The organism is Salipiger marinus, from assembly GCF_035481585.1.
Taxonomy (GTDB): Bacteria; Pseudomonadota; Alphaproteobacteria; order Rhodobacterales; family Rhodobacteraceae; genus Salipiger; species Salipiger marinus.
Genome location: NZ_JAYKSL010000028.1, coordinates 1 through 40598 on the forward strand (window position 1 = coordinate 1; position 40598 = coordinate 40598).

43 protein-coding genes and 2 pseudogenes are annotated in these 40598 nt (G+C 58.1%); 22 read left to right on the forward strand and 23 right to left on the reverse strand.

The genetic code is table 11. The annotated features are described in order from the left end of the window. Positions 1-40: 40 nt before the first annotated feature. From VK682_RS23835 to VK682_RS23845, 3 genes are all read left to right on the forward strand, one after another. Positions 41-403 carry a hypothetical protein gene (locus VK682_RS23835; protein ID WP_465270358.1) on the forward strand — a complete coding sequence of 121 codons (363 nt, stop codon included), beginning with the start codon at positions 41-43 and terminating at the stop codon, positions 401-403. Continuing rightward, on the forward strand, positions 400-858 hold the full coding sequence (locus VK682_RS23840) for a c-type cytochrome (RefSeq protein WP_008282869.1): 459 nt from the start codon (positions 400-402) through the stop codon (positions 856-858). The genes VK682_RS23835 and VK682_RS23840 overlap by 4 nt, the downstream gene beginning before the upstream one ends. Positions 859-952: 94 nt before the next feature. Beyond that, positions 953-2194: a sialidase family protein gene (locus tag VK682_RS23845; RefSeq protein WP_230797757.1), complete on the forward strand. Its 1242-nt coding sequence runs from the start codon at positions 953-955 to the stop codon at positions 2192-2194. A 50-nt stretch (positions 2195-2244) separates the two neighbouring features. On the opposite strand, the gene VK682_RS23850 is transcribed toward VK682_RS23845, so the two are convergent. Then, positions 2245-3471 (reverse strand): efflux RND transporter permease subunit, encoded by a 1227-nt coding sequence (locus VK682_RS23850; RefSeq protein WP_230797756.1) that lies wholly within the window; start codon positions 3469-3471, stop codon positions 2245-2247. Positions 3472-3692: 221 nt separating this feature from the next. Here VK682_RS23850 and VK682_RS23855 point away from each other — a divergent pair. From VK682_RS23855 to VK682_RS23880, 6 genes and pseudogenes are all read left to right on the forward strand, one after another. Then, positions 3693-4450, forward strand: a protein-coding gene (locus VK682_RS23855; protein WP_230797755.1) for an IS5 family transposase whose coding sequence is annotated in 2 segments (ribosomal slippage) — positions 3693-4029 and positions 4029-4450 — 759 coding nt in all. Because the reading frame shifts where the segments join, the coding sequence is not laid out codon by codon here. 276 nt (positions 4451-4726) lie between these two features. Then, complete coding sequence (locus tag VK682_RS23860) at positions 4727-5317, forward strand: L,D-transpeptidase (RefSeq protein WP_009820137.1); 591 nt, start codon at positions 4727-4729, stop codon at positions 5315-5317. A gap of 83 nt (positions 5318-5400) precedes the next feature. Next, entirely contained in the window at positions 5401-5976 is a 576-nt protein-coding gene (locus tag VK682_RS23865; protein WP_009820136.1) for a L,D-transpeptidase, read from the forward strand. Between the two features lie 110 nt (positions 5977-6086). Beyond that, on the forward strand, positions 6087-6821 hold the full coding sequence (locus VK682_RS23870) for a DsbA family protein (protein WP_230797754.1): 735 nt from the start codon (positions 6087-6089) through the stop codon (positions 6819-6821). Positions 6822-6947: 126 nt separating this feature from the next. Further along, a pseudogene (locus VK682_RS23875) lies at positions 6948-7151 on the forward strand (DUF411 domain-containing protein); the annotation flags it as partial. A gap of 269 nt (positions 7152-7420) precedes the next feature. Beyond that, positions 7421-8086, forward strand: a complete 666-nt coding sequence (locus VK682_RS23880) for a L,D-transpeptidase (RefSeq protein ID WP_040652275.1) — start codon at positions 7421-7423, stop codon at positions 8084-8086. 39 nt (positions 8087-8125) lie between these two features. On the opposite strand, the gene VK682_RS23885 is transcribed toward VK682_RS23880, so the two are convergent. Continuing rightward, the gene (locus tag VK682_RS23885; protein ID WP_009820132.1) at positions 8126-8395 is read right to left on the reverse strand and encodes a hypothetical protein; all 270 of its coding nucleotides are present in this window, start codon (positions 8393-8395) and stop codon (positions 8126-8128) included. Positions 8396-8564: 169 nt separating this feature from the next. Here VK682_RS23885 and VK682_RS23890 point away from each other — a divergent pair, with 169 nt between their 5' ends. Both VK682_RS23890 and VK682_RS23895 read left to right on the forward strand, forming a co-directional pair. Beyond that, on the forward strand, positions 8565-10961 hold the full coding sequence (locus tag VK682_RS23890; protein ID WP_230797753.1) for a heavy metal translocating P-type ATPase: 2397 nt from the start codon (positions 8565-8567) through the stop codon (positions 10959-10961). A gap of 99 nt (positions 10962-11060) precedes the next feature. After that, the gene (locus VK682_RS23895) at positions 11061-11537 is read left to right on the forward strand and encodes a L,D-transpeptidase family protein (protein ID WP_009820130.1); all 477 of its coding nucleotides are present in this window, start codon (positions 11061-11063) and stop codon (positions 11535-11537) included. A gap of 3 nt (positions 11538-11540) precedes the next feature. On the opposite strand, the gene phnE is transcribed toward VK682_RS23895, so the two are convergent. The 4 genes from phnE to VK682_RS23915 are packed head-to-tail and all read right to left on the reverse strand — an operon-like array spanning position 11541 to position 15833. Next, positions 11541-12299: a phosphonate ABC transporter, permease protein PhnE gene (gene phnE / locus VK682_RS23900; RefSeq protein ID WP_009820129.1), complete on the reverse strand. Its 759-nt coding sequence runs from the start codon at positions 12297-12299 to the stop codon at positions 11541-11543. Then, positions 12299-13081, reverse strand: a complete 783-nt coding sequence (locus tag VK682_RS23905) for a phosphonate ABC transporter ATP-binding protein (protein WP_009820128.1) — start codon at positions 13079-13081, stop codon at positions 12299-12301. Before VK682_RS23905 ends, phnE begins: the two co-directional genes overlap by 1 nt. Then, positions 13078-13953, reverse strand: coding sequence for a phosphate/phosphite/phosphonate ABC transporter substrate-binding protein (locus tag VK682_RS23910; protein ID WP_009820127.1), 876 nt, complete (start codon positions 13951-13953; stop codon positions 13078-13080). The genes VK682_RS23905 and VK682_RS23910 overlap by 4 nt, the downstream gene beginning before the upstream one ends. Beyond that, on the reverse strand, positions 13953-15833 hold the full coding sequence (locus tag VK682_RS23915) for a cytochrome c peroxidase (RefSeq protein WP_009820126.1): 1881 nt from the start codon (positions 15831-15833) through the stop codon (positions 13953-13955). The genes VK682_RS23910 and VK682_RS23915 overlap by 1 nt, the downstream gene beginning before the upstream one ends. A gap of 94 nt (positions 15834-15927) precedes the next feature. On the opposite strand from VK682_RS23915, the gene mntR reads away from it, so the two are divergent. After that, entirely contained in the window at positions 15928-16398 is a 471-nt protein-coding gene (gene mntR / locus VK682_RS23920) for a manganese-binding transcriptional regulator MntR (RefSeq protein WP_009820125.1), read from the forward strand. Between the two features lie 243 nt (positions 16399-16641). On the opposite strand, the gene VK682_RS23925 is transcribed toward mntR, so the two are convergent. From VK682_RS23925 to VK682_RS23985, 13 genes are read right to left on the reverse strand one after another with little or no spacing between them, the layout of a single operon-like run. Further along, positions 16642-17634 carry a cytochrome c oxidase assembly protein gene (locus VK682_RS23925; RefSeq protein ID WP_040652273.1) on the reverse strand — a complete coding sequence of 331 codons (993 nt, stop codon included), beginning with the start codon at positions 17632-17634 and terminating at the stop codon, positions 16642-16644. Then, positions 17631-19550: a penicillin acylase family protein gene (locus VK682_RS23930; RefSeq protein ID WP_040652271.1), complete on the reverse strand. Its 1920-nt coding sequence runs from the start codon at positions 19548-19550 to the stop codon at positions 17631-17633. The genes VK682_RS23925 and VK682_RS23930 overlap by 4 nt, the downstream gene beginning before the upstream one ends. Before the next feature lie 24 nt (positions 19551-19574). Beyond that, positions 19575-19742: a hypothetical protein gene (locus tag VK682_RS23935; RefSeq protein ID WP_005641387.1), complete on the reverse strand. Its 168-nt coding sequence runs from the start codon at positions 19740-19742 to the stop codon at positions 19575-19577. Next, complete coding sequence (gene lnt / locus VK682_RS23940) at positions 19742-21301, reverse strand: apolipoprotein N-acyltransferase (RefSeq protein WP_380717211.1); 1560 nt, start codon at positions 21299-21301, stop codon at positions 19742-19744. Before lnt ends, VK682_RS23935 begins: the two co-directional genes overlap by 1 nt. A gap of 8 nt (positions 21302-21309) precedes the next feature. After that, positions 21310-21804 carry a signal peptidase II gene (lspA, locus tag VK682_RS23945; protein WP_230797752.1) on the reverse strand — a complete coding sequence of 165 codons (495 nt, stop codon included), beginning with the start codon at positions 21802-21804 and terminating at the stop codon, positions 21310-21312. Next, positions 21785-22570 carry a ZIP family metal transporter gene (locus VK682_RS23950; protein WP_040652270.1) on the reverse strand — a complete coding sequence of 262 codons (786 nt, stop codon included), beginning with the start codon at positions 22568-22570 and terminating at the stop codon, positions 21785-21787. Before VK682_RS23950 ends, lspA begins: the two co-directional genes overlap by 20 nt. Before the next feature lie 22 nt (positions 22571-22592). Then, positions 22593-23051 carry a DUF411 domain-containing protein gene (locus tag VK682_RS23955; protein ID WP_009820119.1) on the reverse strand — a complete coding sequence of 153 codons (459 nt, stop codon included), beginning with the start codon at positions 23049-23051 and terminating at the stop codon, positions 22593-22595. 3 nt (positions 23052-23054) lie between these two features. Then, positions 23055-24428, reverse strand: a complete 1374-nt coding sequence (locus VK682_RS23960) for a M23 family metallopeptidase (protein ID WP_230797751.1) — start codon at positions 24426-24428, stop codon at positions 23055-23057. Next, entirely contained in the window at positions 24425-25051 is a 627-nt protein-coding gene (locus VK682_RS23965; protein ID WP_009820117.1) for an SCO family protein, read from the reverse strand. The genes VK682_RS23960 and VK682_RS23965 overlap by 4 nt, the downstream gene beginning before the upstream one ends. Further along, the gene (locus tag VK682_RS23970; RefSeq protein WP_008282825.1) at positions 25051-25518 is read right to left on the reverse strand and encodes a copper chaperone PCu(A)C; all 468 of its coding nucleotides are present in this window, start codon (positions 25516-25518) and stop codon (positions 25051-25053) included. Before VK682_RS23970 ends, VK682_RS23965 begins: the two co-directional genes overlap by 1 nt. Before the next feature lie 28 nt (positions 25519-25546). Continuing rightward, the gene (locus tag VK682_RS23975; protein ID WP_008282983.1) at positions 25547-26206 is read right to left on the reverse strand and encodes a DsbA family protein; all 660 of its coding nucleotides are present in this window, start codon (positions 26204-26206) and stop codon (positions 25547-25549) included. After that, on the reverse strand, positions 26203-26625 hold the full coding sequence (locus VK682_RS23980) for a disulfide bond formation protein B (protein ID WP_037239850.1): 423 nt from the start codon (positions 26623-26625) through the stop codon (positions 26203-26205). The genes VK682_RS23975 and VK682_RS23980 overlap by 4 nt, the downstream gene beginning before the upstream one ends. A 5-nt stretch (positions 26626-26630) precedes the next feature. Further along, positions 26631-27197 (reverse strand): SCO family protein, encoded by a 567-nt coding sequence (locus tag VK682_RS23985; RefSeq protein WP_008282981.1) that lies wholly within the window; start codon positions 27195-27197, stop codon positions 26631-26633. Positions 27198-27815: 618 nt separating this feature from the next. Between VK682_RS23985 and VK682_RS23990 the strand changes: the two genes are divergently transcribed. From VK682_RS23990 to ccmI, 4 genes are read left to right on the forward strand one after another with little or no spacing between them, the layout of a single operon-like run. Then, positions 27816-29807, forward strand: a complete 1992-nt coding sequence (locus tag VK682_RS23990; protein WP_008282980.1) for a heme lyase CcmF/NrfE family subunit — start codon at positions 27816-27818, stop codon at positions 29805-29807. 4 nt (positions 29808-29811) lie between these two features. Continuing rightward, entirely contained in the window at positions 29812-30363 is a 552-nt protein-coding gene (locus VK682_RS23995; RefSeq protein WP_027263707.1) for a DsbE family thiol:disulfide interchange protein, read from the forward strand. Then, the gene (locus VK682_RS24000; RefSeq protein WP_037240132.1) at positions 30360-30845 is read left to right on the forward strand and encodes a cytochrome c-type biogenesis protein; all 486 of its coding nucleotides are present in this window, start codon (positions 30360-30362) and stop codon (positions 30843-30845) included. Before VK682_RS23995 ends, VK682_RS24000 begins: the two co-directional genes overlap by 4 nt. Beyond that, the gene (gene ccmI / locus VK682_RS24005) at positions 30842-31993 is read left to right on the forward strand and encodes a c-type cytochrome biogenesis protein CcmI (RefSeq protein WP_027263709.1); all 1152 of its coding nucleotides are present in this window, start codon (positions 30842-30844) and stop codon (positions 31991-31993) included. The genes VK682_RS24000 and ccmI overlap by 4 nt, the downstream gene beginning before the upstream one ends. Before the next feature lie 99 nt (positions 31994-32092). Here ccmI and VK682_RS24010 read toward each other — a convergent pair whose 3' ends face one another. Then, positions 32093-34195, reverse strand: coding sequence for a protein-disulfide reductase DsbD family protein (locus VK682_RS24010; protein ID WP_008282976.1), 2103 nt, complete (start codon positions 34193-34195; stop codon positions 32093-32095). A gap of 573 nt (positions 34196-34768) precedes the next feature. Here VK682_RS24010 and VK682_RS24015 point away from each other — a divergent pair. The 6 genes and pseudogenes from VK682_RS24015 to VK682_RS24040 all read left to right on the forward strand — a co-directional run bounded on the left by VK682_RS24015 (position 34769) and on the right by VK682_RS24040 (position 39403). Beyond that, the gene (locus VK682_RS24015) at positions 34769-35197 is read left to right on the forward strand and encodes a MerR family transcriptional regulator (RefSeq protein ID WP_008282975.1); all 429 of its coding nucleotides are present in this window, start codon (positions 34769-34771) and stop codon (positions 35195-35197) included. Between the two features lies 1 nt (position 35198). Next, positions 35199-35525 carry a YnfA family protein gene (locus VK682_RS24020; RefSeq protein ID WP_008282974.1) on the forward strand — a complete coding sequence of 109 codons (327 nt, stop codon included), beginning with the start codon at positions 35199-35201 and terminating at the stop codon, positions 35523-35525. Positions 35526-35604: 79 nt separating this feature from the next. Then, positions 35605-36339 (forward strand): cytochrome c biogenesis CcdA family protein, encoded by a 735-nt coding sequence (locus tag VK682_RS24025; RefSeq protein WP_230797749.1) that lies wholly within the window; start codon positions 35605-35607, stop codon positions 36337-36339. Between the two features lie 93 nt (positions 36340-36432). After that, a complete protein-coding gene (locus tag VK682_RS24030) occupies positions 36433-37203 on the forward strand; it encodes a transglutaminase-like domain-containing protein (RefSeq protein WP_008282972.1) in 771 nt (256 codons plus the stop codon). Continuing rightward, a pseudogene (locus VK682_RS24035) lies at positions 37193-38213 on the forward strand (cation diffusion facilitator family transporter). Before VK682_RS24030 ends, VK682_RS24035 begins: the two are co-directional and overlap by 11 nt. A gap of 434 nt (positions 38214-38647) precedes the next feature. Further along, on the forward strand, positions 38648-39403 hold the full coding sequence (locus tag VK682_RS24040; RefSeq protein WP_230797748.1) for a hypothetical protein: 756 nt from the start codon (positions 38648-38650) through the stop codon (positions 39401-39403). A gap of 103 nt (positions 39404-39506) precedes the next feature. On the opposite strand, the gene VK682_RS24045 is transcribed toward VK682_RS24040, so the two are convergent. The 3 genes from VK682_RS24045 to VK682_RS24055 all read right to left on the reverse strand — a co-directional run bounded on the left by VK682_RS24045 (position 39507) and on the right by VK682_RS24055 (position 40534). Next, the gene (locus tag VK682_RS24045) at positions 39507-39731 is read right to left on the reverse strand and encodes a hypothetical protein (RefSeq protein WP_230797747.1); all 225 of its coding nucleotides are present in this window, start codon (positions 39729-39731) and stop codon (positions 39507-39509) included. Positions 39732-39900: 169 nt separating this feature from the next. After that, on the reverse strand, positions 39901-40158 hold the full coding sequence (locus VK682_RS24050; RefSeq protein WP_073038001.1) for a helix-turn-helix domain-containing protein: 258 nt from the start codon (positions 40156-40158) through the stop codon (positions 39901-39903). Positions 40159-40282: 124 nt separating this feature from the next. Then, positions 40283-40534 (reverse strand): hypothetical protein, encoded by a 252-nt coding sequence (locus VK682_RS24055; protein WP_088652233.1) that lies wholly within the window; start codon positions 40532-40534, stop codon positions 40283-40285. Positions 40535-40598 lie beyond the last annotated feature (64 nt).

The window sequence follows — 40598 nt, forward strand, 5'->3', positions numbered from 1 at the left end:
TTGCGCCAGCACTTCTGGGGAATTTTGATCCAGCATTTACATGAAGTTCTTCATCAAGGCCCTCAACAATTTTCTGACCGCGCTGACGCCATTCCTGTTCTACTCTTTGGGTGGATATTTTGTCATCGAAGGTCGCATTACACTCGGCGCGCTGGTGGCCGTCCTGGCAGCACACAAGGACTTCTCGGCACCGCTGAAAGAGCTCTTCAATTACTATCAGACGCTGGAAGACACGCGGATCCGGTATCAGGAAATCATGGCCTTTTTAAACAAATCGATTCAGCCATTGGGGCATGCTCAGCCAGACAACACTGCGCCACAAGAGGCTGGCCAATTCGAGCGATCCAAGCAGAGATACCCAGCTCTGTCTTTGGTAGGGCAGGGGGCCATAGCAACATCATGAAGGAGTTTGATGGGATGAAATGGGCAGCGATATTCTTTGCTTTGATCGCCGTTGCTTCAGCAGGCTGGTACATCATGCAGCCGGATTACTCTCAAACGGGTACGCAGACGGATGAGGGCGTCGCGCTTCCCGCAGGCGCGCTTGTAACTGTCACGCTACCAGCAAGTTTTACAGAGCAGGAGCAAATCGGCGCAGGCGCTTATGATGCGGTCTGTGCCGTGTGCCACGGCCTGAACGGGCAAGGCCGGGATGGCGTTGCTCCACCGCTTGTTCACAAGATTTACGAACCGAGCCATCACAGCGACATGGCGTTTGTCCTCGCGGCGCAAAATGGAGTGCGGGCGCATCATTGGAAATTTGGAAACATGCCAGCGGTTGAAGGCGTGACGCGATCAGAGATCCTTGCTATCGTGACGTATATTCGAGCATTGCAGCGTGCCAATGGGATCAATTAAGCCGTTTCGACAGATAAGAGGGTGGAGTTTGGTTCGCGGTCAACGACTACTAGGTTCGCCGCGACATGGCCACAACTGGCGGAAGAACGTTTTCATGAGTAAATGTCTTTATGCGTCCATATTGAGTATTGGTGCATTTTTCAGTTCTTTCACCGCAACATATGCCGAGGAAACCGACCTCTTCAGATTGACCGACCGCGCAGCCCCGGTCGGCATCGGTGCCCGTGAGCCATCACTTGCAACCTTGCCGGATGGCCGGGTCGTATTGAGTTGGACAGAAGAAAACGGAGCCGAAGCGGAAGTTCGCATGGCCATCCTTGATGGCAGCGAGTGGTCGGACGCTCGCACAATTCATAAATCGTCAAAGATTTACATCAACTGGGCCGATTTTCCATCGGTAGCGGTGCTGGCTGATGGCGGCCTGGCGGCACAATGGCTTAAACTGAATGGGGAGGGTGATTACCAATATGACGTCAATATCGCTTTTTCTAAAGATGAAGGCAGAAGCTGGACGGAACCGCTTGTTCCCCATGATGACAGATCACAACGCGAGCACGGTTTTGTTTCGTTGGTTCCCGATCAGTTTGGCGGGTTGACGGCGCTGTGGCTGGATGGCCGGGAGTATGACAGTCAAACAGAAGGCGAAAACTTCGAGAATGCGATGCAGCTGCGCGCACGACAGATCAACTCTGACGGAACGATGAAGCCAGAAAGCCTGTTGGACGCGCGCGCTTGTACTTGTTGTCAGACGTCCGCAGCGCGGACCGCTTCGGGCGATATCGTGGCGGTCTATCGTGATCGAACCGCCGATGAAATCCGCGACATTTCGATTGTTCGATCTACCGGAGGGGACTGGACGCAACCCCTCACTGTTCACGACGACGGATGGGAAAGTGCCGGCTGCCCCGTAAATGGCCCAGCTGTTGATACGATGGACGACAAGGTGTCCGTCATCTGGTTCACTGCAGCTGAGAATAAACCGGAGGTTTATATCGCGTTTTCGGACGATGGCGGCGCGCAGTTTGACGAACCGCTCCGCATTGACCTCGGCACAGCCGCGGGACGGGTGGATGTTCTGCAAATGCCGGATGGAAGCGCATTGGCGCTCTGGATTGAATATGTGGGAGGCGGTGAAGCGATCGTCATGTGCCACATATCGCGAAGTACCGGATGCGCAGCGCCTCAGGCGCTCCATATCAATCGGGGCGGCGGATCGATCGGTGTTCCCCGAATGGCGCGCGGAGACGCCGGTACGTTTGTGGCCTGGACGCAGCCGACCGGCGGCGGGGATGGGGACACTACAATCCGCATGGTCGAAGTCGCGGTGACTCCATAGGTTTCGAGCATACATCTCAATATCCTAGTGCTTGCTTGACGCCGTTGCCCTTATTCTGCGGCCCGCCCGAGGGCCAAATCAGGCACTGTACCGGCTTGCTTCAGGCCCCACCCTTTGATGATGGCATAAACCGCCGGAATGACGATCAGGGTCAGCAAGGTTGACGACACCATTCCCCCGATCATGGGCACTGCGATGCGCTGCATGATCTCGGACCCGGTGCCATGCGCCCAAAGGATCGGCATCAGGCCGGCCATGATTGCGACAACTGTCATCATCTTGGGGCGCACGCGGTCTACTGCACCCACCATGATCGCGGCGTGGAGCTCGTCGCGGGTCAGGTCCCTGTCGCCCGCGCGGGCACGCGCTTCATTCAACGCCTGATCGAGATAGATCAACATGATCACTCCGGTTTCAGCCGCCACCCCGGCCAGCGCGATAAACCCGACGGCCACCTTAACCGACATGTTGAAGCCCATGAACCACATGAGCCAAATGCCACCGACCAGAGCGAAAGGCAGCGACAACATCACGATCAAGGTTTCCGTCAGGCGGCGGAAGTTTAGGTAAAGCAGCAGAAAGATCAGCGCCAGCGTCAGCGGCACAACAGTGGCCAGCCGCTGTTTCGCGCGTTCAAGGTATTCGAACTGACCGCTCCAGCCCAAAGAATAGCCGGGTGGCAGAGTGACGGAGGCCGCGACCGCCGCCTGAGCTTCGGCCACATAGCCGCCAAGATCGCGTCCGACGATATCGACAAAGATATATACGGCAAGCTGTCCGTTCTCGGTGCGGATCGACGTAGCTCCGCGGGTGCGTTCAATGGTGGCCACGTCCCCCAGTGGAATGGTGCCACCGCCCGGCAGTGCAACCTGAACCTCGCGCCCAATCGCCTCCGGATCAGACCTCAGTGTCGCCGGATAGCGCATTGCGACGTCGTAGCGCTCGCGCCCCTCGACGGTCTGCGTGATGGCCTTGGCCCCCAACGCCATGCCGATTACCTCTTGCACATCCTGCACCGACAGACCGTAGCGGCCAAGCGCTGTACGGTCCGGGGTGATGTCGAAGTAATAGCCGCCGATCACCCGTTCGGCATAGGCGCTGGTCGTTCCGGGCACCGTTCGTACCACGGCTTCGACCTCACGGGCGACCTTTTCCATCTCGGTCAGGCTGGTGCCGAAGACCTTGATCCCCACAGGCGTGCGGATGCCGGTGGACAGCATGTCGATGCGCGCCCGGATCGGCATCGTCCAGGCGTTCGATACGCCGGGAAATTGCATGGCGGCATCCATTTCCTGCCGAGGCTGTTGATTTCCACTCAGAAGCGACCCGGGCAGGCATATAATTTCCATTGAGGGGGCATCGTTGAGTGAACCCCAAATCGACTGATCAACTCGCTGACCGTCTCTTCGCCCTTCAGCGCCTCTAGGCTCTGGACCCATTGATTTGGTTGCGGTCTCCGCGCGATCTTGATTCAAGCTCCCAAACTTTAGGGGGCGTGATGAGCAATCTTTTCTGGCTGAACGATGAGCAGATGGCACGGCTTCGACCGTACTTTCCGAAGAGCCATGGCAAGCCACGCGTCGATGACAGGCGTGTTCTGAGTGGCATTATTTTCATTAATCGCAATGGCTTGCGTTGGAGCGACGCGCCAAAGGAATATGGTCCATCCAAGGCGCTCTACAACCGATGGAAGCGGTGGAGCGACATGGGCGTGTTTGCCCGGATCATGGTTGGGTTGGCTTCGGAGGGAACGGACCGGAAGACGATCATGATCGACGCGACCTACCTCAAGGCGCATCGCACGGCCTCCAGCCTGCGTTTAAAAAAAGGGGGCGTGGAAGGCTGATCGGGCGCACGAAAGGTGGCATGAACACAAAGCTGCATGCTGTCACCGACGCCGCAGGGCGTCCGATCCGGTTCTTCATCACTGGTGGGCAGGTCAGCGACTACACCGGTGCCAGGGCGCTGGTGAGCAGCCTGCCATCGGCTGACTGGCTACTGGGGGATCGAGGATATGATGCGGACTGGTTCCGTGAGGCGTTGATAGAAAAGGGGATCAAGCCCTGCATCCCGGGACGTAAGTCGCGCGACAAACCTATCAAATACGACAAGCGGAGATACAAGAGGCGCAACCGGATCGAGATCATGTTCGGACGCCTGAAGGACTGGCGGCGGGTTGCCACTCGCTACGACAGATCCCCAACCGTATCCCTCTCAGCAATCGCGCTCGCCGCGACCGTCTTGTTCTGGCTCTGAATCAATGAGTCTGGAACCTAATGCGACCTTGGTCTTAAATTCTGGGCGATGCTGCTTCCGTTTCGACATGTCAGATCTCCTTCGTGTTGAAGATCAGCAGACTACAAATCGCAGCTTACGCCAGTGTCCGAATTTCGGGAAGAATCTCAGACGCTATCACTCGCCTGTCGAAAATCTCAAAATTACTGACCTCACATTTTTGTGATATTAAATTGGTTGAACCTCCAGTGGGTGAAGGTTGTAGAAACCGGAAAAGTTTAGTTTGAGGGTAGTGGAATGAAGTTTGTAAAAGATGCGGCTATCTCGCGGCGCAGTATCCTGCTTGGAGCAGCGGCGAGCGGCCTCACTCTGAAAGCGGGCACCGCATTTGCCCAAAACACGCCTCCGCTAGCATCACCGGTTGTACGTAGGAACTCGTCCGGTTTTGCTGTCGCGAATTGGGAGGATCACTTCGACAACCTGAAACATGGGGTAATACTCTGCGATATAGATTCCCGAGCGGTGCAGTATTGGTCCGAAAACCAAAGCGTTTATAAGCTTTATCCTTCCAGTGTGCCTGAGTCCGAAGATCTTACCAAACGCGGGTACACTAGCGTGATCAAGAAAGTGGAAGGTCCAAGCTGGCGCCCAACTCCTTCAATGAAAATCCGCAATCCTGAATGGCCCGACTACTTTCCACCTGGTCCTGATAATCCTTTGGGCACGCACGCTCTCTACCTGTCATGGCAGTATTATCGCGTCCACGGGACAGGAGACACGCGGAAGATTGGCCGCCGATCATCAAATGGGTGCATTGGTCTTTATAACGAACATATCAAAGAATTGTTTGCTTTGGCCGAAGTAGGAACACAAGTCAAGCTGTTTTGATCCCGCACTTCGCATGACTTGTTAAAGTCTGATCTCGTGTACCAGCGCTCATTCTACGTTCACTACTCGAAAGCCATAGTTTCATGAAACGACGAAAATTTCTCTTTGCCACCGGGGCTGTCGGAGCTTTGTGCAGTCAGCCCGTTTCAGCTCATGTAGTGCTGCCAAAGTATGATTTGCCGCCGGAGTATTTGCCTCAAGTAGTAAGCATCCCAGGAGGCGCTGATCCCTACGAAATTCATGTTTTCCCAAGCCAGTTTGCCCTCTTCTGGACCCAACCTGACAACACTGCAATTCGCTATACCGTCGGGATCGGTCGCCCGAGTCTTTATGAGGCAGGCGAATTCTATGTTGGGGCAAAGAAGGAATGGCCCAGCTGGACACCGACCCCGGGCATGTTGCGTCGTGAGCCTCAGAAATATGGTCCCTTACGAAATGGAATGCCTGGCGGTTTGAGCAATCCTCTAGGTGCGCGGGCCCTCTACCTCTTTCAACCGGGTCGTGGCGATACCTTTTTGCGTGTGCATGGCACAAATGACCCAACCACTATCGGCCGTGCAGTCTCGAACGGGTGCGCCAGATTGGTGAACGATCAGATTGTCCAATTTTATGATAAAGTCCCGCTGGACACCCGTGTGATCCTATACCCCGCAACTTAGAACACTGCCTTGGCGAGATCAGCGTGTTTTGGTAGCTTTTCAGCAGAAGATTTCCTAGGGAAGATAACTCAATCACCCCGGATCTCTCTCAATCCTAGGAAGGATTCAAGATGTTATTAGCGCGACGCGGCCTGTCGAAAATTGTTCTTGCAACAGTATTAGCAGCATTTCCTGTTACTACTGTGGCCGCACAAGAACTCAATGAAGCAGATATCAAGCGTCTCGCACTTGAAGCGATCTTGGAAAAACCCGAAATTCTGATCGAAGCGCTTTCAATCCTTCAGGAACGTGAAAATGTAGCGCTCGCCGAAGCGCAGACTGACGCCCTGTCTGAGTTGCGCGATGATTTCGAACAGAATGCTCCGATCTTCGGGAACTTGGATGGCAGCGTCACACTTGTCGAGTTCTTTGACTATAACTGCGGGTATTGTCGCCGCGCTGCACCAGAGGTCAAAGCGGTACTGGAGGCAAGCAAGGATGTCCGCATTATTTATCGTGAATTCCCGATCCTAGGGCCCGGTTCCGAAGTTGCGGCGCGCGCGTCACTTGCCGCGAGAAACCAAGGTAAATATCAGCAGTTTCACGAGGCAATGATGGCATTGAACGGGCAAGCCGTTGAAGCAAGCGTTATGAAAATTGCAGGCGATGTGGGGCTCGATCTCGAAGTTTTGAAAACAGATATGCAATCTGATTCAGTGAGTGATCACATTGCGGCCTCTCTGCGTTTCGCAGAAGCTTTGGGTATAACTGGAACGCCGACGTTCGTATTGGGTGACGAAATAATCCCCGGTGTGATCGAGCGCGGCACACTTCTTGAAAAGATAGCAGAACTCGTCCCCGAGTGAAAGGGGGGACGATTATGAGATCGGCCCTTATAGCCCTTGATCTTCCACCCGCTGGAACCCCTATCTCCGAAGTTATCTGGAGCAAGAGGTCTCACTATGGAAAACGAAAAGTCATTAGCCTTCGGCGGCTATATGATCGAAGGCCACGTCCCGGTCGCCGACATTCGCCGTCTGTTGGATGAGCGCCCAAACGCTGTTGGCCTTGAAGTCCCCGGTGTGCCTTACGGATCGCCAGGGCATGGGCCAGAATCGGAACGTGAGGCCTATGTTGTACATTTGGTCAATCGAGAGGGGACCACGAAGCCGTTCACAAACTACGAGGCAGCCTGAACTCGAGACGGTGACAATGAAGGGCGGTTGAGGTCAGAGGTTTTTGAACTGACCTAGGCACCAAGGGTTGTCCATACGTAAGTTGCGAAAACACATGCCCGTGCGGGATCAATATTTTTCTTGAACCTCTAGTAACTTTAAGAGTTAAGGCATCGATAACGGTCGGCCCCATGGAGCATAGTCGTCTGTAATAACTTGACTCCTTCCTAGGTAAAAAAATTCGGGATGTGGGTTGGATCGCCGCCAATAGCGTGAAAGGAACAAGAAAGATGCTGACAAGACGACATTTCATCCAGACGACCGCTGCACTTTTCTCCGCGTCTATCTCAAGTCCGCTCCTCGCTGACACCTGGCCCACTGAAGCGGAAAAGGGTGCTTGGGATGCACAGGTAACACCGCCGGGCTATAACCCAGCCACATCAAACCCGTGGGGCCTACACCCGCGCTTTCTGCCGCAGCGGGTTGTAGCTAAAAATGGTCTTGTGGCCGGTGACATTCATGTCGACGCCGTGGCGCGCTATCTTTACCATATCGAGGAAGGCGGCACTGCGATGCGCTATGGCGTCGCGATCGCTCGCGGCAAACTTTATGAGCCGGGTGTCTACACGATCAAGCGCAAGGTCAGGTGGCCGCATTGGCAGCCAACACAGAACATGATTAACCGCGACCCGGAGCTCTACGCCGACATCGCTGACGGTATGGAACCCGGACCTGAGAACGCGCTCGGGTCACGGGCGCTTTATCTCTATGTCGGGGACCGAGACACCTATCTGCGCATCCACGGTACACCACAGCCGCGAAGCATCGGCGGACGAGCAAGTTCCGGTTGCGTCCGGATGGTCATGGCGCACATAAACGATCTGTATCCAAACGTGGAGATTGGCTCGACGGCGTTCCTATATTCGGCCGAGGACAGCGTGACTCCGCAGAGCTGACCCAAGGCGCGTCGTCAGTCCGAAGCTCGAACGTGCCAATCAGGATTGGCGCGCGACGCAGATGGGATTGCCGCCCGCCGATCGCAACGGGACCAAGGTCGTTTCCACCGGCCCATTATGATTATACCAATAGCAGTTATCTTCGGGACGTAGCCGTGCCGCGTTGAGATCTTGGTCGGGTGCAGCAAGGGCTGCGACAGACTCTGGAATATTCCCGATCCTGAATGGATCGTTGTCTTCCTTCGGAGGCACCGCACAGCCAGCTAGGGCCAATGTTGCAACCATGAACACCGCATATTTTTGAAGCATATCTATCTCACTCTTTGGCAGGTCAGCCGCGTCCACAGACTTGGCAACGCGTTTCAAGGTTCCGCAGATCGGTGTCCTTACTTGACCAAGTTTCTGTTTTAGCTCTTGAAGCTCTAGTTACTGTAGGGGCTATCTCAATGTGGAATGAACGAATCCCGAGGTCAATCCCATGTCTTCCAATGGCCACCGCCACGACCACAAGCACAGCTCTGACTGCAGTCACGATCATGTTGATGATCACAAACATGCGAGCGTAGCTCGCTACTCTCATGGAGATGGTGCTGCGTGCTGCGGTGCTGGAGCCAACACGGGACCGGCAGAATCCATCCCGTCGAATGGGCGAAGTTTTCAAGTTTCCGGTCTGGATTGTGCCGAAGAGGTGGCAATCCTGAATAGGGTGGTCGGTCCAAAAGTCGGCGGGACTGAGCATCTGGCGTTCGATGTCATCAATGGGCGGATGACAATTCTGGATACCGCAGTCGGGATTTCGGACAACGAGATTTCGCAACTGGTCGCGAGTACCGGCATGAGCGCAAAACCGTGGGACGCCGACAACGCAGCAGAGAATCAGGCCGCGCATCTGGCACGTCAAAAGCGGTTTACCGCGCTCAGCGGCGGCTTCTGGGTGGCAGGTTTTCTCTACCACATCGTCGAAACCGGCATGGGTGGTGCGCTCGGGCTATTCGCAGGGCACGGAGAAATGCCGATGCCACTCGCGGAAGCAGGGTTATTCGCGGTGGCAATTCTCTTCGGGGTCTGGCTGGTCGCGCCCAAGGCTTGGTCTTCCGCGCGACGGTTTTCCCCTGACATGAACTTGTTGATGGTGGTCGCAGTGGCGGGTGCCATCGGGCTGGGCGAATTCTTCGAGGCCGCGACGGTTGCGTTTTTCTTCTCACTTTCGCTTTACCTTGAGAGCTGGAGTGTGGGGCGGGCCCGCAACGCGGTATCGGCCTTGCTGGATCTGGCGCCGCCGACAGCTCGGGTGATCCGATCAGATGGCAGCGAAACCGATGTGCCTGCGGCAGAGGTCGCCGTGAACGATCGCTTCATTGTGCGCGGCGGCGACCGCATCCCCCTCGACGGTGAAGTGGTGGAGGGGGCGGGAGCCGTCGATCAGGCTCCCATTACCGGAGAAAGCGCGCTCGTGCCAAAGGAGCCGGGCGATGAGGTCTATGCCGGCACGATCAACGGCGAAGGCACACTGACGGTACGAGCGACCAAGGCAGCTTCCGACACAGTGTTGGCCAAGATCATCCGTATGGTCGGTGATGCCCATGCCCGCCGCGCGCCGGTCGAGCAATGGGTGGCGAAATTCGCGCGCATTTATACACCCATCGTGATGGCGGTGGCGATCACCATCGCGGTGGTGCCGCCACTCTTGCTCGGCGGCGCCTGGGACTATTGGTTCTACAATGCGCTGGTCCTTCTTGTCATCGCATGTCCTTGCGCACTGGTCATTTCTACGCCGGTGTCCATTGTAGCAGCGCTGGCCGCTTCGGCGCGAGCAGGGGTGCTCATCAAGGGCGGCGCTTATGTCGAAGCGCCAGGGCGCACCACAGCGCTGGCGATGGACAAGACGGGAACGATCACCATGGGCGAGCCTGAGGTGGCGGCGGTTCACCCGCTGGGTGAAGCCTCCGCTCGCGAAATCATCACGCTGGCAGCCAGTCTGGAGGCGCGGTCCTCGCACCCGCTGGCACGCGCCATCCTCGCGCGCGCAGAAAGCGATGGTGTTTCCGTGTCTGCCGCAGAGGACACGCGGACCGTGCCTGGGCGCGGGCTCGAAGGACGCGCCGACCGGCGCGCGATCTGGCTCGGATCAGATCGGTTTGCCCAAGAGAAAGGTTTCAGCAATGCCATTCCGGCGGATCTTCGGGACCGGATCGAAGGGGCAGGCAGCACCCTGGTTGCCGTGGGTGACGAGACCGGCGTGACCGGCGTGCTGGAGCTTCGTGACCGCATTCGCCCCGATGCAAAGGGTATCGTTGCGCGTCTGCACGCGCAGGGTGTGAAGACAATCGTGATGTTGACGGGCGACAACGAACGCACCGCACGTGCGGTGGCGGCCGAGGTCGGCATTGACGAGGTGCGCGCCGAACTCTTGCCAGAAGACAAGGTGAAGGCCATCGAGGAACTGGTGGAATGCCACGATATGGTGGCGATGATCGGCGACGGCGTGAACGACGCGCCCGCAATGGCGCGCGCGCATTATGCCATTGCCATGGGGGCTGTCGGATCGGATGCGGCGATCGAAACGGCAGATATTGCACTGATGACCGACGATCTGGCTCGAGTGCCGTGGCTGATTACTCACTCTCGGCGGACAATGACGATTATCCACCAGAATATCGGTATATCGCTGGCAACAAAGGCGCTGTTCGTCGGGCTGACCGCGTTCGGGATGGCCTCGATGTGGGGCGCCATCGCTGCGGATGTAGGCGTTTCCCTGTTGGTGGTCGCCAATGCGCTGCGGCTTTTGAACGGCCATCGGATCAAGGACGGGCCTTCGGGCGGTGAACCGGTGGGCGAGCAGATGGCGAAGGGAGCACTGGCGCACGGTCATTGATCCGACGTCTTCGGTAGAGTAACCTCTGGCACCAACAGACCTCGCAAAAAGGGGCGTCGAGCAGTGACAAACACCAGATTTCCACGGCGCGCCTTTTTGATGGGCGGATTGGCCGCCTTCCTGTCAGGTTGTGCCAGCAAGTTCCGGTCGTACAACGGACCCGAAGTGACCCGGCTACGCATGTATAAGGCACAGCGGTTCCTGGTTCTGGACGGGGTGGATGACGTCTTGCGGACCTATCCCATCGGATTAGGCTTCGCGCCCGAAGGTCACAAGCAGTTCGAGGGGGACGGCCGTACGCCGGAGGGCTCCTACGTGATTGATCGGCGCAACCCGGAGAGCCTCTTTCACCTGTCGATTGGCATCTCATATCCCAACGCGGCAGACATCGCTTTTGCGCAGGCTCAAGGAAAGTCGCCCGGTGGCGACATTTTCATCCACGGCGGACCGCGCAAGGGGATCGACCCAATGAATGTCCGCGACTGGACGGCAGGCTGCATCGCCGTCACTGACCGCCAGATCGAGGAAATCTATGCCATGGTCAGGGACGGGACACCGATCGACATTTACGCCTAAGGATCAGGTGAAGCGGCGCCGCAGTGCGACGTTGATCGCCTCAATGGCCATGACCATGACGACGACCGCAATCGTGACGCTGGCGGCCTTATCATACTGGAAGGATCTCACGTAGGTCTGGATGTAGAAGCCGATCCCACCCGCGCCGACGATGCCGAGGATCAGCGACTCGCGCAGGTTCAACTCGAACCGGAAAATCGTGTCGCGGGCAATGACTGGGGCCATCTGCGGCCAGATCGCATGCCTGAGCCGCACGAGCGGTCCGGCGCCGGCGCTTTCCAGTGCTGCGATCGGCGCGCGGGACACGCCGTCGATCGCCTCGGCATAGAACTTGGCGAGCATCCCCGTTGCATGAAAGGCGACCGCGATGATGCCGGGCAGCGGCCCGAGCCCGACAGCGCCCACCATAAGCATGGCCACGAGGATCAGCGGCACGGCCCGGATAAAGGCCAGCAGCGCGCGCACAGGGCCGAACACCATGCGCGAGACCATGGTCTCGGAGGCGAGGATGGCCAGAGGGATCGACAGGATCACAGCGCCGAGGGAACCGAGGATCGCTATTCTCAGCGTTTCCGCGCTGCCCTTCCTGATCTCGGCCATCACTGTCGGATCGGGCGGGAACATCCGCCCGAGAAAGTCAGCGATCCGCGGACCGGCCGAAACGAGACGCGACAATTCGACATCGGTCGTGGCGAAGGACCAGAGGATTGCGCCTGCGATCAGGGTGCTGGTCGCGAAGCCGCCGAACCTGCGGTGGCCCATCAGGACACCGCCCGGAGGCCGGAACCGGGCAGCGGCTCTGCCTCCCGGTAGAGAGCCGCCGTCGCCTCGTCCTGCAACTCGGATGTCGGCACATCGAACACGATCCGCCCGTTCCGCATGCCGATGATGCGCTCCGCGAAACGCCGCGCCAGGTCGGGCTGGTGCGAGGAAAACAGCGCCGTTGCGCCGCGCGCTTGTGCCGCCCCGGTCAGCAGCGCCAAGACCTCCCCAGCGCGGGTGGGGTCGAGGTTGCTCACCGGCTCGTCGGCGAGGATCAGCCGTGGCTCCTGCGCGAGACACCGCGCAATGGCCACGCGCTGCCGCTGGCCGCCGCTGAGACTGTCGACCCGGCGTTCGGCGAGATCGGCAATGCCGCAATCGGTGAGGGCTGTGCGCGCCATGTCGAGATCATGTGGCGTTGGCGACCCCAGCAGGGCGCGCAGGGGCGCCATCCGCCCTAGGCGGCCATTGAGCACGTTGCGCAGAACCGTGGAGCGTTCGACGAGGGCGAATTCCTGAAACACGAAACCGGTATCAGGTCGGCTTGCGCGCGGCGGCGGTTGGTCGGGATCGAGCGGCGCACCCAAGATTGAAACGCGCCCGCGCCAGCCCTGAAGCCTGCCGTCGAGCAATGCCAGCAGCGTTGTTTTTCCTGCCCCGGACGGGCCAAGCAAAGCGACGCTTTCGCCGGTCGAAATCGTAAGCGAGACCCGCTCCAGCGCCGGAACACTCCCGCCCGGATGGGCAAAGTTCAGGTCGTCGATCCGGATGGCGGTGGTCATTCCAGGAGCCCATATCGCCGTGCCATGTCGCGCACGCCGTCATAGGCGGCAGGGTCGGCCCTGACATAGCCGTCCGGCCCGTAGAGATAGCGCAGCTTGTCGCGGTTCTCGGGCTCGTTGAGCCGCAGCATCGCGTTGGTGAAGCGGTCTTGCACCTCGGCATCCAACCCGGGTCGCGCGATCACGACATGGCTCGGGATTGGCGGGCTTTCCGCGATCCATGTCACCTCTGCTTGCTGCTGCGGCGTCAGGAGCAGATCGGCATACTGGCTGGCACCCGCAGCGTCGACCAGACCTTCGGCCATCGCCTGCATGGCCTGCTGATAGCCGCCTGCGAAGAAGACGCGGCCGAAGAATGCCTCCGCCGCGCCTGGGCCGTCGATCAGCCGAGCCTCGACGAATTCGGCGAGCGGGTAGAGATAGCCCGATTCCGAGATCGGATCGGCGAATGCGATGTCGCGTCCGCGCAGGTCTGCAAGCGCGCCGATGCCACTGTCGCGACGCACGAAAATGCGTCCCGTATAACTCGGCGCGTCGCGGTAGACCTCGGAGAGAAGCGGCACCGCGCCGATCTCGGCCTCGGCCAGAACGAAGGGCAGGGCGCCCATGAAAGAGATATCCGCGTCACCATTGCGCAGCGCTTCGACCGCCGCTGCATGGTCGATGGTAACGAACCCTTCGACGGGGACGTCGATCTCACTAGCCAGCCAGCCGGTGATGGCTTCAATGTCGCCCAGAAGCTTCTCGGGGTTCTCCTGCGGGATGAAAGCCAGCCGCAACGCAGTGTCCTGCGCAGCCAGCGGGGTTGCGAGCGATACTGCGCCCGCACTGGCCAGCGCCAACATCGTTCTGCGGTTCATATGGATCGCCATCAGAATGCCCTTTCTGCGATTGCGTCGGCTTCGGTCCTGAACGCGGTCCAGCTTGTTTCGGCGGCCACCCAGTCATCAGCACGAACGGCGTCACCAACCTCGGCCAGACGTTCGGCCAACATGTAAACTTCAGGCCGCGCAGCCAGGTTCGACATTGTGCTGGCGTCCGCCGAAAGGTCCACGGCCACGGTGTCGGTCAGCAGCAGGATGTGTTCTGCATCCCGCTGCGGCAGCAGCGTATCAAGCGTCGAGGCGAATGTCGTAAGTTCGGAGAATGCCAGCCGGAAGGCGGTGTTCTCGGCGTCGAACGCCTCATAGGGCTCGTCCGCTGCGCCCACGGTCTCCAGATAGGCAGTCAGGTCAGCCCTTTCCGCAGCGGTCAGCCGGAGCGCTTTCGATTCGTCGAACCAGTCCACGACAGCGGCTAGCGTCGGCAAAGACCCGTCATGGAAATAGGGTGCGGTGTAGGCGGTGCCGAGCAGCGTGGGTGTATCCATCGCACCGGTGCGGGCGCCATCGTAGGCCGACGCAACCGAGCCGATATCATGGGCCTGCCGGTCCAGGAAGTTCGTGTCCGGGACGTGGCAGCTGGCGCAGGAACGGTCGCCGAGCGCCGCGAAGGGCGTATTGAAGATCGCTTCGCCGCGCTGCGCGGCCTCGGGAGCGGCTTCGGTCAGCTGACCATCCCGTGTCAGCATGGAGTTGGGCAGGAAGTCGAATTCGCGCATGTAGGCGAGCAGAGCATCCAGCATGAAGGGCGTCGGTTCATCGCCGCCGAACTCGTTGACGATGACGTTGCGGGTGAAATCGCGCAAGGAGGCGAAGCGGCCATCGCGGCCGTAGGGCCCGGTGAAGCGCAGGCCACGGAGGCTGGGGATGTCAATCGGATCATCGCGCCGGTCATTGAAGATCGGGTTGAAGAAGGCGCCATCGACATCGATCCCGCCTGGCTGATGGCTCGCACCCGGAATGAAAAGCCGCTGGTTAACGTCCGAGCGGTTGTGACAGGTCGAACAAGCAACCCCGAGGTCCTGCGCCGGATTGCCAAAGATTTGCGCGCTGTCGAACAGCATGTCGCCATAGGCCACCAAAGGCAGGTCGGTCTCGTCGATGCCCTGCTCCTCGAAATTGAGGACGAGGCGCGGCAGCGGATCCTGATCGAAGATGTCAGACCCCGGCGGCAGGCTAGGCGGCACCTCGATGGTGCGGCCACTCTGGACAACAGTTTCCGGCAGCGCGCTCAGCGTCCGGCGCGGCGCGAAATCGTCAACGAGGAAATTCTCGGCGAGATAGAGGGAGATGACTTCGCGCGCGGCTTCCATGGTTTTGCGACTCGCGGGTGTGGCACCAGCACCAAGAACACCGGCGGAGCCTGTGCTGCTGTTGAGTTCCAGCCAGGCGAGGCCGATGCGTCTCGAAGCGTCGGGATCAGCAGTCGCGATACCGTCCGCGAACGCGCGATAGAGTTCTCGAGCTGTCCGCACGGCCTGCTGCGCACGTGCAGGGTCGTCGGCCATGACTGCCCGGTCCAGTTCCTCGTCGATCCGGCGCGCTATCAGCCGCGTCGCCTCGGCGAAGACCGCCTGGCGGTCCTCGCGAGTGATGGCGTCCAGAAGGGGGGCGGGTCCGATGTCGCTGCTGCCGTCCAGCCATGCTAGTGCACCGACAGAGAATTCCGAACCCCGGTAGGGTTCGGCCCAGGCGGTCCCGACGTCATCCCAAGGCAGCGGTTTGAGATTTCCGAGGAAGAGAGTCAGCCGGTAGGCCGCCGCCTCGGGAAGCCATGGAGCCTCCTTGGCAGGCGTCGCAGCGACAGGTCCGGACAGGACGAGCGCGCTTGCGAGTGCGGCAATGAACGCTCCAAGGAATTTCTGAATCACCGCAGTCTCCGAATTCAAAAGTTAGACATGGCTAATTTATCTACCCTAAGCAAACAAGTTGTCAATCCTGCAGTTTCCCTGCAAAGTCCCAAGTATGACAAAGCTGCAATCACAGGAACATGAACCGTTCGAAACTGTCGACAGGGCTCCCGAAGCACAGGCTGAGGGGTTCGCGACCGTGCGTCAGGCACATGAGAGCGAAATGGCGGAAGATTACGTTGAACTGATCGCCGAATTGATCGAGTCGCGCGGTGAGGCGAGGCCGGTGGAGATCGCCGAACGGTTTGGAGTGAAGCCGCCGACCGTGACCAAGAACATCTCGCGGCTCAAAGCTGCTGGCCTGGTGCGGCGGGAACCTTATCGCGCCATATTCCTCACGGATGCCGGTCGGGAGTTGGCCGAGGCCTGCCGCCGACGACACAGGATCGTCGTCGCGTTTCTCCTCAGCCTGGGAATCGACGAAGAGACTGCGGAACGCGATGCGGAGGGGATCGAGCATCACGTCAGCACGACCACGCTGGAGGCCTTCGAACACGCCCTCCTGCAATCTCAGAGCGGCAAGTAGCGCAGCATCAAGTTCTCGCGAAATTCAGCAAAGCAAGACTCAGGAGGCGGCGGCGTCAGCAGTCAAAGGCTGGTGGGTTGGCATTTGTTCTGATGGTCAACTTTAGTGCAGAAAATCGTTCGTGTCCTCTGAGCTTGGCCAGCCCGAAATAGTGTGCCCAAAATCCCTGACTGCGACGACGGTGCAGCGAAAATGTCGATCGCGGGAAAAGACGTGGATACAACCTTTGATTTGCTCCTCTGTTCAAAGCGCATAGACAATTGTCACCACCGTCGTCATGACGATGAAGAACATGACCAAGGCACCTATGGCGAGCGTCCGGCCCATGTCGCGGTTTGGCTCTGCTACTTTCAGACGCAATTCTTCGGCCGTTTCCGGAAACTCGAGCGCCGCGGAGTTTGACCCTCGCACCAACTCGTATCGTGAATTCCAGCGACGCACCTCGGCCGCGTTCCACCCGTTCATGACCAGAATGATCGCGGCGATCATCAGCATCGAGGACGGGACCCAGATCGTGTAGCCACCCATGGTTTCGTCGGACAGGGGATCGAGAAACCCGGTTCCCGCCGTTTGGTAGGAAGCATAGAGGCTCACCTCTTTGAGTGTCGTCAAGGAACCCAGAAAAATGTTTGAAACGATCACCGCGAAACCGGAGATCAGCCTTGCGCCGCGCCTCGCGCCCTCAGGGGGATCTCTCGGGTCGAAGAGCATGCCGAAATACCAGATCCCTGCCAGCACCATCGCAAAATGGGCGAACACCTCGATCGCCGCGATGCGCTGAGCAAGTCCGTAAAGCACTGGAATCTGCCAGATAAAGAGCGACGTGATGAGCGCGGCAGTGGCGGTTACCGGATGTGCCAAGAACCGAAATGCAAAAGATTTTCCAAGAGCGTCGAGGTATCGACGCCACCGTCTGTTCAAACCGGCTTGCAATAATCGCCACGGCTGAGAGACCGCGAAGAGTAGTGGTCCTGCAAGGCGGAGGAGAAGGTGCTCCACTTGGTGCACCGAAAAGAGGCTATGCCCCAACGAAGCCAGAGGCGCATTTGTGGCCGCGAGAATGCAGGTCAAGCCAGCGAGGAACAGGGCTTGCCGCCACATAGACACCGTCCCGCGAATGCGAGCGGATCGCACGAGGCCGCGCATGTAGACCCATGCGGCCAAGCTGACGGAAACAAGGGACACTGGCGAAATCGCATACCCAAACGGGTCGAAAAGGAGGAAGTAAGTGATCATCGGCTCCTGTCATTTTGTATTGTCGGCGTATCGACGGATACCGGTGAAAGTCGGGATGTTCCCACAGCGCCACCCCGGGCCAAGGACAGATCAGTGGACATCGTGAGATATTTGCCCTGCATCCACATGAGAAAAAGGTTTTCATAGAAACGTGAGAGCGGGTGGCCGGACTGACCGGCTGGCGCGATGAAATAGGATCCGGCTTCTTCCGAAAACGACATGACCGCCTGAAAATTGGTGCCCGCGCTGGCCGCGAAGGGGCGGTCATTGTCAGAAGAGAACAGCGTTGCAATCAGTGTGTATGGATCGCCCGAAGATGGGGCTTCGAGAGACAGCAGATCGCTGATGATCCCACTCGATCGGATTGGCGCCCACCCCATATTCAAAGCGTGTGCTTCGCCCCAGACCCAATCTGACGGATCGGGTCCGTAGCGGTCGACAAGCCAGCCGATGGCATCATCCAGGGCCGCACGAACCTGATCCTGGCAGGTCTCGATGCGGGTGGACGGGCGGATGTCGCACCAGATTGCGCTCCCTCCGCGATCTGAAAGCACCGCAAATAGGATATCGGCATTTGGCCTGGCCCAGACCGTTGTCGCGGATGGAAATTCATCCTGAAGTATCCGTTTTTGCAACGCGCGCGCCCAGGCCCAGAACACGAGCGGTTCCGGTGAAAAGCGATCCATGTCGCCATTCCATTGGGCAAGTTGACCCAGAATATCGCCGCGAAGCTCATCTGCGCGGTTCTCTTCGAGAGCGCCTGCGGAACCCACGAACCAGAGCTCTTTTGCCATTATAGGAAGAAGCGCCCGCGCGGCAGTGCTGACCGTGTCGCGCTGCGCCGCAATCGCGCCCTCGACCGAGAATATCGGTTGCCGCACATCAAGAGCTGCCAGACGGGCGTCTCGAAACGATAAAGGCGTTTCGACCTCCCTGTCAGGCCAGCGAGCAAGGATTTCTCGGCCGATGGCAAGAATCTCCAATCCGGCTGGTGCCAGGTTCATGCTTGCGTCCATAGCATCGTTCACATCGGCGGACCGCGCCAGACGGTCAAGCATCATCAGAAAATTGCCGGCCTTGGCAGCGGTGGGACTCACTGGCTCTTTAAGGGCAGTCAGTGACAGAGATCGGAACGCCCAAGCGACGCGTTCGCTGCGACCGACGACAATGAAGGGCACACCCGGCATTGTAGCCCCAATCGCGGCTCCGGTCGGGAGTTGAATATCCGCCAGGTACCATTCAGAAGGCAGCGATAAGGGGCCACGTATATCGGCGGCGAGAATTGGTGCTCCCGAAGCTGTTCTGTCGCCAGGCAACGCCCAAGCATCGAGGCTGACCTTGGGCGAGGTCACAAACAGCTCGGGCAAAAGAGGTCGATCTGACAAGCCGGACAGGTCACTCTGGCGTCTCTCGGGTTGAAGATCGTTCAGAAACGCTTGGGCAAGTCTGAGACTATCGACGGGTCTCCAGGCAGCGATCATTCTCTCATCCGCGATCAACAGATCGGGTGAGCCTCTGCCGCGCCCGCCTTCGGATACCAGACCAAGCCACGCGTTGACACCAGCGGCATATGCGTCGAGCGCTTGGGCTGTCGAAGGCTCGACTTCGATCGTCTGGTCAAGTGGCAACAAGGCTTGCGCTGCCCGCCTTGCCCTCAATAACTGGCCAAGCCTGTCCTGAGCGTGAACGAAACCAAGCGCGAAATAGGCGTCCGCAGCGGAGTCTGCAGAAATGTGCGGTATGGCCGCAGCATCTCGCAGAATATCGACTGGACCTTCGATTCCCGCAACACTGAAATCCTCGTCATAGTCGGGGACGGAGGCGCGCAAAAGAAAGTAGACGACACCGGATACGGCCAGTCCTGATGCAAAAATCGCCAGGAGCAAGTACAGTAATATGTTGAACAGTCGTTTCAATTCGTTGCCGGTGCCAAAGCAATCTCAAGACGTGATGCGCAAGAGGATCACCGAGGCGAAAAAAGCGAGTAGGCCGAAAGCAATACCGAAGCCTGTCGCGTATTGAAGTATATCCAGGCGGTTCCCTTTCCGCCGTTGCGCCAGATAGCCACCCCAGAGCGCCCCTCCGACAAAGCCTGCGAGCACCAGCATCACGATTCCTCCGATTTTGATTTTTCTGAATTGAAACGTCGTCTGACCAATCCGACGGTAAAGGCTAGAGCCCAGACCGCACAGATGAGCGCCAGCGATGTCCAATCACCGAAACGTGCGTAAGGTGTGGGCGCAAGCGCTGTCGGCAGGCTGGCATCTATGACTCCAGTTTGTCCGGTCTCGAGGCGCGCGATGATCTCTCCCTTGGCGTCGATGATCGCGGAAATCCCGGTGTTGGCCGCCCGGACTACAGGAAGCCCTTCTTCGACCGCGCGCATGCGCGCGGAGGCGAGGTGCTGCTCGGGTCCGATGCTGGTCCCGAACCAGGCATCATTTGTGGCGTTGAAAATCCAGTCGGGGCGAAAAAGGTCATCGACTACCTGGCCCGGAAAAATGATTTCGTAACAGATCGCCACCGCGACCAGAGGCGCACCCGGGATCGCCAGCGTGCGTGGCCCTGGTCCTGGCGTGAAATCACCCAAACCTTCGGTCAGCCGCTCGATCGGCAGCCAGCCTCTCAGGGGCACATATTCCCCGAACGGAACAAGATGATGTTTTGCATATCCCGTCAGAATTTCGCCGCTGCCGTCATAGGCTTGAACCGTGTTGAAATATCGGGTTCCCCCATCGCCCTCTACGCGGTCAGGCACGCCTGTCAAAAGGATCCTGCCGTCTGGCAGAACCGTGGATAGCCGCCTACGCGCCAAGGCGTCCTCGTCCAGAAAACCGGGAAAGGCCGTTTCCGGCCACAGCAACAGGTCGAAGCGTCCAGGTTGCGCCGACAAGCCCAAATATTTCTCCAGCGTTCGCTCGCGGCTGCCCGGTGCCCACTTCTCGACTTGCGGCACATTGCCTTGGACGATGCGCAAAGCGCTGTCCGTCGGAGGCACATTCGTCCCTAAACGCAGCGCGCCGCCACCCCAGAGGCCCATCACCACAACGGCGAAGAGCACGAGAACAGGCACGCGTCTGTTTGGTGCCGCCACAATCAACACACCGGGCAACAGCCCTATAAAGACCGTGAGAAAGCTCAGCCCATAGCTTCCTACCCAGGCGGCGGGTTGGCGCAGAGCGGCGTGTTCGACAAGGGCATAAGCGGCAAGGTTCCAGGGAAACCCTGTCAGGACATGACCACGCAGCCATTCTGCGGCAACCCAGCAGGTTGCAAGCAGAAGACCTGCCGTAGTGTCGCCGACAGCACGGCGCTGCATGATGGTGGCAAATAACATCGCCGCAATCGCCGGGAAAATGGCCAGTCCGGCGGACAGTCCCGCGACTGCCGGGATCGCAAGGGCACCGAAACGTTCGGAATCGACGTAAAAGCTCTCGGCGATCCAGGAAACTCCAAACCCGAACTGGCCCATTCCGAAGACCCAGCCGATGAAGAAGGCAGGCGCTGTCGAAACCTGCCGGAGGACGAGAAAGAGTGCTGAGAAGGCGACTGGAACAACGATGAGCCATGAGAATGGTGGAAGGGTTAAAACCGTTAAACCGCCCGCTGCAAAGCTAATCCCTGATCGCAGGGGAATGTAACGGCCACGACCCGTCAGTGGTCGCAAGCCCGCCATCATGTGCCTGTTTTCAACTTGGCGCTCAACCAAGGGGCTATGAGCAGTAGGCCCACGCCACTGACCACGAAAACATCCGCCATGTTGAAGGCGGGCCAATGCGTGGATCCGACATAGAAATCGAGGAAGTCCGTCACACCCCGAAACCGGATGCGGTCGAGGACGTTGCCGAGCGCGCCACCGATAATCGCACCATAGGCGATAGCCTCGGCCCGGTTGTCCGTGCGCAATAACATGACAGTCAACCAGCCGCAGGCCGCGAGGGCCAACACTGTAAGGCTCCACCATGGCGCTCCACCAAGTAATCCAAATGTCACGCCATCGTTGCGCAGGTAGATGAGATTGAAACCGGGAAAGACCGGAACTCCGGCGCTCAAATCTGCCGCATTGGCGACGACAATTGCTTTTGTCACCTGATCGACAAGAAAAGCAGTTCCAGCCGCAAAGAAACCTTGGAAATGGGACTGTTTCATCTCATCCTCCCAGCCATACATCGAGGAACAACATGATCACCAGGCCAACCGCGAGACCGAGTGTCGCCCTGTTTTGATGGCCAGAACGGTGGGTTTCGGGAATGATTTCGTGGCTGATGACGTAGAGCATCGCCCCGGCGGCGAAGGCGAGGCCCCATGGCAACAGCGGCTGCGAGATGCTGATGATCCCAGCCCCAAGAAGCCCGCCTACCGGCTCGACAAGACCTGTCAGGGCGGCAATGCCCCACGCACGGCGCCTGGAATATCCCTCACCAAGCAATGAGACCGCTACGGCGAGACCCTCGGGAGCGTTTTGCAGCCCAATGCCAATCGCAAGCGGCAAGCCACCAGAAAGACCGTCAGCCCCGAACCCGACACCAACGGCGAGTCCTTCGGGGAAATTGTGGATCGTGATCGCGATGATGAAGAGCCAGACGCGGCGCAGCGAAGCAGAGTCAGGGCCTTCCCGCCCCGACTTGAAATGCTCATGCGGCAGCCGTTCGTTCATCAGAGCGACCGCGCCCATGCCAAGCAAGATAGCAACACAAACGATGGCCGCCGGGAGAGCACCGTTGTCGAACTGTCCTTCGGCTGCATCGAGAGCCGGGATGATCAGCGAGAAAAACGATGCAGCGAGCATGACACCCGCTGCAAAGCCAAGTAGCAGATCGCGTGTAGCCCGGGATGGGATGCGCCCGAAAAGAACGGGGATCGCCCCGACCGCTGTCAGCGATCCGGCGGCCAGACTTCCTAGAAAGCCAAGGGTAATTGGGGAGAGGGGTTCCAAGCGTTGAGGTCTCGTCGATACGTCAGTCAGCGGCCGAATAACTGCTAAAGATCTCGGTCGATCCATCGCCGCGGATCAGGAAGACCTCATAAGCCTCTCGATCGTCTTCCGGTCCCATGCCCGGCGATCCATAGGGCATTCCGGGCACCGCCAACCCCACTGCATCTGGACGCTCATCCAACAAACGCTGAATGTCTGATGCCGGTACATGTCCTTCGATCACGTAGCCGTCGACCAAAGCCGTATGGCAGGAGACCATGCGCTGAGGCACGCCATTGTCGAGTTTGAAGCGCACAAGAGATCCCCCGAACATGTCCTCGCCTGTCGGCGCGAATCCGCTTTCCTCGAGGTGCTTCATCCAGGACAGACAACAGCCGCAGCCGTTTGTCTTCCGGACATCAATCTGGATCGCATCGGCGACCGCTTGCGCTGCGGGAAACAAGGCCAGCGTGACTGCAAGGGCGGGAGCCAGTCGTTTCATGGATTAAAGCCTTTCGGTTGTTGTTTGCACAAATTCGCTGGTGAGCCTCTCGGCCAGTAGCGAGCGTGCCTCAGCCAATCGCTCAAGTGCAGCCGTGTCATCCGCATCCCGCTCGGCCGCCTCTGCCAGTCTGTCGTCTGAGAGAGGATCGGTCGGGCGACCATCGACTAGAACCTCATAATGGAGATTTGGGCCGGTCGCGGTGCCGGTCGCACCGACGCGACCGATCATGTCTCCGGCCAAAACGCGCTGCCCTTGTTCGAGTGTGTCCGGCACCTCGCTGAGATGTGCGTATCGTGTCAGGGTGTCGGATCCATGCGCTATCTCCACCACCCGGCCATATCCACCACGACGTCCGATGAAGCTCACGCGTCCGGGTGCTGTCGCTTTCACCGGCGTACCGCGGGCCGCAGCAAAGTCGACCCCGGTGTGCATGCGCACATTCAAATAGACCGGGTGTGTGCGACGGCCAAAGACGGAACTCAGCCGCGCTCCTTCCACCGGTTGGGCAAAAACACGCAGGACCTCTCCATCGACATAGATCGTTGCTTCACCGCTGCCGTCATCCGGCCAGACGATCTCGTAGACCGTTTCACCAAGGTCCAGTGTGGCAAAGGCAAGTTCGGGCTGACCGATCCTCTCGTTTCCGTCGCGGGCTTCGCGCCAAAGAATACGCATCGTCTCGCCACCGGAAAGTTCGCGTCGAAAATCTACTGTGCCGCCCAGCATCTGCGCCATGTCGACCGCAAAACGAGCAGGGATGCCCGCCTTGTCCAAAGCCGCGAAGACAGAGCTTTCGATCACTGCCTCGCCCGCGAACGTCACCATTTCAGGGTCTGGCTCCAACACGCGTGTGACAAGTTCTTGACCAAAGACCGTTTCGATCCGCACCCCATCGTCAACTGCCAGTTCCACGCGGCTCGGATTTCCGTCCACCTTTGAGATCACAGTGATCTCATGGCCCGGGCGCAATCGGCGCAGGTCATATTCTGCACCAAGCGCGAGCGCGATTTCGGCACGCGCAGGCGCAGCGATACCCGCGTTCGCCAGGACCGCATCCAGCGTCTCGCCCGACGCGATCTCACGCGACCAGGTGATCAAAGGCGGTTCAATCTCGGGCAAGGCGGTTTCTGCGAAGACAGATTGCAAGAGCGGCAGAGGTCGCATTGGGCTAGCATTGTCGGCGTGAAATGCAGCGGGCGGTGTCACATCGTAGTCGGCGATCTGAGGCATCGAGAGCGGATCGGGAGTCCAGAGGGTCGCTTCAGCAATCGCAGGAGGCACTGGCTCTTTAGAAAGAACGCCAGAAATGGCGATGGCGGTCAGCGAAAAAGCGCCTGCGACCACAGCGCTCGCCAAAACAATTCTAATCTTCATGTTGCCCCCTCTACGACTTCTGTCAGTGCACGCCGGATCTTCGGCACTGCGAATTCTCTTGGCTCGTGATAGTCAATCATGGTGACGAGTTCACCCTTGGCATCGAACAGGAATACACTTGCCGTATGGTTCATTGTATAGTCGCCGCCTTCGGTCGGGACGCGCTCATACGAGGCACGAAATCCTTCTGCAGCGCGGGCAACCTGGTTTGCCGGCCCAGTCCAGCCGCGAATAGCCGGATGAAAATAGCCGACATATTCGGCCATGGCCTCGACCGTGTCCCGCTCCGGATCGACTGTGATGAAGACCACGTTCATCCGCGCGGCTTCGTCCCCGAGATCTTCAAGCCAACCTGAGATATCCGATAACGTCGTGGGGCAGACATCCGGGCAGTAGGTGAACCCGAAAAACACCATGGTCGGGCGTCCGATCAGGGTTTCCGGGCCCACTTCATTGCCTTCGTGATCGGTCAGTCGGAAATCCATCGCCGACAGGGGGAGAGGCCTTTGGCCGGCCGGTTTTGGTGCACCGGGACCGTCCACGCGCCACCAGCCGACGCCGAGCATCAGAGCGACAGCGCCTACACCGGCTGCACCGTATTGGACCACATGCCGACGCTGCATCAGCTCTCCGGCCCGCGCGCGGCGATCCCCAGAATTGGGACCTCAACAGTCACTTCACCACCGTCCGAGAACGTCAGTGTCAGTGGGAAGGTCTCGCCTTCGATCATCGGGTTTTGCAGCTTCATGAGCATGGCGTGCAGCCCTCCCGGTTCCAATGCTACGCTTTGGCCCGGTTCAATCGTGATTTCGTCAGCAGGCGCCATAGAACTGACGCCGTCGGCGTTGGTTTTCGTCTCATGGATCTGGGGCATCACGGCCAGTGGTGTTGTAAGCCCGGTCAGCGTGACCGTGTCTTCACCGGTGTTGCGCACAGTCATATAGGCGGCACCAGGGCGGTTGACCCCGATTGAAGCACGGGACCACGCGTTTTCGACGACCACATCCTCCGAACCGGCAAATGCCGGAGTCGACATGCCCGAGAGCAGTAAGACAAGGGTCAAACCGTTGATGTAAGATAGTTTTGTCATGAAGAATTCTCCTGTATCTGGCCGAGCATCAACTTTGGCTGGCCGCAACTTCCGCCGCGACCAGTCGCCGCAGTTCTGCCTCACCAAACGGGTCCAATGGCTTGGCGTTGACGAAGAACGTGGGCGTTTGTCGAACGCCAACCGCTTCGACATCAGCGCGGTCCTGATTGAGCACGGCCACGACACCGGGGGCCAGCATCTGTGTCCGAGCAGCTTCGACATCCAGACCACCGCTTGCGGCAATCTCAAGGATCAAACCCGGTGCCGGAGTGCCATGGGACGCCCATCGCGGCTGCTCGCGCAGGACCGCTTCCAGCACGGGTTCGAACACATGCTGCATCCGCGCAGCTTCGAGAACACGGATCGCTTCCACCGAAGCGTCCCCGTGAAAGGCAGTGTATCGAATGACGACACGGACCGCATCACCGTGCTCAGTCATGATATCCTTGACCACGGGATAGAAGGCGCGGCAGGCCTCGCAAGCTGGATCGAAAAACTCGACAATCGTGACAGGTGCCGTTTCGGGGCCGAGGATCGGGGAATAGGGCCGGATCAGCACATCGTTCACTTCAGGCGCGACAGGGACTGCCTCTGCAATGGGTTGGGGGCGGGTGGCATACCAGGCCGCGCCGCCAAAACCTGCGGCACCAACAGCCAGAACGGATAGAACGAGACCGCGTCGATTCATGTTTGTTTTTCCTTCAGTGAAATGGCCGACAGCACCCCGATCATCGTGAAGGCGACAAGCGCCATCAGCGGAATCGGAATGCCGAAGACCACCTGGTTGTCGTCGGTACAAGAGGGGCCGGTCGCCTTGCAGGGCTGGATCGCCTCGGGGATCAGCCCGACATAGAGGCCGATGTGATACAACGCCACCGCCGCCCCCCCAAGCGCCAGCGCAACGCCATAGCGCCCCACGCGAGGATCTTGCCACCACAGCCCGAGCCCAAGAACGACAGCCAGGGGGAACATGAAGGCGCGCTGGAACCAGCAAAGGACGCAAGGCGTTTGACCAAGAACCTCGCCAATAAAGAGCACGGCAAGCGATGAGATAAGCGCAATGATCCAAGCAAGAACAAGGGCCGTTTCTCCGGAAAGTCGGGTCATGGCGATCAGATCCTCTCTCTCAGATCCGCAAGGATCTCTTCGGCGGGTGTGCCGTAGGGCCAGGAATCGGCGAAGCCCGCCTGCGGATCAAAAAGGAACAGGTGCGATGTGTGCCCCATTGTATAGCCATCCGGCGCGCTGGCCTCTTCGATCCGTTCGAAGTAGATCGGAAAGGTTTCAGCGGTCTCAGCGATCTGATCGGATGTTCCGGTCAGACCGATGATGCCTGCATCAAAGCGCGGCACAAAGTCGGCAAGAGCCATTGGCGTATCGCGTTCGGGATCAATCGAGATGAAGATCGGCTGCACTTTTGCGGCATCCTCGCCAAGTCCATCCATGACCGCCGCCACCTCTGCAAGCGTCGTCGGGCAGACATCTGGGCAATTGGCGAACCCGAAGAACACAAGCATCCAGCGACCCGCAAAGTCCTCTTCGGTGCGGATCATGCCCATATGGTCCGTCAGTTCGAACTGCGCAAGGAAAGGTGGTTCGGTCTCGGCTTGGGAAATATCGGCGCGGTAGTCCGCCCACAGTAACAGCCAGATGAAAACGAGCGCCGCGACGCCCGCCAATACCCATAGCACTTTTTGAAGACCTGAAAGCTTCACGCCGCTCCGCCCGAATTTGATTCTATATTTTAAGCGCGTTTACACCCTCTAGCTACTGTAGGTTCAAGCGTGATTCTTGCCCTGCGGCAGCACGTCACGCACCTGTGAAGCTAATGCTCTCTATTCAGCGCTTCAAAACCTGCCGTCACTCAATGTTTCGCTGCTTCGTCTGACCCTGCAGGTGGCCATCAAGGGAAGGCAACGGCAATTTCCGCTAAATCCGACGCCTGCGGAAACCGGGCCTGCAGATACAAAGCTGCTACGCAGATGCACTGCAAGCATGGGTCATTTTTTAAGGTATCAGTCTAAAATAACGCTTGAACCTACAGCGACTACAGGAACTACAAAGGACGCGAATCAACTGTCGGATCCTGCTCACGGCATGCACGCGCAAAGAACTTCATCCCATTCGGTTTTCCGCCCAACCCCAACTCGGTTGCGATTCACAGAAGCGAACACAGGCGGAAAGTGGAGAATGTCGCGATATGATCTCACTAGAATGGACGATGAACATGCTGAACTATCCCGATGCGGAAACCTTGTCCGGCTCGGATGCAGAAGCGCTACTCAGGAGGACGCAAAATGACACCTGAGATCGGACAATTCGCCCTTACCCTCGCGCTTGCCGTCGCGATTGTTCAAAGCATCTTGCCAATTGTCGGAGCAAGCACGGGACGCGTGCTTTGGATGGAAAGTGCAAAGACAACAGCGGTGCTTCAGGTGACGTTAGTTGCAATTGCGTTTGGCGCGCTCATGCGCTCCTTTGTTGTCAGTGATTTCACGGTTCGAAACGTGGTTGAAAATTCCCACTCTCTGAAGCCGATGATCTTCAAGGTTGCCGGCACTTGGGGCAGCCACGAAGGGTCTCTAGTTCTCTGGACCTTTATTCTCGTACTTTTCGGGGCTGGGGTCGCGCTGCTGGGCAGAAACATTCCGGTTGGTCTCAAAGCGCGAACTCTATCCGTTCAAGCCTGGATCAGCGTCGGTTTCCTGAGCTTCATGCTCTTTACATCCAATCCGTTCGAGCGGGTGTTTCCGCCGCCTCTGGATGGCACAGACCTTAATCCTCTGCTGCAGGACATCGGGTTGGCGATGCATCCCCCGCTCTTGTATTTTGGGTATGTCGGCTTCTCGATCGTCTTCTCCTTCGCGGTCGCGGCTCTGATAGAGGGTCGGGTGGATCCCGCATGGGCGCGTTGGGTGCGGCCTTGGACTCTGACGGCCTGGATCAGCCTCACTGCGGGGATCGCACTCGGCTCTTGGTGGGCCTATTACGAACTTGGCTGGGGCGGCTGGTGGTTTTGGGACCCGGTGGAAAACGCATCCTTCATGCCATGGCTGCTGGGTACGGCACTCCTGCACTCCGCTATCGTCACGGAAAAGCGGGACACGTTCAAAAGCTGGACCATTCTTTTGGCCATCCTGACCTTTTCACTGTCACTTCTGGGGACATTTATCGTCCGATCCGGCATTTTGACATCCGTTCACGCGTTCGCGGTCGACCCGGCGCGCGGCGTGTACATTCTCGGCCTTCTTGGCGTAACCATTGTCGGCTCACTGACACTTTACGCATGGCGCGCGCCTCAGCTTGGATCGGGTGGCGTATTTCGGCCGATTAGCCGCGAGGCGGGGCTTTTGCTCAACAACCTTCTGCTCGCGACCGCAACGGCGACCGTCCTTTTTGGAACACTCTATCCGTTGTTTGTGGAAGCGGTGACTGATGAAAAGATCTCTGTAGGACCACCGTATTTCAACGCGACGTTTATCCCTTTCATGCTGCCGCTAGTCATCATCATGGGAATTGGCCCATTCCTGTCTTGGAAACGGGCCGATCTTCCCGGTATCTGGCAGCGGCTGCGTTTGGTTTTTGGTATCGCGATTGGTGTTGCGGGGATCGTTTGGTACCTTCAGACAGACGGGCCCCTGCTTGCAGTGGTCTCAATAGGGATTGCAGCCTGGGTTTTTGTTGCAACGTTGCGCGAATGGGCGTTGCGCATCAAGCTCTTTGATTTACCCCTTTCACAGTCGCTGCGTCGCGCGCGGAACTTGCCGCGCGCTGCGCACGGTATGACGCTCGCGCATCTTGGCGTTGCAATGCTTGTGCTTGGGTTTGTAGGTTCCACAGCCTGGAAGGAAGAACGTGTTCTTTTCGCAGAACCGGGGACGACCGTGGAAATCGCCGGTTTTGAGGTAATATTCGACGGTGTCGAACGGTTGCGTGGTCCAAACTACATCGCACAACAAGGCCAGCTTCGCGTCTTGAAAGATGGACGGGAGATTACGCTTCTTCGTCCAGAGCGCAGAAACTATCCAGTTGCGGGGACGTCCACAACCGAATCTGCAATCCGATCAACGCTCAGAGGTGATCTCTACGTCACCATCAGTGAGCCTGCGACCGAAAAGGCGTCGGGCCAGTGGAATTTGCGCATTCTCTACGAACCACTGGTTAATTGGATATGGATCGGAGCGACGATGCTGGTGCTTGGCGGGTCCCTTTCGCTATCGGACCGCAGATTGCGGGTGGGTGCGCCGTCGCCAAAAAGCCGGTCGTCAGCGCTTCAACCGGCGGAATGATATGATGAAGAAAATCCTTCTCGCGATGCCAGCGCTGGTCGCAGTGGTCTTGGGTGGATTTTTGTTCTGGGGGCTCAACCCAGACCGAGATCCTAACGCAATTCCTTCCGCTTTGGTCTCCGAACCAGTTCCGGATTTTGAGCTTCCACCGGTAGAGAGCACGCAGACCCCCGGACTGTCGGCCGCAGCCCTTCGTAGCATTGGCGAGCCGGTTTTGGTCAATGTATTCGCTTCATGGTGCGTGCCCTGTCGTGCTGAGCATGCGGTGCTAACCAGGCTTGTTGAACAGGACGGTGTTCGGCTGATGGGGATTAACTACATGGACAAACCAGCAGATGCCGCAAACTGGCTGGAGGAGCTTGGCAACCCCTATGAGAGGATCGGATCAGACAGCGAGGGCCGGGTCGGTATCGAATGGGGTATTTCGGGGGTGCCTGAGACGTTTGTGATCGATGCGAACGGTATCGTAGTCTATCGCTACGTTGGTCCCATTGTGACGCCAGAGGCACAGGATGAAATTCGTGCTGCGTTGGCCGCAGCAGGTGGTCAATCATGAAGAGTTGGCTCTATTCACTGGTGCTGATGCTTGCCGCAACAACCGCGGCATGGGCTGTGGAGCCAGATGAGTTGCTGGATGATCCGGTGCTTGAGTCGCGCGCCCGGGAGCTCTCAAAGCAGCTACGCTGCGTTGTCTGCCAGAATCAGGATATCGATAGCTCAAATGCGGGTGTTGCCCGAACGATGCGCACCTTGCTGCGCGAACGTCTGATTGCAGGTGAAACAAATGACGAGATCATTGCGTTTTTCGTAGATCGATATGGTGACTTCGTCCTGTTCAGGCCGCGACTGAAACCCGCCACGTATCTGTTGTGGTTCGGACCAGCGGTTCTTTTTGCCGTTGGGATTGGCGTTGTCTTTGTCACAATCAGGTGCCGAAGCAGGGCCGTTCTTGATGGCACTGCTGATCCACTGAGCCCCGATGAAGAGCGTGAGTTCGAAGCCATTTTTCATGAAAATGAAGGACGGAGAGACCCATGATTTGGTTGGTGTTAGGCGCGATGGCATCCATCACTGTCCTTCTGTTCTTGTCCGGTCTCTATCGAACGGGTGAAGTCCTGAACAGAAAGGATGGAGCGTTGGTTATCCTCAAGGATCAGCTTTCCGAAATTGATACTGATCAAGAGCGGAATCTGATATCCGTTACCGAGGCCGACGCGGCCAGGGTTGAAATCAAACGCCGCATTCTGGCTGCCGGTCGGCTTGCGACACGTGAATCGTCGCGCGCAAGTGGGCGAAGCACCATCTTCGCGTCCGCCATTGCCACGCCATTGGTAGCCTTCGCTCTGTATTCTCAAATCGGCTCGCCACAGATCGAAAGCCAGCCTCTGGCGTCTCGCGCATCTGAAACCCAGGAAGCCGCAAACCTCTCAGAGTTGACCCAGAGACTAAAAACCCGGCTTGAAGCAGACGAGTCTGGTGGACCAAGTGATGGTTGGGTTCTGCTCGGTCAGACCTATATGCGTATGGCTCGTTACGATGATGCCGCCGATGCATTCGAACGCGTCACTGTCCGCGACAATGCAGATATCTCAACCCTATTGCTATATGCCGAGGCCTTGATCGCAGCCGAGAACGGGATCGTGACGCCGCAAGCGGAAAGCGTGATCGAACGCGCATCGGAGATGGACCCCGATGATCCAGGCCCAATTTTCTATAGAGCCCGGATCCTCGAACAGGACGGGGTTCCAGATGAAGCGAGGACGCTTTTGATCGAGCGCCTCAAGAGAGCGGATCGCGCCTATCCGTGGATGGAACTTTTCCTGTCTGTCGCCAACCGATTGGGGGAACAGGTTGGAGAGAGCCCTGTCACCCTAGCTGATTTCTTTCCGGACTCTCGGGACGCGCGTAGCCCCGGTGCGGCCGATATCGAGGCCGCTCAGGACATGTCGGTCGAGGAACGCAGCGCTTTCGTCCGCTCCATGGTTGACCGCTTGGCGGCGCGATTGTTGGATGACCAAGACAATCTTGAAGGATGGCTTCGGCTTGCGGAGGCGTACAGTGTATTGGGTGACTTTGATGCTGCCCAGAACGCCGCCGACAATGCGCGCACCTTGGCCGAAAGCCTTCCGGAAACCGACCCTATGCGTGCCGCCGCCACGGCCCGATTGGATCGGATCAACAAATAAATTGGGGCCGCGTGGTCTCAGATACATAACAGCTTTCCTTTCACCTGAAACTAAACCACTGTAGGTTCTGCCTCCCTTGAGCAATGCAACGGCACTATGTCATCGTTTTCGGACAGCGCTGAGATTGGCAGCCGACAGTGCTTCGAGAACGGCATCCGCAGATAGTAGTTCAGATAAAATGATACCTTCAGGAGCATCTGGACCGTAGACGATGTTGAGCGGAATTGCGTATCTGCCGTGCGCCTCGAGATAGGATTGGATTTTCGCGTCCGGTCGCGTCCAATCCGCGCGCATCGCAATCACGCCTTCCTCGCCAAGTGCTCCCAAAACTGGTTCACGATCCAGGACCAGGGTTTTGTTTGCTTTACAAGTGATGCACCAATCCGCAGTAACGTCCACGAAGACAGTTTTGCCCTGCGACACTTCACGCGCGATCCGGGACCGGTCGAACTCGACCCAGTAAGAAGTGATCGAGGCTGTTACATCATCGGAGCTTTTTGGCAGCAGTGCAGGGGCCGCCAACGTCATGCCCAAAACCGCAGTCATTCCCCACAGCAAACCGTTACGAGGCTGAACCTGATAGGCTCTCGCCGCCAGTACGATGAGCCCAAGACCCAGCAGCACCAGGCCTGTGAGAGTTGGCGACGTCACACCAATCAAGACCCAGCATAGCCATGCAACGGTTCCGGCAAGCAGCAATCCGAGAACGATCTTCACGCTTATCATCCAGGGTCCCGGTTTGGGCAGTCGAGACAGGAAACCAGGCCAAGCGGCAACCAGAATATATGGCAGTGCAAGCCCAATCCCCATCGCTGTGAAAACCGCAAGTATATCGCCTGTCGTGCCAGAAAGGGCGAAGGCAATGGCTGTCCCCAGCAACGGGGCTGAACAAGGCGTTGCAAGTATCGCAGCCAGAGCGCCGGTGGAGAAGTCTTCGGCATACCCCCGCCCAAAGCGGCCAGATAGCCTAACCATCCAGCTGCTGGGCAAAGAAATTTCAAAAACTCCAAACAAATTTGCCGCAAAGAGTCCGACAACGAGAATGAGTGCAATTAGGAAATATGCATTCTGAAACTGCACACCCCATCCAACGGCATATCCGAGCGTCTGCAGCGCTATGACCGCCAAGGCCAGCACCCACATAAAAGCAACAGTTCCCACAGCCGTAGCGAGAAATCCCGCGCGCAATTGTGAAAGGGAGCGATTCTTCATTCGGAGCGCCGACCCGAACTTAATCGATAGAACTGGCAAGACGCATGGCATTGCGTTCAGTATCAACCCTCCCAGGAAGGACAGCAAGAGAATCGGGAAAAACTGACCCCTATCTTGGCTGGTCTCGGATGCGTAAGGTGGCGCAGGTACAACGTCGGTAGTGTTCACATCATCGAATGTAACCGCGACACCCTCGTCTACGACCGTAATTCGAAGGGAGGTTTGTTCCTCGCTTAACGCGAGAATCGGGATACTTGCCCAGAGACCGGTGCGATCACTTGTAAGGCGGATGTCGGGTGCGCCGAATGCAGAGCCTGCACCAAACTCTGGAAAAAGATCGGGATTGTTCCAGCCAGAAGGCCGCGTCATTTGAACAACCAATGCCTGATCCTGCTTCAGCGATGCGCCCGAGACCGCTATTGCACTTTCTGGCCCTGCAACAGGTACGCGAGCGGCCCATGTCGCGATATCGGTCGCGGCTTTCGCATCGACGCCCGTTCCCAATGGCACAGGGAGTGTCAATTCAAACCTTTCCGGAATGCACACATTGGAGCAGATCAGCAGATCGACGAGTCCCTTCAGCTCGGCCGCTCTATCAGAGTTCGCAAGCCGCAACTGCAATGGAAATATTACTTGTTTGGCATAGCCGAAATTTTCAATTCCGAAGGCGCGGAAACGCGTGGGTGCGGGCCAAAGCATGTCGACGGATTCAAGGTTTGTGGACCCCTCCCAATCGATCTCTGGCGGCAGGCCAACCTCGCCTGGCGACCGCCAGTACGCTTTCCATCCTTCCTCCAGTTCAATCTTCAAACCCGCCGAAAGGAACTGCGATCCTGGGGCGATTCCTGCTTCCGCGACGATCAAACGTGCCGTCAGAACTTCGGAACGATACGCATTGGATTCCAAGGCGCGAACAGGGCTTGCCACAAAAACAAGAAAGAGTGCGAGACTGATAAGCAATCCCTGATACCCTGCCAAGGTTGTACGCATATTCTGACCTCTTTTTCTTCGCGCTCAGTCTCGGGAAGTTACAGCAACGTGCTAGTCCCGAACGCCTTTGTGACGGCGTCGACCCCTCAAACAGTGGGCAGAGCCAAGACTCCGACCAACTAGGCGACAGCGATGCTCGTCTGGGCTTCCTACAAAACAGTCGTTTTTCCGCGTCGAACGCAAGCTGGACCCGCTCTCCATGGTGTCGCGCTCTCAGGCTAGCGCCGTTTCAAGGTTAGTCCTTTTTTGTCTGTTCACGATACTTACGATAGTGCGCCCGTCGAGACCCGATGCTGGGCGACAAAATAGTCGCACCACAACAACGACCAGATGAAAACGAGCGCCGCCACACCCGCCAAAACCCGTAGTACTTTCTGAAGACCTGATAGCCGCACGCCGCTCCGCCCGAATTTGATTCTATATTTTAGGCGCGTTTACACCCTCTAGCTACTGTAGGTTCAAGACCTATTCTGGATGAAAGAGCGATGTTCACTGACCTGTGAGATGCCGAGCGGAACTTGTGCAAAAAAACGCTTAAAGCTACACGGGCTGTAGATAGTTTGGAGAGGTGATATGCTCACAATCGGCACTTTGGCAAAAAGGACCGGGACGAAGGTGCAGACGATCCGCTATTACGAGCAGATCGGACTCCTGCCCGAGCCCGGGCGATCGGCTGGCGGTCAGCGGCGCTATGGAGATAGTGAGCTTGACCGCTTGTCTTTCGTCCGGCATGCGCGGCAACTCGGGTTCTCGCTGGACGCAATCCGTGAGCTTCTTGATCTGAGCGATCATCCAGACAAGTCGTGCGCGGAGGCCGATGCCATCGCTCGCCGACAACTCAAGCAGGTTGAGCAACGTATGGCCCGACTTGAAGCCCTTCGGACAGAATTGCAGAGGATGGTGCACGAATGCAGCGGCGGGCACACGGCCGATTGCCGTGTGCTGGAGGTGTTGCGCGACCATTCCGAGTGCCTGACGGACCACGACGAGATCGGCGCCTGAGATGACCGCAGTGCTCGTCTATCCGCTCGCGGCCTTGGCTGAGATCGCCGGATGCTTTGCCATCTGGGCATGGTGGCGTCTTGGCGCGTCCCCACTTTGGCTTGTCCCCGGTGTGGCGGCGCTGGTGGCGTTCGGCTGGCTTCTGGCTCAGGTCGACACTGTGGCTGCGGGACGCGCCTTTGCCGCCTATGGTGGGATCTATATTGCCGCGTCCATTCTCTGGATGTGGCTCGCCGAAGGGCACCGGCCGGACAGGTGGGATCTGCTCGGCACCACTGTATGCTTGTTGGGTGCTGCCATCATCCTCGCGGCACCCCGCGGAGCGTAATAAAACGGCATTGCTCCTACAGTAGCTTTAGCTTTTACAACGGTGCGCGTTTCACAGGCTAAAGCAAGGCAGGAATTGAATGTTCGAAATTTCAGGTGTTGGAATCGTCGCGGCTTTTCTGGGTGGCACCATATCCTTTCTGTCGCCTTGTGTCCTGCCTCTTGCTCCTGGCTACGTGTCTTACATCGCGGGACAGCCCGCCGCGAAATCCGGGGCGGCGCGCAGCATTGCCGAACGGGCGCGCAGCGTGGTCCTGAGTTTGTGGTTCGTGCTCGGGTTTTCGACAGTCTTCGTGGCGCTCGGGGCCGGGGCAAGTCTTTTGGGCGGGATGCTCTTGCGCTGGAAATACGAACTCGGGCTTGCGGGTGGCTTCTTGATCGTCTTGTTCGGACTTGTCATGATGGGCGCGATCAAGATCCCCGCAATGATGCGTGACACGAGGCCCGACGTAAAAGTTGACGGCGGCAGCGCCGTTGGAGCCTACCTTTTGGGTCTTGCCTTTGCCTTTGGCTGGACGCCCTGCATAGGCCCTGTGCTTGGGTCGATCCTGGCAGTAAGCGCGACATCTGGAGCGGACGGGATGGCCTTGCTGGCAATCTACTCCGCAGGGCTTGGACTGCCGTTTCTAATCATAGCGCTCTTCACCAACGAGATTGCAGGCAGGCTAAAGCGGATCGGTGCGGCTGGTCGATGGCTCTATCGTATATCGGGCGGACTGATGGTGCTGATGGGTATCGGCGTGATGACAGGTCAGATCAGCCGCCTTGCCTTCTGGCTGCTCGAAACCTTCCCGGCCCTTGGCACTATCGGATAGAGCTGTGATCGAAAGTAACATTTGAGAAAAGGCTTGTCTCTCTAGTCACTGTAGAGATTAAGACTCCTCGTGAACGATTCGAGGAGAGACCCTGTGGCACCCACCGATTCCTATTTAACCGCAACAAGACTGCTGGATTTTGACTCGCCCTCAATCTCGAACCTGGTACGAGATCGTGGCTGGCATGACCTTGCCCGTGTCGACCGGATTGGCGCGGTTTATGACTTTGTCCGGAACGTGATTGCGTTCGGCTACAACCGCGTCGACGACATTCCCGCCTCTGCGGTGCTGACCGACGGCTACGGGCAGTGCAACACGAAAGGGACGCTTCTCATGGCACTGCTGCGCAGCGTAGGCATCCGCTGCCGACTGCACGGCTTCACCATCCACAAGGCCCTGCAGCGTGGCGTGGTGCCCGAATTGGTCTACCCCCTCGCACCGTCCGAAATTCTGCACTCGTGGGTCGAAGTCGAAACAGAAGAGGGCTGGATCAATCTCGAAGGCTTCATTCTGGACGCCCCCTTCCTGCAGTCGCTTCAGAAGGAATTCAGCGAAACAGAAAGCCTTTGCGGCTACGGCGCTGGAACGGATTGCCTGAGTGCGCCACCAGTCAGTTGGAACGGCGGCAGCACTTATATTCAGAAAACCGGTATCGTTCGTGATTTTGGAACCTTTGATGCGCCCGATGACTTTTATTTGAAATATAGTCAGAACTTCGGATTTGCGCGTGACTTTCTCTATCGCCACGTCATCCGTCACTGGATGAATGCCCGGGTTCGCCGCATCCGTCGTGGAATGTTGCCAAAGGTCCCTGGTCTCAGTCGACCGAACCACAGCCATGAGGAGAACAACCGTGCCGCATGATCATGGCCATACCCACATTGATCCTGAATCAGGTGATCGTAGGGTCTCCATCGCAATCTGGGCCAACGGGCTTCTGACCGTCGCGCAGATCGTTGGCGGCATCCTTTCCGGCAGCCTGGCGCTGATCGCAGATGCCCTACACAATTTTTCGGACATGGCGTCACTGGTGATCGCGTTCGTTGCGCGCAAAATCGCCAGACGACCCGCCGATGAACGCATGACATTCGGCTATGGTCGGATTGAAATCGTCGCGGCACTCATCAACTACACGACCCTGATCCTGATCGGTTTCTACCTGATCTATGAGGGTGGCATGCGGATGATCGACCCGCCCGAGGTCGCTGGTTGGACGGTGGTGATCCTGGGCGGTGTGGCACTCGTCGTCGACACGTTGACGGCGCTGCTCACCTATTCGATGCAGAAAGGCAGTGTGAACATCCGTGCGCTTTTCCTGCACAACCTGTCGGACGCTTTGGCCTCTGTGGCAGTCATCATTGGAGGGTCNTGTGAACATCCGTGCGCTTTTCCTGCACAACCTGTCGGACGCTTTGGCCTCTGTGGCAGTCATCATTGGAGGGTCCCTGATCATCCTCTACGACATGCGATGGGTCGATCCCGCAATCACCATCGGCATTGCCCTTTACATCCTCTATCTGGCTTTCACTGAGATTGGCGGTCCGATCAGAACCCTGATGCTCGGCAGCCCACCCGACATCGACAATGCAGCCGTCGTTGAGGCGCTGCGGAGCGTCGATGGTGTAGCGGACGTTCACCACGTTCATCTGTGGCAGATGGAGGAGCACAAGGCGGCGCTGGACTGCCACGTGGTGCTGACAGCGGGCGGCTGGGGTAAAATCGAAAAGATCAAGGCAGCGATCAAGGACCGGCTGAAGGAGGACTTCAACATCGCCCATTCCAGCCTGGAGTTCGAACACGAAGACCGCGCACACGAAAACGCCGACCTCTACGGTCACGGCAAGCCTGAAGAGGAGGAGAACCGTTTTCACTGAGCTTGTGAGAGGTCATGAAGGTGTGATCGACGTCGATTGCGAGTGCAAGCTAAGCGACAGCGACCTGAAACGGGTGCACGGCCTGCTTCAAGCCAGCCTGGCCTGGTCCTCGAACTCACGAGGTTCGAAGCCTTCAAGGTTCCGTCTGCTTCTGAGCCGTTGCAGAACTGCTGAGAGCCCGAATGCGTCCTATTCGCCAAACAGATTTAGGTAGAACCGATTTAAGGGCAATTCGAGACTCATTTGACGATCGAGATGGCTCGGACGCTTTGACATGCCGTGGGATTGGCGCAGCGCGCAACGTGGCGGATGACGACGGGCGGCTCGGTCACCTCGCGATCTTGCTGACCGCCGCAACCGCAACACGCATCATCATTGTTGCAATAGTATATTTTCGTAGGTATGCTGGGTGAAGATTGTCAAGGGTCCTTGCCATGCGTTTCGAATTCAAAAACCTCCCTCTGGCGGCCTTTTTAGCTCTCGCCTTGACCGGCCCAACAGTTCCGACACAAGCACGCGCCCAAACCTATCAGATCGATTGTGCCATCCTGCTGTGTTTGTCCGGTGGATGGCCAGCTTCCGTGCCCTGCGCCCGCGCACGGGCCGAGTTCATCCGGCGCATAACTCCATGGCCGGTGGAGCCGCCGCTTCAGATTTGGCGCTGCCCGATGGGTGCGTCTTACGATGGACCTGCTAGATCGCGGCCCGCGGACCGGATCTTCGATGCCCTATATGGTGATTCAGGAACCCCTCCAAACTCTTCAACCCCGCTCTTCGATCAGGCAGCCAGGGCAGGCGGGATGCTTGGGCGCAAAGGCTCCAACGCGGCTTGGGACAACCTCGTAAGGGCTGATTACGCCCTCCAGCTCGTAGAAGACCGCGCCGACATCGATATCAGCGGGCCGGAATTCAACTTCGTGCGTTCCATCCGCGTCTTTGACGTTCGTTATGCCCGCCAGCACGAATCCGGGCGAGATGGCGACTGCAACCGCAGCGCCGCCGTTGTCCTCGGCACCTACGGGATCCAGGGCGATTTTTCTTGGAGGGTGTCGTCACCCGCAGCGCTTCCTGATGCGCATGCCGGTCTCGAGCGATGGGGCGAGCACTGCCCGAGCATTTATCACAGATCCGTCTTCGTTGAGTGGCGTGACTATAGCGGGAATTACGGTTTTGAGCAGGTCAATTACTGACTATTGAGCCGCAGCGAAGTCGCGCAGGGCCTTGTACGAAATCAAACCTGCAACGCAGGCACACGCACCCATTCAAGGGCCATAAAGGCCAGATTCTTCCATGTCAGTCGTCGCGACAAGTCAGCTGCGTAAGTGACGCAAAGTCGATTTCAGCTTTATCGGCATCGCAGAGATCCGGGTAAATCTTTGAGACGCGCTGTGGGCCATGCATGTCCCACCGGATTGCCAGAGCACCTGTGTTCCATCGATAAACCCAGCCAACAATGGTTTCTTCATCGGCTGCAATCAAATTGGCGATTGCGACACCTTCGACCTTATCTTCATTCACTGTTAACTAATTTCCTGCAATTGGGCTTTTCCGACCGCAGCTTTGACTTCCGAAGCGTTTGCTGCAGCGGCATGCCTGTTTTGGTTAAATTGGTTAGCTGTTCTTCCTCGCGGCACCGATACTCACACCGGGAAAAGTTAGCTCCCGTGTTCTTGATTAATGAAATTGCTCAAATCCGGTGGTCGGGCTCCGTGGCGGCTTCGACGATCGCCAAAACCTCGAAGGGGTCAAAGCCGATGGCGCGCGCAAGGACGACCAGCTCGACGACGTCGACCCGGCGCTGGCCGCTTTCAATGCGCGCCACGAGGGATTGATGGCACTTGAGCTTGATCGCCAAGTCCTCCTGACCGAGGCCCGCCTTGATGCGGGCGTCGACCAATGCTTGGCAGAGTGCCACCTGTCCCGTGCTTCTGATTGTCTTTGCCACGCGTCACATACCTTTTGTGACGTCGCTAGCGGATGAAATCTGTTATCTAAAAAGTAGATATATGAGGGTGTTATCGGCGTCTGGTTTCCATGGGCTGCAAGTCTGATGCTCCCGAGGTTGCCCATCAATCCCCTACCAATTGCAGGAACCGGCCATAGTCCTCGCTGACTTCGCGCGCTTCCTCGAAGGCGCGGGCGCGTTCGCTGTCGAGGCAACGGAAGTAGCTCTGGATATCCTGGATGTAGTCTTCGAAATCGCCACGGATGATGTCTGCATAGTCCCGCGCTGCCTGCGAATCGCTTGGCACGAAAGGACGGGCCGGGGCGAAGCAGGATTCCGCCAAAACTGGTCCGGGAACGCAGATCAGAAGGACCATAGCTTGCAATGGGAGCAGGCCTGTCAACCTTGGGTTTCTCAAACCTGTTATCTCCTTGATCGCA

Coding starts and splice junctions, on each gene's coding strand:
- VK682_RS24040 (WP_230797748.1), top strand. CDS start 38,648: ATGCGTTTCGAATTCAAAAACCTCCCTCTGGCGGCCTTTTTAGCTCTC.
- VK682_RS23910 (WP_009820127.1), bottom strand. CDS start 13,953: ATGGCGATCCATATGAACCGCAGAACGATGTTGGCGCTGGCCAGTGCG.
- VK682_RS23865 (WP_009820136.1), top strand. CDS start 5,401: ATGAAACGACGAAAATTTCTCTTTGCCACCGGGGCTGTCGGAGCTTTG.
- VK682_RS24020 (WP_008282974.1), top strand. CDS start 35,199: ATGACCGCAGTGCTCGTCTATCCGCTCGCGGCCTTGGCTGAGATCGCC.
- VK682_RS23955 (WP_009820119.1), bottom strand. CDS start 23,051: ATGAAACGACTGGCTCCCGCCCTTGCAGTCACGCTGGCCTTGTTTCCC.
- VK682_RS23965 (WP_009820117.1), bottom strand. CDS start 25,051: ATGCAGCGTCGGCATGTGGTCCAATACGGTGCAGCCGGTGTAGGCGCT.
- VK682_RS23850 (WP_230797756.1), bottom strand. CDS start 3,471: ATGCAATTTCCCGGCGTATCGAACGCCTGGACGATGCCGATCCGGGCG.
- VK682_RS23885 (WP_009820132.1), bottom strand. CDS start 8,395: ATGCTTCAAAAATATGCGGTGTTCATGGTTGCAACATTGGCCCTAGCT.
- VK682_RS23895 (WP_009820130.1), top strand. CDS start 11,061: ATGGGCGGATTGGCCGCCTTCCTGTCAGGTTGTGCCAGCAAGTTCCGG.
- VK682_RS23925 (WP_040652273.1), bottom strand. CDS start 17,634: ATGATCACTTACTTCCTCCTTTTCGACCCGTTTGGGTATGCGATTTCG.
- VK682_RS23835 (WP_465270358.1), top strand. CDS start 41: ATGAAGTTCTTCATCAAGGCCCTCAACAATTTTCTGACCGCGCTGACG.
- VK682_RS23845 (WP_230797757.1), top strand. CDS start 953: ATGAGTAAATGTCTTTATGCGTCCATATTGAGTATTGGTGCATTTTTC.
- lspA (WP_230797752.1), bottom strand. CDS start 21,804: ATGTATGGCTGGGAGGATGAGATGAAACAGTCCCATTTCCAAGGTTTC.
- VK682_RS23905 (WP_009820128.1), bottom strand. CDS start 13,081: ATGACCACCGCCATCCGGATCGACGACCTGAACTTTGCCCATCCGGGC.
- VK682_RS23840 (WP_008282869.1), top strand. CDS start 400: ATGAAGGAGTTTGATGGGATGAAATGGGCAGCGATATTCTTTGCTTTG.
- mntR (WP_009820125.1), top strand. CDS start 15,928: ATGACAAAGCTGCAATCACAGGAACATGAACCGTTCGAAACTGTCGAC.
- VK682_RS23970 (WP_008282825.1), bottom strand. CDS start 25,518: ATGACAAAACTATCTTACATCAACGGTTTGACCCTTGTCTTACTGCTC.
- ccmI (WP_027263709.1), top strand. CDS start 30,842: ATGATTTGGTTGGTGTTAGGCGCGATGGCATCCATCACTGTCCTTCTG.
- VK682_RS23860 (WP_009820137.1), top strand. CDS start 4,727: ATGAAGTTTGTAAAAGATGCGGCTATCTCGCGGCGCAGTATCCTGCTT.
- VK682_RS23990 (WP_008282980.1), top strand. CDS start 27,816: ATGACACCTGAGATCGGACAATTCGCCCTTACCCTCGCGCTTGCCGTC.
- VK682_RS23870 (WP_230797754.1), top strand. CDS start 6,087: ATGTTATTAGCGCGACGCGGCCTGTCGAAAATTGTTCTTGCAACAGTA.
- VK682_RS23935 (WP_005641387.1), bottom strand. CDS start 19,742: ATGCTGGTGCTCGCAGGCTTTGTCGGAGGGGCGCTCTGGGGTGGCTAT.
- VK682_RS24015 (WP_008282975.1), top strand. CDS start 34,769: ATGCTCACAATCGGCACTTTGGCAAAAAGGACCGGGACGAAGGTGCAG.
- VK682_RS23880 (WP_040652275.1), top strand. CDS start 7,421: ATGCTGACAAGACGACATTTCATCCAGACGACCGCTGCACTTTTCTCC.
- VK682_RS23890 (WP_230797753.1), top strand. CDS start 8,565: ATGTCTTCCAATGGCCACCGCCACGACCACAAGCACAGCTCTGACTGC.
- VK682_RS24025 (WP_230797749.1), top strand. CDS start 35,605: ATGTTCGAAATTTCAGGTGTTGGAATCGTCGCGGCTTTTCTGGGTGGC.
- VK682_RS24055 (WP_088652233.1), bottom strand. CDS start 40,534: ATGGTCCTTCTGATCTGCGTTCCCGGACCAGTTTTGGCGGAATCCTGC.
- VK682_RS24000 (WP_037240132.1), top strand. CDS start 30,360: ATGAAGAGTTGGCTCTATTCACTGGTGCTGATGCTTGCCGCAACAACC.
- VK682_RS23960 (WP_230797751.1), bottom strand. CDS start 24,428: ATGAAGATTAGAATTGTTTTGGCGAGCGCTGTGGTCGCAGGCGCTTTT.
- VK682_RS23980 (WP_037239850.1), bottom strand. CDS start 26,625: ATGACCCGACTTTCCGGAGAAACGGCCCTTGTTCTTGCTTGGATCATT.
- VK682_RS23975 (WP_008282983.1), bottom strand. CDS start 26,206: ATGAATCGACGCGGTCTCGTTCTATCCGTTCTGGCTGTTGGTGCCGCA.
- VK682_RS23995 (WP_027263707.1), top strand. CDS start 29,812: ATGAAGAAAATCCTTCTCGCGATGCCAGCGCTGGTCGCAGTGGTCTTG.
- VK682_RS24010 (WP_008282976.1), bottom strand. CDS start 34,195: ATGCGTACAACCTTGGCAGGGTATCAGGGATTGCTTATCAGTCTCGCA.
- phnE (WP_009820129.1), bottom strand. CDS start 12,299: ATGGGCCACCGCAGGTTCGGCGGCTTCGCGACCAGCACCCTGATCGCA.